The 57,671-nt window shown below is 64.9% G+C and carries 51 protein-coding genes, 2 tRNA genes and 1 pseudogene (1 of these 54 running past the window's edge); 17 read left to right on the top strand and 37 right to left on the bottom strand.

Features of this window, described 5'->3' with window-relative positions; genetic code table 11:
• On the top strand, window positions 1-579 hold the 3' portion of the coding sequence (locus GD429_RS32365; RefSeq protein ID WP_152863238.1) for a ShlB/FhaC/HecB family hemolysin secretion/activation protein. 1,107 nt of this gene lie to the left of the window's left edge; the window shows 579 of its 1,686 coding nt (coding positions 1,108-1,686); the start codon falls outside the window, past its left edge; the stop codon is at window positions 577-579.
• A 169-nt stretch (window positions 580-748) separates the two neighbouring features.
• Window positions 749-1,210: a DUF2147 domain-containing protein gene (locus tag GD429_RS32360; protein ID WP_152863236.1), complete on the top strand. Its 462-nt coding sequence runs from the start codon at window positions 749-751 to the stop codon at window positions 1,208-1,210.
• A 104-nt stretch (window positions 1,211-1,314) separates the two neighbouring features.
• On the opposite strand, the gene GD429_RS32355 is transcribed toward GD429_RS32360, so the two are convergent.
• The 6 genes from GD429_RS32355 to typA form a co-directional block, all read right to left on the bottom strand.
• Window positions 1,315-1,725: a transposase gene (locus GD429_RS32355; RefSeq protein WP_193727258.1), complete on the bottom strand. Its 411-nt coding sequence runs from the start codon at window positions 1,723-1,725 to the stop codon at window positions 1,315-1,317.
• 144 nt (window positions 1,726-1,869) lie between these two features.
• Window positions 1,870-2,967, bottom strand: a complete 1,098-nt coding sequence (zapE, locus tag GD429_RS32350) for a cell division protein ZapE (protein ID WP_152863232.1) — start codon at window positions 2,965-2,967, stop codon at window positions 1,870-1,872.
• A gap of 100 nt (window positions 2,968-3,067) precedes the next feature.
• Window positions 3,068-4,498 (bottom strand): dihydrolipoyl dehydrogenase, encoded by a 1,431-nt coding sequence (gene lpdA / locus GD429_RS32345; protein ID WP_152863231.1) that lies wholly within the window; start codon window positions 4,496-4,498, stop codon window positions 3,068-3,070.
• A gap of 82 nt (window positions 4,499-4,580) precedes the next feature.
• Window positions 4,581-5,855 (bottom strand): 2-oxoglutarate dehydrogenase complex dihydrolipoyllysine-residue succinyltransferase, encoded by a 1,275-nt coding sequence (gene odhB / locus GD429_RS32340; protein WP_072441701.1) that lies wholly within the window; start codon window positions 5,853-5,855, stop codon window positions 4,581-4,583.
• 135 nt (window positions 5,856-5,990) lie between these two features.
• Window positions 5,991-8,855, bottom strand: a complete 2,865-nt coding sequence (locus GD429_RS32335) for a 2-oxoglutarate dehydrogenase E1 component (protein WP_152863229.1) — start codon at window positions 8,853-8,855, stop codon at window positions 5,991-5,993.
• A 319-nt stretch (window positions 8,856-9,174) separates the two neighbouring features.
• Window positions 9,175-11,001, bottom strand: a complete 1,827-nt coding sequence (gene typA / locus GD429_RS32325) for a translational GTPase TypA (protein WP_152863226.1) — start codon at window positions 10,999-11,001, stop codon at window positions 9,175-9,177.
• 328 nt (window positions 11,002-11,329) lie between these two features.
• Between typA and GD429_RS32315 the strand changes: the two genes are divergently transcribed.
• The 4 genes from GD429_RS32315 (at window position 11,330) to GD429_RS32300 (ending at window position 16,266) form a co-directional block, all read left to right on the top strand.
• On the top strand, window positions 11,330-11,821 hold the full coding sequence (locus GD429_RS32315; protein WP_034184034.1) for a MarR family winged helix-turn-helix transcriptional regulator: 492 nt from the start codon (window positions 11,330-11,332) through the stop codon (window positions 11,819-11,821).
• Between the two features lie 87 nt (window positions 11,822-11,908).
• Window positions 11,909-13,405, top strand: a complete 1,497-nt coding sequence (locus GD429_RS32310; protein ID WP_152863224.1) for an efflux transporter outer membrane subunit — start codon at window positions 11,909-11,911, stop codon at window positions 13,403-13,405.
• Window positions 13,406-13,457: 52 nt separating this feature from the next.
• The gene (locus GD429_RS32305; protein ID WP_152863222.1) at window positions 13,458-14,678 is read left to right on the top strand and encodes an efflux RND transporter periplasmic adaptor subunit; all 1,221 of its coding nucleotides are present in this window, start codon (window positions 13,458-13,460) and stop codon (window positions 14,676-14,678) included.
• A gap of 28 nt (window positions 14,679-14,706) precedes the next feature.
• A complete protein-coding gene (locus GD429_RS32300) occupies window positions 14,707-16,266 on the top strand; it encodes a DHA2 family efflux MFS transporter permease subunit (protein ID WP_152863220.1) in 1,560 nt (519 codons plus the stop codon).
• A 97-nt stretch (window positions 16,267-16,363) separates the two neighbouring features.
• Here GD429_RS32300 and truB read toward each other — a convergent pair whose 3' ends face one another.
• The 9 genes from truB to GD429_RS32255 form a co-directional block, all read right to left on the bottom strand.
• Window positions 16,364-17,296, bottom strand: a complete 933-nt coding sequence (truB, locus tag GD429_RS32295; protein ID WP_152863218.1) for a tRNA pseudouridine(55) synthase TruB — start codon at window positions 17,294-17,296, stop codon at window positions 16,364-16,366.
• 13 nt (window positions 17,297-17,309) lie between these two features.
• Entirely contained in the window at window positions 17,310-17,708 is a 399-nt protein-coding gene (gene rbfA / locus GD429_RS32290) for a 30S ribosome-binding factor RbfA (protein ID WP_152863216.1), read from the bottom strand.
• Between the two features lie 115 nt (window positions 17,709-17,823).
• Window positions 17,824-20,760: a translation initiation factor IF-2 gene (infB, locus tag GD429_RS32285; RefSeq protein ID WP_152863214.1), complete on the bottom strand. Its 2,937-nt coding sequence runs from the start codon at window positions 20,758-20,760 to the stop codon at window positions 17,824-17,826.
• Between the two features lie 91 nt (window positions 20,761-20,851).
• Entirely contained in the window at window positions 20,852-22,327 is a 1,476-nt protein-coding gene (gene nusA / locus GD429_RS32280) for a transcription termination factor NusA (protein WP_048020756.1), read from the bottom strand.
• Window positions 22,327-22,785, bottom strand: coding sequence for a ribosome maturation factor RimP (gene rimP, locus GD429_RS32275; protein WP_174421580.1), 459 nt, complete (start codon window positions 22,783-22,785; stop codon window positions 22,327-22,329). Before rimP ends, nusA begins: the two co-directional genes overlap by 1 nt.
• Window positions 22,786-23,240: 455 nt before the next feature.
• The gene (gene rluB, locus GD429_RS32270; RefSeq protein WP_152863212.1) at window positions 23,241-24,986 is read right to left on the bottom strand and encodes a 23S rRNA pseudouridine(2605) synthase RluB; all 1,746 of its coding nucleotides are present in this window, start codon (window positions 24,984-24,986) and stop codon (window positions 23,241-23,243) included.
• Window positions 24,987-25,046: 60 nt separating this feature from the next.
• Window positions 25,047-26,096 (bottom strand): SMC-Scp complex subunit ScpB, encoded by a 1,050-nt coding sequence (gene scpB, locus GD429_RS32265; RefSeq protein ID WP_152863210.1) that lies wholly within the window; start codon window positions 26,094-26,096, stop codon window positions 25,047-25,049.
• Window positions 26,097-26,368: 272 nt separating this feature from the next.
• Complete coding sequence (locus tag GD429_RS32260; protein ID WP_152863208.1) at window positions 26,369-27,571, bottom strand: pyridoxal phosphate-dependent aminotransferase; 1,203 nt, start codon at window positions 27,569-27,571, stop codon at window positions 26,369-26,371.
• Window positions 27,572-27,645: 74 nt separating this feature from the next.
• Window positions 27,646-28,548, bottom strand: a complete 903-nt coding sequence (locus GD429_RS32255; protein ID WP_152863206.1) for a LysR family transcriptional regulator — start codon at window positions 28,546-28,548, stop codon at window positions 27,646-27,648.
• Between the two features lie 431 nt (window positions 28,549-28,979).
• Between GD429_RS32255 and GD429_RS32250 the strand changes: the two are divergent.
• A pseudogene (locus GD429_RS32250) lies at window positions 28,980-29,375 on the top strand (transposase); the annotation flags it as partial.
• A gap of 201 nt (window positions 29,376-29,576) precedes the next feature.
• On the top strand, window positions 29,577-29,828 hold the full coding sequence (locus GD429_RS41370; protein WP_152863204.1) for a hypothetical protein: 252 nt from the start codon (window positions 29,577-29,579) through the stop codon (window positions 29,826-29,828).
• A gap of 195 nt (window positions 29,829-30,023) precedes the next feature.
• On the opposite strand, the gene GD429_RS32240 is transcribed toward GD429_RS41370, so the two are convergent.
• Window positions 30,024-30,341: a hypothetical protein gene (locus GD429_RS32240; protein WP_006495354.1), complete on the bottom strand. Its 318-nt coding sequence runs from the start codon at window positions 30,339-30,341 to the stop codon at window positions 30,024-30,026.
• Between the two features lie 157 nt (window positions 30,342-30,498).
• Between GD429_RS32240 and GD429_RS32235 the strand changes: the two genes are divergently transcribed.
• From GD429_RS32235 to GD429_RS32225, 3 genes are all read left to right on the top strand, one after another.
• Window positions 30,499-31,215, top strand: a complete 717-nt coding sequence (locus GD429_RS32235) for a YdcF family protein (protein WP_152863263.1) — start codon at window positions 30,499-30,501, stop codon at window positions 31,213-31,215.
• A gap of 221 nt (window positions 31,216-31,436) precedes the next feature.
• Entirely contained in the window at window positions 31,437-31,721 is a 285-nt protein-coding gene (locus GD429_RS32230; RefSeq protein WP_096470773.1) for a hypothetical protein, read from the top strand.
• Between the two features lie 137 nt (window positions 31,722-31,858).
• The gene (locus GD429_RS32225; RefSeq protein WP_034184019.1) at window positions 31,859-32,116 is read left to right on the top strand and encodes a hypothetical protein; all 258 of its coding nucleotides are present in this window, start codon (window positions 31,859-31,861) and stop codon (window positions 32,114-32,116) included.
• A 41-nt stretch (window positions 32,117-32,157) separates the two neighbouring features.
• Here GD429_RS32225 and GD429_RS32220 read toward each other — a convergent pair whose 3' ends face one another.
• The 4 genes from GD429_RS32220 to GD429_RS32205 all read right to left on the bottom strand — a co-directional run bounded on the left by GD429_RS32220 (window position 32,158) and on the right by GD429_RS32205 (window position 35,284).
• Entirely contained in the window at window positions 32,158-32,448 is a 291-nt protein-coding gene (locus GD429_RS32220) for a putative quinol monooxygenase (protein ID WP_152863202.1), read from the bottom strand.
• 536 nt (window positions 32,449-32,984) lie between these two features.
• Window positions 32,985-34,193, bottom strand: coding sequence for an outer membrane protein assembly factor BamC (bamC, locus tag GD429_RS32215; protein WP_152863200.1), 1,209 nt, complete (start codon window positions 34,191-34,193; stop codon window positions 32,985-32,987).
• A gap of 140 nt (window positions 34,194-34,333) precedes the next feature.
• Window positions 34,334-34,410, bottom strand: a tRNA-Pro gene (locus GD429_RS32210).
• Between the two features lie 160 nt (window positions 34,411-34,570).
• On the bottom strand, window positions 34,571-35,284 hold the full coding sequence (locus GD429_RS32205; RefSeq protein ID WP_152863198.1) for a class I SAM-dependent methyltransferase: 714 nt from the start codon (window positions 35,282-35,284) through the stop codon (window positions 34,571-34,573).
• A 546-nt stretch (window positions 35,285-35,830) separates the two neighbouring features.
• Between GD429_RS32205 and GD429_RS32195 the strand changes: the two genes are divergently transcribed.
• Window positions 35,831-38,041, top strand: a complete 2,211-nt coding sequence (locus GD429_RS32195; RefSeq protein ID WP_152863196.1) for a hypothetical protein — start codon at window positions 35,831-35,833, stop codon at window positions 38,039-38,041.
• An 81-nt stretch (window positions 38,042-38,122) separates the two neighbouring features.
• Here GD429_RS32195 and GD429_RS32190 read toward each other — a convergent pair whose 3' ends face one another.
• From GD429_RS32190 to GD429_RS32125, 13 genes are all read right to left on the bottom strand, one after another.
• A complete protein-coding gene (locus GD429_RS32190) occupies window positions 38,123-38,536 on the bottom strand; it encodes a MerR family transcriptional regulator (RefSeq protein ID WP_152863194.1) in 414 nt (137 codons plus the stop codon).
• Between the two features lie 60 nt (window positions 38,537-38,596).
• Window positions 38,597-38,983, bottom strand: coding sequence for an integration host factor subunit alpha (locus GD429_RS32185; protein ID WP_040144036.1), 387 nt, complete (start codon window positions 38,981-38,983; stop codon window positions 38,597-38,599).
• A gap of 72 nt (window positions 38,984-39,055) precedes the next feature.
• Complete coding sequence (gene pheT / locus GD429_RS32180) at window positions 39,056-41,485, bottom strand: phenylalanine--tRNA ligase subunit beta (protein WP_152863192.1); 2,430 nt, start codon at window positions 41,483-41,485, stop codon at window positions 39,056-39,058.
• 96 nt (window positions 41,486-41,581) lie between these two features.
• The gene (gene pheS / locus GD429_RS32175; RefSeq protein WP_034184012.1) at window positions 41,582-42,595 is read right to left on the bottom strand and encodes a phenylalanine--tRNA ligase subunit alpha; all 1,014 of its coding nucleotides are present in this window, start codon (window positions 42,593-42,595) and stop codon (window positions 41,582-41,584) included.
• A gap of 232 nt (window positions 42,596-42,827) precedes the next feature.
• Window positions 42,828-43,187 (bottom strand): 50S ribosomal protein L20, encoded by a 360-nt coding sequence (gene rplT / locus GD429_RS32170; protein WP_004192938.1) that lies wholly within the window; start codon window positions 43,185-43,187, stop codon window positions 42,828-42,830.
• Between the two features lie 30 nt (window positions 43,188-43,217).
• On the bottom strand, window positions 43,218-43,415 hold the full coding sequence (rpmI, locus tag GD429_RS32165) for a 50S ribosomal protein L35 (RefSeq protein ID WP_004191477.1): 198 nt from the start codon (window positions 43,413-43,415) through the stop codon (window positions 43,218-43,220).
• A gap of 190 nt (window positions 43,416-43,605) precedes the next feature.
• Window positions 43,606-44,130 (bottom strand): translation initiation factor IF-3, encoded by a 525-nt coding sequence (gene infC / locus GD429_RS32160; protein ID WP_071734130.1) that lies wholly within the window; start codon window positions 44,128-44,130, stop codon window positions 43,606-43,608.
• 49 nt (window positions 44,131-44,179) lie between these two features.
• Window positions 44,180-46,087 (bottom strand): threonine--tRNA ligase, encoded by a 1,908-nt coding sequence (thrS, locus tag GD429_RS32155; RefSeq protein ID WP_152863189.1) that lies wholly within the window; start codon window positions 46,085-46,087, stop codon window positions 44,180-44,182.
• A 271-nt stretch (window positions 46,088-46,358) separates the two neighbouring features.
• Window positions 46,359-46,435 (bottom strand) — tRNA-Val (locus GD429_RS32145).
• An 85-nt stretch (window positions 46,436-46,520) separates the two neighbouring features.
• Window positions 46,521-48,755, bottom strand: coding sequence for a RelA/SpoT family protein (locus GD429_RS32140; RefSeq protein ID WP_152863187.1), 2,235 nt, complete (start codon window positions 48,753-48,755; stop codon window positions 46,521-46,523).
• A gap of 54 nt (window positions 48,756-48,809) precedes the next feature.
• Complete coding sequence (locus GD429_RS32135) at window positions 48,810-49,163, bottom strand: RidA family protein (protein WP_152863185.1); 354 nt, start codon at window positions 49,161-49,163, stop codon at window positions 48,810-48,812.
• Between the two features lie 80 nt (window positions 49,164-49,243).
• A complete protein-coding gene (locus tag GD429_RS32130) occupies window positions 49,244-50,140 on the bottom strand; it encodes an alpha/beta fold hydrolase (RefSeq protein ID WP_152863183.1) in 897 nt (298 codons plus the stop codon).
• 187 nt (window positions 50,141-50,327) lie between these two features.
• Window positions 50,328-51,236 (bottom strand): LysR family transcriptional regulator, encoded by a 909-nt coding sequence (locus GD429_RS32125; protein WP_152863181.1) that lies wholly within the window; start codon window positions 51,234-51,236, stop codon window positions 50,328-50,330.
• Between the two features lie 138 nt (window positions 51,237-51,374).
• Here GD429_RS32125 and GD429_RS32120 point away from each other — a divergent pair, with 138 nt between their 5' ends.
• From GD429_RS32120 to GD429_RS32110, 3 genes are read left to right on the top strand one after another with little or no spacing between them, the layout of a single operon-like run.
• Window positions 51,375-51,932, top strand: coding sequence for an ester cyclase (locus GD429_RS32120; RefSeq protein WP_152863178.1), 558 nt, complete (start codon window positions 51,375-51,377; stop codon window positions 51,930-51,932).
• 11 nt (window positions 51,933-51,943) lie between these two features.
• The gene (locus GD429_RS32115) at window positions 51,944-52,960 is read left to right on the top strand and encodes a polysaccharide deacetylase family protein (protein WP_152863177.1); all 1,017 of its coding nucleotides are present in this window, start codon (window positions 51,944-51,946) and stop codon (window positions 52,958-52,960) included.
• 35 nt (window positions 52,961-52,995) lie between these two features.
• Window positions 52,996-53,712, top strand: coding sequence for an SDR family oxidoreductase (locus tag GD429_RS32110; RefSeq protein ID WP_152863175.1), 717 nt, complete (start codon window positions 52,996-52,998; stop codon window positions 53,710-53,712).
• A gap of 142 nt (window positions 53,713-53,854) precedes the next feature.
• Here GD429_RS32110 and GD429_RS32105 read toward each other — a convergent pair whose 3' ends face one another.
• A complete protein-coding gene (locus tag GD429_RS32105) occupies window positions 53,855-54,496 on the bottom strand; it encodes a CoA transferase subunit B (protein ID WP_047900502.1) in 642 nt (213 codons plus the stop codon).
• Window position 54,497: 1 nt separating this feature from the next.
• Window positions 54,498-55,202, bottom strand: coding sequence for a CoA transferase subunit A (locus GD429_RS32100; RefSeq protein WP_111017248.1), 705 nt, complete (start codon window positions 55,200-55,202; stop codon window positions 54,498-54,500).
• 223 nt (window positions 55,203-55,425) lie between these two features.
• Between GD429_RS32100 and GD429_RS32095 the strand changes: the two genes are divergently transcribed.
• Window positions 55,426-55,971: a LuxR C-terminal-related transcriptional regulator gene (locus GD429_RS32095; protein ID WP_152863173.1), complete on the top strand. Its 546-nt coding sequence runs from the start codon at window positions 55,426-55,428 to the stop codon at window positions 55,969-55,971.
• Window positions 55,972-56,087: 116 nt separating this feature from the next.
• Here GD429_RS32095 and GD429_RS32090 read toward each other — a convergent pair whose 3' ends face one another.
• Together GD429_RS32090 and GD429_RS32085 are read right to left on the bottom strand one after the other, a co-directional pair.
• Window positions 56,088-56,528: an acyl-CoA thioesterase gene (locus GD429_RS32090; RefSeq protein WP_152863171.1), complete on the bottom strand. Its 441-nt coding sequence runs from the start codon at window positions 56,526-56,528 to the stop codon at window positions 56,088-56,090.
• A gap of 32 nt (window positions 56,529-56,560) precedes the next feature.
• Entirely contained in the window at window positions 56,561-57,343 is a 783-nt protein-coding gene (locus GD429_RS32085) for an SDR family oxidoreductase (protein WP_124454775.1), read from the bottom strand.
• Window positions 57,344-57,497: 154 nt separating this feature from the next.
• Here GD429_RS32085 and GD429_RS32080 point away from each other — a divergent pair.
• Window positions 57,498-57,671, top strand: a 174-nt coding sequence (locus GD429_RS32080; RefSeq protein WP_230943195.1) for an FAD-dependent oxidoreductase, incomplete at its 3' end; no start/stop codon positions are given.

Raw genomic sequence — 57,671 nt, 5'->3', positions numbered from 1 at the left:
CAGGTTCAGAAGCTGAGCGTCAACGTTGCGAAGGGGTTCAACATCCTCGGCGCGTCGAAAGCGCAGGATGTGACCGTCGGCACGACGACGACTTCGGTGAACAGCCCGATTTCGCTGACCTTCGTCCGCACCGGCGCGACCTTCACTCAAACCAACGAATGGCCGTTCCGGATCGGCACGTCGGTTTCGCTGACCGGGCAATACAGCCCCGACTCGCTGCCGACGTCCGAGCAGATCTCGTTCGGCTCGACCCGCTACGCGCTCGGCTACCAGCCTGGCGAAACGTCGGGCGACTCGGGCTGGGGGATGTCGCTGGAGGTCAACCGCGGCTTCTCGCCCGGCTGGACGTATATGAAATCCGTCACGCCGTACATTGCGTATGACATGGCGCGCGTGTACCTGCACTCGGGCACGCCGTCGCCGAGCCGGATGTCGTCGGTCGGCATCGGCGTGCGGTTCACGGACAGCCGTTACTACAGTCTCGACCTGAACGTCGCGAAACCGGTTGGCGACGCGCCAGTCGAAAGCGCGTCGCGCAGCCCGCGCATCAACGCCGCATTCTCGTATCAGCTCAACTGATCGGTCACCAAACAGCCCGCGTCATCACGCGGGCTGTTTCGATTAGAGTCCCCTCTATAAAACGTGGCGCGCGGTTTCACGTATTCTGGCGAAGCTCGCAACATGCCCACCCCATGCAGGCGGTCGTGCGGGCGAATCGAACACGACATGCAAAACAAGGAGGATGACAATGATTCAACTGACCCGCCCGTTGCGTGCAATCGCCGTCGCCGGCGCACTGCTCGCCTGCGCAGCACCCACGTTCGCACAAGCCGATAACCCCATCGGCATGTGGCAGACGATCGACGACAACACCCATCAGCCGAAGGCACTCGTGCAGATCGCCGAGGACGGCGACGGTGCGCTGTCGGGCAAGGTCGTCAAGGGCCTCGGCGCGAACGATACGCCCGATCGCCGCTGCACCGCCTGCACGGACGAGCGCAAGGATCAGCTCATCAAGGGCATGACGATCATCAAGGCGATGAAGAAGGAAGGCGACCACTGGGACGGCGGCAACATTCTCGACCCGGAAAACGGCAAGGTCTACAAGTGCAAGATGACGCTTGAAGACGGCGGCCAGAAGCTCATCGTGCGCGGTTACATCGGCGTGTCGCTGCTCGGCCGTTCGCAGACCTGGGTACGCCAGCAATAACGCAGCACGCGCTGATACGCGCGGCTCAACAAAAAAAATCGGCCTGCGACGAAGTCGTCAGGCCGATTTTCTTTTGGTGCGGGCGCAGAAGCAAACGACCGACATCATGCCGCGTGCTTCAACGTGTCCGATGCATAGCCGCCCGGTGTGCGACACACGGGCGCTACGCTGCTACGCGCCTGCGCTGCCTTCGATTGCGCGTGCTTGCGCATCCGCGTGGACAATTCGTTGCACAGATTCACGCCCGAATCGCCATAGAGCTCGCGCATCACGTTCAACAACGTGCCCGTCTCGTGCCATACCTTGAAGCGGCGATGGCATGTCTGATACGAAGGGTAACGACGCGGCATGGCGGACCACGTCGCACCGCTGTAGATCACCCAGAGCACACCGTTCAGCACGGCACGCGTATTGGCTAGCGGTCGGCCGCGCAACTCGGTGCGCGGCTGCATTTCGGGCAGAAGCGGCGCAACGCAGCGCCACTCGTGGTCGGTCAGATCGCGATACGGTGTCATGGACATCTCCAGCCTTGGTAACCATGACACAACGATATCGGCTCACCTCAACAATGAATATAAGACAAATCCGAAAATACCCCGATATTGCATGAATTTGACCGGAATTGACGTTTGAATCGCGGCGATTACCGGAAATCGCAATCAGGTCAGCGAAGTGTCGACGATGCGGCGCGGCGTTTCGAGATACTCCTTCGACTGCATCTCGACGATGCGCGAGACCGTGCGCGCAAATTCGTTGGCCATCGGGCCTTCGACATACAACTGCTCCGCCGGCACCGCCGCGGACATCAGCAACTTGACCTTGTGGTCGTACAGTACATCGATCAGCCAGGTAAAGCGGCGCGCCTCCGACGCCATCCGCGGCGACATCTGCGGCACCTCGGACAACACGATCGCATGGAAGCGGCTCGCGAGTTCGAGATAGTCGTTCTGCGATCGCGGGCCGCCGCACAGCGTCGCGAAGTCGAACCATACGACGCCGTCCGCCTTGCGCAGCGCCTTCAGCTCGCGCTTCTCGATATGCAGGATCGGGCTTTCGTCAGGTACCGCGGCAAGCTTCGCGAACGCATGGCGCAGTTCGCGATCGGCGTCGGCGCCAAGCGGCGTGTGATACATCTGCACCTGCGCGAGCGTGCGCTGGCGATAGTCGACACCTGCGTCGACGTTGAGCACGTCGAGCCTTTCCTTGACCAGCGCGATCGCCGGCAGCATGCGGTCGCGATGCAGCCCGTCCGGATACAGGTCGTCGGGATCGTAATTGGACGTCATCACGAACTGCACGCCGTTGTTGAACAGGCGATCGAGCAGACGGTACAGGATCATCGCGTCGGCAATGTCCGACACGTGGAACTCGTCGAAGCAGATCAGCCGGTAGCGCTTCGCGATGCGCCGCGCGAGTTCGTCGAGCGGATCGGCCTGCCCTTTCAGTTCCTCGAGCTCGCGGTGCACTTCGCGCATGAATTCGTGGAAATGCAGGCGCGTCTTGCGCTGCACGGGTACGACCGCGTAGAAGCTGTCCATCAGGAAGCTCTTGCCGCGACCGACACCGCCCCACATGTAGACGCCGCGCGGCAGGTCCGGATGAATGATGAGCTTCTTGAACGCATTCGAGCGGCGCGACTTGTATTCGACCCACTCGTCGAAACAGCGCTGCAGGCGATCGACCGCGGCGCGCTGCGCGGGGTCGGACTGATATCCGCGCGTGGTCAGTTCGCGCGTGTAGTATTCGGTGACGTTCATCGGGCAAACCGGAAAGAACGAAGGCGAGCGGGAAACCCCGCCCGCCTTCGTCATGAGACGGCTGCGCCGGCCGAGGGCCGGCTGGCGCTTACCACCGCGCTCAGCTATTCAGCGAGCGCTTGTCGACGGCGAGCGCCGCTTCGCGCATCACTTCCGACATCGACGGGTGCGGATGGCAGATGCGGGCGATGTCTTCCGACGCCGCCTTGAATTCCATCGCCACCACGGCTTCCGCGATCAGGTCCGACGCGTTCGCGCCGATCACGTGCACGCCGAGCAGTTCGTCGGTCTTCGCGTCCGCGATCATCTTCACGAAACCGTCCGGTGCGTTCATGCCGAGCGCGCGGCCGTTGATCGAGAACGGGAACTTGCCCGTCTTGATCTCGCGACCTTCCGCCTTCAGCTGCTGCTCCGTCTTGCCGACCCACGCGATTTCCGGGTACGTGTAGATCACCCACGGAATGCAGTTGTAATCGATGTGCGGCTTCTGGCCGTCGATCACTTCCGCGACCAGCACGCCTTCGTCTTCCGCCTTGTGCGCAAGCATCGGGCCGCGCACCACGTCGCCGATCGCGTAGACGTTCGGCACCGCCGTGCGGCAGTGGTCGTCGACGTCGATGAAGCCGCGCTCGTTCGCCTTCAGGCCGATTGCCTCGAGGCCGAGGTTGTCGGTGTTCGGCACGCGGCCGACCGACACGATCAGGCGGTCGGCGTCGAGCGTCTGCGCGTTGCCGTCCTTGTCCGTGTAGGCGATCGACACGCCGTTCGCGGTCGTCTTCACTTCGCCGATCTTCACGCCGAGATGGATGTCGAGGCCCTGCTTCTTGAACAGCTTGGCCGCTTCCTTCGCGAGCGCTTCGTCGGCTGCGCCGAGGAACGCCGGCAGCGCTTCGAGCACCGTCACTTCGGCACCCAGGCGACGCCACACCGAGCCGAGCTCGAGGCCGATCACGCCTGCGCCGATCACGGCGAGCTTCTTCGGCACCGAGTCGAACGTCAGCGCACCTTCGTTGTCCGACACGATCTTGTTGTCGACCGGGATGCCCGGCAGGTGACGCGCCTTCGAGCCCGTCGCGATGATCACGTTCTTCGCGGTGACGACTTCGGTTTCACCCTCGCCGCTCACTTCGATCTGCACGCCGGCGTCGGTCTTGCCGGCGAACTTGCCATGGCCCTTCAGCCAGGTGATCTTGTTCTTCTTGAACAGGAACTCGATACCGGACGTCATCTTCTCGACGATCGCGTCCTTGCGGCCGATCATCTTCGCGATGTCGATCTTCACGCCGTCGATCGTGATGCCGTGGTCGGCCAGGTGATGCGACGTGTTCTCGAACTCTTCCGACGATGCGAGCAGCGCCTTCGACGGGATGCAGCCGACGTTCAGGCAGGTGCCGCCGAGCTTCAGCGCGCCGGCCGGGTTCTTCCACTTCTCGATACAGGCAACGGTCTTGCCGAGCTGTGCGGCGCGGATCGCGGCGATGTAGCCGCCGGGGCCGGCGCCGATCACGACGACGTCAAATTCCTTGGACATGACAATCCTTTCTTCTTGTGCATCCGCACGGTCGCGCGTTTCGCGCGCCCGTGCGGAGCGGGTCAATGCGGTGAAACTCGGCTTACAGGTCGAGCAGCAGGCGTGCCGGATCCTCGAGCGCATCCTTCATCGCGACGAGCGACAGCACGGCTTCGCGGCCGTCGATGATCCGGTGGTCGTACGACAGCGCGAGGTAGTTGATCGGACGGATCACGATCTGGCCGTTTTCGACGACCGGACGTTCCTTCGTCGCGTGCACGCCGAGGATTGCCGACTGCGGCGGGTTGATGATCGGGGTCGACAGCATCGAGCCGAACACGCCGCCGTTCGAGATCGAGAACGTACCGCCCGTCATTTCCTCGATCGACAGCTTGCCGTCCTTAGCCTTCTGGCCGAATTCGGCGATCTTCTTCTCGATGTCGGCGAGGCTCAGTTGATCCGCGTTGCGCAGGATCGGCACCACGAGGCCGCGCGGCGAGCCGACGGCGATACCGATGTCGAAGTAGCCGTGGTAGACGATGTCGTTACCGTCGATCGACGCGTTCACGAGCGGGAACTTCTTCAGCGCATGCACGGCCGCCTTCACGAAGAACGACATGAAGCCGAGCTTCACGCCGTGTTCCTTCTCGAACTTGTCCTTGTACTTGTTGCGCAGCTCCATGACCGGAGCCATGTTGACTTCGTTGAACGTCGTCAGGATCGCGTTGGTCTGCTGCGATTCGAGCAGACGCTCGGCGATACGCGCACGCAGGCGCGACATCGGCACGCGCTGTTCCGGACGGTCGTTCAGCCAGGTCGTCGCCGACGCCGGCACCTTCACTTCCGGCAGCGACGGCTTCGCAGCGGCCTTGGCCGGTGCGGCGGCCGGAGCGGCCTTCGGTGCGCTGCCTGCCGCCAGCGCGTCGCCCTTCGTGACGCGGCCGTCGCGGCCCGAACCTGCGACGTCGCCTGCCGACAGACCCTTCTCGGCCAGCAGCTTCGATGCGGCCGGCGATGCGGCGGCCGAGCTCGATGCCGTTGCGGCGACCGGCTGTGCTGCCGGTGCGGCTGCGGCAGGCGCTGCGGCCGGCTTGACTTCGGCGGCGCCCGCCGCTGCTTCGGCTGCACCTGCCTTCGCTTCGGTGTCGATCGTCGCGATCAGCTGATCGGCAACCACCGTGTCACCGTCGTTCTGCAGCACTTGCGCGAGCACGCCCGCGGCCGGTGCCGGCACTTCGAGCACGACCTTGTCGGTCTCGAGTTCGATCAGGATTTCGTCTTGCGCGACTGCTTCGCCCGGCTTCTTCTTCCACTGCAGCATGGTGGCTTCCGAAACCGACTCCGAAAGCTGGGGGACTTTGACTTCTACGATAGCCATGTGATTTTCCTGGATGCTTAATCTGGGTAATGACGAGGTTCGTGCGATTCCTTCGGCCGGTGCGGCGCGCGACGCGCCCGGCGGGCCAAAGAAGACGGGAAAGCGCGGCGCGCCTTCCCGTTTCGCTTCCGTCGGTTATTTCGCGATCGATGCGCTCTTCAGGCGGCCGAATGCACCTTCGATCAGGGCCTTCTGCTGCTCGTAGTGCTTCGCGTAGTAGCCAACCGCCGGCGAGGCCGAAGCCGGACGGCCGCTGTATGCCAGCTTCTGCCCTTCCTTCATGCCTTCCTTCAGATGGTGCTCGACGTAGAACCAGGGGCCCTGGTTCTGCGGCTCGTCCTGCACCCAGACCACTTCAGTCGCGTTCTCGTACTTCTTCATTTCGGCTTCGAACTGCTTGTGCGCGAACGGATACAGCTGCTCGATACGGATGATCGCGACGTCGTTCGCCTTCGCTTCGCGGCGGTGTGCGACGAGGTCGTAATACACGCGGCCCGAGCATGCCAGCACGCGCTTGACCTTCTTCGCGTCGATGCCGCCGTCGGTTTCGCCGATCACCGGCTGGAACGAACCCTTCGCAAGTTCCGACAGGTCCGACACCGCTTCCTTGTGACGCAGCAGCGACTTCGGCGTTGCGACGATCAGCGGCTTGCGGAACAGGCGGATCATCTGGCGACGCAGCAGGTGGAAGATCTGCGCCGGCGTCGTCGGCTGAACGACCTGCATGTTGTGATCCGCGCACAGTTGCAGGAAACGCTCGATACGGGTCGACGAGTGCTCCGGACCCTGGCCTTCGTAGCCGTGCGGCAGCAGCATCGTCAGGCCCGACACGCGGCCCCACTTCACTTCGCCCGACGAGATGAACTGGTCGATCACGACCTGCGCGCCGTTGACGAAGTCGCCGAACTGCGCTTCCCACAGCACGAGCGTGTTCGGCTCGGCGGTCGAGTAACCGTATTCGAAGCCCAGCACCGCTTCTTCCGACAGCACCGAGTCGATCACCGTGAACTTCGCCTGGCCTTCGGCGATGTTCTGCAGCGGCACGTACGTGCCGTCGTTCCAGCGCTCGCGGTTCTGGTCGTGCAGCACCGCGTGACGGTGCGTGAACGTGCCGCGGCCCGAGTCCTGGCCCGTCAGGCGCACCGAGTAGCCCGATGCGACGAGCGACGCGAACGCGAGGTGCTCGCCCATGCCCCAGTCGAGCGGCTGGTCGCCGCGCGCCATGTTGCGGCGGTCGTTGATCACGCGCTCGACGAGCGGGTGGACCTTGAAGTTTTCCGGGACCGTCGTGATGCGTTCGCCGAGGCGCTTCAGTTCGGCGAGCGGCACGGCCGTGTCGGCCGCATCCGTCCACTTGCGGTTCAGGAACGGAACCCAGTCGACCGCGTACTTGCTCTTGTAGTTCGACAGGACCGGGTCGACCGTGTGGTGACCGTCGTCCATCGCCTTGCGGTACGCCTTCACGTAGTTGTCGGCGTCTTCCGCGGTGATCACGCCCTGCTGTACGAGCTTCTCGGCGTACAGCGCACGGGTGCCCGGGTGCTGCGCGATCTTCTTGTACATCAGCGGCTGCGTGACGGCCGGCGTGTCCTGCTCGTTGTGACCCAGCTTGCGGAAGCAGACGATGTCGATCACGACATCCTTGTGGAACTGCATCCGGTAGTCGATCGCGATCTGCGTCGCGAGGATCACCGCTTCCGGATCGTCGCCGTTCACGTGCAGCACCGGCGCCTCGATCATCTTGACGACGTCGGTACAGTACAGCGTCGAGCGCGCGTCGCGCGGGTCGGACGTCGTGAAGCCGATCTGGTTGTTGATGACGATGTGCAGCGTGCCGTGCGTGCCGTAACCGCGCGTCTGCGCGAGGTTCAGCGTTTCCATCACGACGCCCTGGCCCGCGAAGGCCGCGTCGCCGTGGATCTGCACCGGCAGCACCTGCAGGCCGTCCTCGTCGCCGCGACGATCCATCCGCGCCTTCGCGGAACCTTCGACCACCGGGTTCACGATTTCGAGGTGCGACGGGTTGAATGCAAGCGACAGGTGAACCGGGCCGCCTTCCGTCGACACGTCCGACGAGAAGCCCTTGTGGTACTTCACGTCGCCGGCCGGCAGATCGTCGACGTGCTTGCCTTCGAATTCGGCGAACAGGTCGGCCGGCATCTTGCCGAGCGTGTTGACGAGCACGTTCAGGCGGCCGCGGTGGGCCATGCCGATGATGATTTCCTGCACGCCGCGCTTGCCCGCATGCTGGACGACTTCGTCCATCGCCGCGATAAAGCTTTCGCCGCCTTCGAGCGAGAAGCGCTTCTGGCCGACGTACTTGGTGTGCAGGTAGCGCTCGAGGCCTTCAGCGGCCGTCAGGCGATTCAGGATGTGCTTCTTCTCGTCCGTCGAGAAATTCGGCGTCGCACGGGTCGACTCCAGGCGCTCCTGCCACCAGCGCTTCTGTTCCGGGTCGCTGATGTACATGTACTCGGCGCCGATCGTGCCGCAGTACGTGTCGCGCAGACCCTTGACGATATCGCGCAGCGATGCCTGGTCGAAACCGAAATACAGGTTGCTCGCGCTGTAGGTCTGGTCGAGGTCGCCTTCGGAGAAGTCGTAGAACGCGGGTTCGAGTTCGGGAATGGCGGGACGTTCGCGACGCTTCAGCGGATCCAGATTGGCCCATTGCGAGCCGAGGAAGCGATATGCGCTGATGAGGGACTGGACGTGAACCTGCTTGCGAGCCGCAGCCAGATTGGTGCCGCTTTCGCGCGGGATGAAGGCATTGGCCTTCGCACGCTCGGCAAACGATTCGACGATCGGGAAATGCGCGACGTCATTGGCATTCGAACCGTCCGTTGCAGGCACATTCTGCAGCGCGTCGAAATACTCTCGCCAGTTCTCCGGCACCGACGCCGGATTGTTGAGGTATGCATCGTACAGTTCTTCAACGTACGAAGCATTGCCGCCGAACAGATAGGAGTTCAGCTGAAACTGCTTCATTACATCTGACATTTTACGCTCACCTTTCTTCGAGCTTCTCGAGAAATAGCGGGTTACTCAACCTTCCGCGACACGGCCTGACCGTTTAGCGGATTGCGAATCAAGTCTTGCTTGGAAGGACCTAAAACTTGCGTGCGCGCAGCATATCACAGAACCGATACCGGAGTTCACGGCGAAATGTGCCTGAAAGCGCCGCGCGACGGGGTTTTGCCGGATTGCCACGACCCGCGCGAACAGTGTTTTGCACACAATCCGATTGCGCGTCGCGCAGATGCAAAAAAGGCCGCCCGGAGGCAGCCTTTTCCGTCATGCACGGGACCGGTCGAAACGCTCAGTCGACCGCGCCTTCGCGGCTCGCGCGGCGACGCTCGTGCTCCTTCAGGAAGCGCTTGCGCAGGCGGATCGACTGCGGCGTCACCTCGACGAGCTCGTCGTCATCGATGAACTCGACCGCGTATTCCAGCGACATCTGGACCGGCGGAACGAGACGCACGGCTTCGTCGGTGCCCGACGCGCGCACGTTGGTCAGCTGCTTGCCCTTGATCGGGTTCACGACCAGGTCGTTGTCGCGGCTGTGAATGCCGATGATCATGCCCTCATACAGCGCATCGCCCGGCTTCACGAACATGCGACCGCGATCCTGCAGCTTCCACAGCGCGTACGCCACCGCCGCGCCGTCGTCCTGCGAGATCAGCACGCCGTTGCGGCGCTCGCCGACCGAGCCGTCCTTGACCGGTGCGTACGAGTCGAAGATGTGGCTCATCAGGCCCGTGCCGCGCGTGAGCGTCAGGAATTCGCTCTGGAAGCCGATCAGGCCGCGCGCCGAGATCTTGTATTCCAGACGCGTGCGGCCACGGCCGTCCGACGCCATGTCGAGCATCTCGCCCTTGCGGCGACCGAGCTCTTCCATCACGCCACCCTGGTGCTCGTCCTCGACGTCGACCGTCAGCAGCTCGTACGGCTCGTGCTTCGCGCCGTCGATTTCCTGCATCACGACGCGCGGACGCGACACGGCCAGCTCGTAGCCTTCGCGGCGCATGTTCTCGACGAGAATCGTCAGGTGCAGTTCGCCGCGGCCCGACACTTCGAACACCGTTTCGTCGCCGGTGTCCTTCACGCGCAGCGCGACGTTGTGGTTCAGTTCCTTCATCAGGCGATCGCGGATCTGGCGGCTCGTCACGAACTTGCCTTCGCGGCCGGCGAGCGGCGACGAGTTGACGAGGAAGTTCATCGTCAGTGTCGGCTCGTCGACGGTGATCATCGGCAGCGCTTCCGGCGTATCCACCGCGCAGATCGTCGCGCCGATGCCGACATCTTCAATACCGTTGATCAGCACGATATCGCCCGCTTCGGCCGATTCGACCTGCACGCGCTCGAGACCCTTGAACGACAGCACCTGGTTGATCTTGCGGCTCAGCACGTCGCCTTCCGGGCCGAAGCGCATCACGACCGGCTGGCCCGGCTTGATGCGGCCACGCGTGATGCGGCCGACGCCGATCCGGCCGACGTACGTCGAATAGTCGAGCGACGTGATCTGGAGCTGCAGCGGCGCTTCCGGGTCGGCCGGGCGGACCGGCACGTGCGCGAGGATCGCCTCGAACAGCGGACGCATGTCGCCTTCGCGCGTAGCCGGGTCGAGCGACGCATAGCCATTCAGGCCCGATGCGTAGACGATCGGGAAGTCGAGCTGCTCTTCCGTCGCACCGAGCTTGTCGAACAGGTCGAACGTCTGGTTGATGACCCAGTCGATCCGCGCGCCCGGACGGTCGATCTTGTTGATGACGACGATCGGCTTCAGGCCGAGCGCGAGCGCCTTCTTCGTGACGAAGCGCGTCTGCGGCATCGGGCCCTCGACCGCGTCGACGAGCAGCAGCACCGAGTCGACCATCGACAGCACGCGCTCCACTTCGCCACCGAAGTCCGCGTGCCCCGGCGTGTCGACGATGTTGATGTGCGTGCCTTCGTACTCGACCGCGCAGTTCTTCGCGAGAATCGTGATCCCGCGCTCCTTTTCGATGTCGTTCGAGTCCATCACCCGCTCCGCAATCTGCTGGTTCTCGCGGAAGGTGCCGGACTGGCGGAGCAGTTGGTCGACGAGCGTAGTCTTGCCGTGGTCGACGTGGGCGATGATGGCGATATTGCGAAGGGCGCGGGTCATAGAAACCTGGAAATCGTTTGAACGCGCAAACGCGCCCGCTCGTTTTTCACGGGCGCGCGCATTGCAGCTGGGAAAGCCACAAATTATAGCACGTGAGAGTGTCGACAGCTGGCCGGCACATTGCAACGCAGCAAACCGGGCCGGCCCGGCCTCCCCTCGAACGCGCAGGTCGGCTCACGGCCCTGTCGCCGGCAGGCCGAAAAACCCTTGTCAGCACAAGGGATTCTAGCAACACGAAGCAGGCCCCTTGCCATTCGATTAACATTTGCCGCGGCAAGCAATTGTGCCTATACTGCTGCCTAGTCAACTATTGCAGCTTCAGGGTTTTATGTCGGATTCTCCTACCCAACCACCCGTTTCGCCGCTGTCGTCGTATCAGATGAACGACAGCGTCGGTTATCTGATGTCGCGCGTGAAGTCGGTGATGACCAACCTCGTCACTCAACGCACGCAGGAAGAGCTCGGCATCACGGGCACGCAGGCGAGCATGCTGTTCATGATCGCGGTCGGCAAGTGCTCGACGGCCGCCGAGCTCGCTCGCGAATACGGGATCGACGCGAGCGCGGTCACACGCCTGCTCGACCGGGTCGAGAAACGCGGCCTGCTGTCGCGCGTGCGCAGCATCGAGGATCGGCGCGTCGTGCGCCTCGAACTGACCGACGAAGGCCGCGCGCTTGCCGAACGGCTGCCGCCCATTTTCCGCAGTGTGCTCGACCAGGTGCTGGACGGGTTTACGCCGGAAGAAGTCGGGTTCCTGAAGAGCATGCTGCGCCGCATTCTCAGCAACTATTGCGAGACGGCCGGCGGCAGCATCACGTAATAGTTGCCATAACAATTACTTTTGACAGATTAATGTAAGGAAATCCTTGCAGTGTCCATCATTCATTCCGAGTCAGGGGTCAGCGCGATGAAATCCTCCCCGTTGTCCGTGCGCGCCGGATCGTGCCGCGCCGCCGTCGCCGCCGCGGTCGCCGCTCTGGCACTGGCGGGCTGCGCGAATTACATCGGCATCAAGAGCGACAAGCAGATCGCCCCCGCGTCGCAATTCGAATCCGCGCAGAGCCTGCCGGCCCAGGGCGGCCAGTGGCCGGCACTCGACTGGGCCAACCAGTTCGGCGATCCGCAATTGCCGAAGCTGATCGACGAGGCCCTCCAGGGCAATCCGTCGATCGCGCAGGCGCAGGCTCGCATCGCGAAGGCATCGTCGTACATCGAATCGTCGCGTTCGAACCTGCTGCCGAAGGCCGAAGCCAGCTATTCGTGGACTCGCGAGCTGTATTCGTCGAACGCACTGTTCCCGCCCCCGTTCGGCGGCCAGTGGTACAGCGAGAACAACGCGCTCGCAAGCGCATCTTGGGAACTCGACCTGTGGGGCAAGAACCGCGAACGCCTGCACACCGCCGTGTCGCAGGAAAAGGCCGCCGAAGCCGACATGCAGCAGGCGCGCATCACGCTCGCGTCGTCGGTCGCGCGTACCTATAACTCGCTCGCGCAGCTCTATGCGTTGCGCGATATCGCGCAACGCGAGATCGCCAACCGCGAAACGGTCGGCAAGATCACCGACGGCCGCGTGTCGGCCGGTCTCGACACCAACGTCGAGCGCCAGACGGCCCGCGGCAATATCGCGACGACCCAGGCTTCGCTGTCGGATCTCGACGGCCAGATCACGACCGTGCGCTACCAGCTCGCCGCGCTGCTCGGCAAGGGTCCGGATCGCGGGCTGCAGATCGCAGCACCCGTGATGAACCCGACCGGCGATGTCGCGCTGCCCGGCAATCTGCCGGCCGATCTCGTCTCGCGCCGCCCCGACATCGTCGCCGCGCGCTGGCAGGTCGAGGCTGCGATGCACGACGTGAAGGAAGCGAAGGCCGAGTTCTACCCCGACGTGAACCTCGCGGCTGGCTTCGGCTTCGATGCGTTCGGCTGGGGCAAATTCCTGAACTTCGCGAGCCGCCAGGCACAGTTCGGCCCGGCGATCCACCTGCCGATCTTCGACGCCGGCGCGCTGCGCGCACAGCTCAAGGGCCGCTACGCGGACTTCGACCTGTCGGTGGCGAACTACAACCAGACGCTGATCAGCGCGCTGAACGACGTCGCGACGCAGGTCGCGTCGATCCGCGCCGTCGATCGCCAGATGGGCGACGCGCAACGCGCGCTCGACGCGTCGACGCGCGCCTACGATCTCGCCGTGATCCGCTACAAGGCCGGCCTGTCGCCGCAACTGCAGGTACTGACCGCGGACAGCAACCGCCTCGCATCGGAGCAGACGGTGACCAACCTGAAGATGCGCCGGCGCGACATGCAGCTCGCGCTGATCAAGGCGCTGGGCGGCGGCTTCAACGCGACCGGCACGCCGCTCGCCGCGCCCGACGCCGACAAGCCGACAAAACAGGCCGCCAACTGATCCGGCGCCACCACTACGCAGACACTCGAAATAACGGACGGAGAAAATCGCCATGAGCGACCCTCAACAAAACGCCGCCAGCGCACAGTCGCTGAACAACGGGAAGCGCAAACGGATGATGACGCTGCTCGTCGCGGTCATCCTGATCGCGGCCATCGCGTACGGCCTGTACTACTTTCTCGTCGCCCGCTTCCATGAAGGGACCGACGATGCTTACGTGAACGGCAACGTCGTGCAGATCACGCCGCAGGTCACCGGCACCGTGATCGCCGTGAAGGCCGACGATACGCAGACGGTCAAGGCCGGCGATCCGCTGGTCGTGCTCGACCCGGCCGATTCGCAGGTCGCGCTGCAGCAGGCGGAAGCCAACCTCGCGCAGACGGTGCGCCAGGTGCGCGGCCTGTTCGTCAACGACGACCAGTATCGCGCGCAAGTCGCGCTGCGCCAGTCCGATCTGTCGAAGGCCGAGGACGACCTGCGCCGCCGCGTGGCCATCGCGCAGACGGGCGCCGTGTCGCAGGAAGAGATCTCGCATGCGCGTGACGCCGTGAAGGCCGCGCAAGCGTCGCTCGATGGCGCACAGCAGCAGCTCGCATCGAACCGCGCGCTGACCGCGAACACGACGATCGCGTCGCACCCGAATGTGATGGCCGCCGCAGCGAAGGTTCGCGATGCGTACCTCGCGAACGCGCGCAACGTGCTGCCGGCGCCTGTCACGGGCTACGTCGCCAAGCGCTCGGTGCAGGTCGGCCAGCGCGTGTCGCCCGGCACGCCGCTGATGTCGGTGGTGCCGCTGAATGCCGTGTGGGTCGACGCGAACTTCAAGGAAGTCCAGCTCAAGCACATGCGCATCGGCCAGCCGGTCGAACTGACGGCCGACATCTACGGCTCGTCGGCCGTCTACCACGGCAAGGTCGTCGGCTTCTCGGCCGGCACGGGCTCGGCGTTCTCGCTGCTGCCGGCGCAGAACGCGACCGGCAACTGGATCAAGGTCGTGCAGCGCCTGCCGGTGCGTATCGAGCTCGATCCGAAGGATCTCGACAAGCATCCGCTGCGTATCGGCCTGTCGATGCAGGTCGACGTGGACATCAAGGACGAACGCGGCAACCAGCTCGTCAACGCGCCGAACACCGTCTACGAGACCAACGTGTTCGCGAAGTACGGCGACGAAGCCGATGCCGAAATCGCGCGCGTCATCGCCGAGAACGCGGGCAGCAACGCGTCGGCGGTGCCGGCCGCGGCGAAGCAAGGCAGCGCCGCGAAGATGATGTAACCGTTCCGACTCCGGAAAGACAACCGAAATGGCACAGGCTCCTGTCTCCTACCCGCCCTTGCAGGGCGGGCAACTCGTGCTCGGGACGATCGCGGTGTCGCTCGCGGTGTTCATGAACGTGCTCGACACGTCCATCGCGAACGTCGCGATCCCGACCATCTCGGGCGACCTCGGTGTGTCGTCCGACCAGGGTACCTGGGTCATCACGTCGTTCGCGGTCGCGAACGCGATCTCGGTGCCGCTGACGGGCTGGCTGACCGACCGTTTCGGGCAGGTCCGCCTGTTCCTCGCGTCGATCATCCTGTTCGTCATCTCGTCGTGGATGTGCGGGCTCGCGCCGAGCCTGCCGTTCCTGCTCGCGTCGCGCGTCCTCCAGGGCGCGGTCGCGGGGCCGATGATTCCGCTGTCGCAATCGCTGCTGCTGTCGAGCTATCCGCGCGCGAAGGCGCCGATGGCGCTCGCGTTGTGGTCGATGACGACGCTGATCGCGCCGGTCGCGGGCCCGATCCTCGGTGGCTGGATCTCGGACAACTACTCGTGGCCTTGGATCTTCTACGTGAACATCCCGGTCGGCATCGCCGCCGCGCTCGCCACGTGGTCGATCTATCGCTCGCGCGAATCGACGGTGCGCCGCGCGCCGATCGACGGCGTCGGCCTGGCACTGCTGGTGCTGTGGGTCGGCTCGCTGCAGATCATGCTCGACAAGGGCAAGGATCTCGACTGGTTCGCATCGACGACGATCGTCGCGCTTGCGCTGATCGCGATCATCTCGTTCGCGTTCTTCGTGATCTGGGAACTGACCGCCGAGCACCCCGTCGTCGACCTGTCGCTGTTCCGCCGGCGCAACTTCACGGGCGGCACGGTCGCGCTTGCTGTCGGTTACGGCCTCTACTTCGGCAACCTCGTGCTGCTGCCGCTGTGGCTGCAGACCCAGATCGGCTATACGGCGACCGACGCCGGCCTCGTGATGGCGCCGGTCGGGCTGTTCGCGATCCTGCTGTCGCCGCTGACCGGCAAGTTCCTGCCGCGCACCGATCCCCGCTACATCGCGACCGCCGCATTCCTCACATTCGCACTGTGCTTCTGGATGCGCTCGCGCTACACGACGGGCGTCGACGAGTGGTCGCTCACGCTGCCGACGCTCGTGCAGGGCGTCGCGATGGCCGGCTTCTTCATCCCGCTCGTGTCGATCACGTTGTCAGGCCTGCCCGGCCACCGCATTCCCGCGGCGTCCGGCCTGTCGAACTTCGTGCGGATCATGTGCGGCGGCATCGGCACGTCGATCTTCCAGACCGCATGGGATCATCGCAACAACTTCCACCACGCGCAGCTGGTCGAGCAGGCGAACGTGTACAACCCGACGTTCAACCAGGCCGTCACGCAGATGGGCAATCTCGGGCTGACGCAGAACCAGGCGCATGGCCTCATCAACAACCTGGCCACGCAGCAGGCCGCGCAGCTCGGCGTGAACGACCTGTTCTACATCTCGGCGGCGATCTTCGTGCTGCTGATTGCGCTGATCTGGATCACAAAGCCCGAACGCGCGGGCGGCGGCGATGCCGGTGCGGCGGCGTCGGCGGCACACTGAGCGTCACCTGACACCGCGCCATCGCGCACCAAACAAAAAGCCCGGTCGAAATCGACCGGGCTTTTTGTTGCTCCGACAGCGCGCTCGCACCGCTGCGTCAGGCTGCCGTCACGACGAGCCGTTCCGGTGCCAGCACACCGTTCGCCTTGCGTGCCACGCCGAGCAGCCGCGTCGCGTCGTAGACGCGCACGCGCTCGCCGTCGGCCGCATCGATCGCCCCGAGCTCCGATAGCGGCAGGCGCTGACCATGCAGGAACCGCTTCGCGCACGCGTCGTCGAGCCGAACGGACGGAAACGTCGACAACAATGCATCGACCGGCTGGAGCCACGCATCGCGCGCCGACTCATCGGCGTCCGACAGCGCATCGAGCGTCACCGCATGCTCGAGCGTCAGCGCGCCGACACCCGTGCGACGCAGCATCGTCAGATGCGCACCGCAACCGAGCGCCTCGCCGATATCCTCCGCCAGCGTTCGCACATAAGTGCCCTTGCTGCAGGTCACGCGAAACGTTACGTCGGGCATCTCGCAGGCCAGCAGGTCGAGCGCATGGATCGTCACGTTGCGGCCTTCGCGCTCGACGGTCTGGCCCGCGCGCGCATATTCGTACAGCGGCTTGCCATCACGCTTGAGTGCCGAATACATCGGCGGCACCTGCACGATCTCGCCGGTGAAGCGCGCGAGCGCGACCTCCACCGCTGCGCGGTCGCATTCGACCGGCCGCGTGTCGATCACTTCGCCTTCGGCGTCGCCGGTGGCCGTGCGCAGGCCGAGGCGCATCGTCGCTTCGTAGGTCTTGTCGGCCTCGAGCAGATCCTGCGAGAACTTCGTCGCCTCGCCGAAACACAGCGGCAGCAGGCCCGAAGCCAGCGGATCGAGCGTGCCGGTGTGACCGGCTTTCTTCGCGAGAAGCAGCCGCTTCGCGCGAATCAGCGCATCGTTGCTCGACAGGCCGACCGGCTTGTCGAGCAGGAGAACACCGTCCAGCGCGCGCCGGGGCACGCGCGGGCGTTGGGATGCTGCATTCGTCATAGGCCGGTCGAGCTCAGTCGTCCTTGGTCGGCGCTTCGGCCTCGTCGTCGTCCTTCGCGCGCGTCGAATTCGCTTCCTTGATCAGGCGCGACATCTCGACGGCCTTCTCGATCGTCTGGTCGTAGTGGAAATGCAGCGTCGGCACCGTATGAATGTGCAGACGCTTGAACAGCAGGTTGTGCAGGTGACCCGACGCATGGTTCAGCGCTTCCTGCGTCTTTTCCGGATCGCCGGTGAGCGCCGTGAAGTAGACCTTCGCGTGCGCATAATCCGGCGTGAGTTCCACGCTCTGGATGGTTACGATGCCGATGCGCGGGTCTTTGACCTCGCGCATGATGAGTTCGGACAGATCACGCTGAATCTGGTCAGCGATCTGAACGTTGCGATTGGGGGAAGTACGCTTCCTGGACATGATCGATCCGTGATCCGTTTATCAGGATGAAGTGGCGGGCCATTGTTGGCACGCCACCATGAAAATGGGCGGGGCAAGCCCAAGCCTGCCCCGCCCATGAGCCGATGCGCGACGGTTACAGCGTACGCGCGACTTCGGTCACTTCGAAGACTTCGAACTGGTCGCCTTCCACGATGTCGTTGAAGTTCTTCACCGACATACCGCACTCGAAGCCTTGCTTCACTTCCTTCACGTCGTCCTTGAAGCGCTTCAGCGACTCGAGTTCGCCCGTGAAGATCACGACGTTGTTGCGCAGCACGCGAACCGACGACGAGCGCTTGACGATACCGTCCGTGACCATACAACCGGCGACCGCGCCGATCTTCGGCACCTTGAACACCTGGCGCACCTCGACCGTACCGGTGATGACTTCGCGCTTCTCCGGCGCCAGCATGCCCGACATCGCCGCCTTCACCTCATCCACCGCATCATAGATGATGTTGTAGTAGCGGATGTCGACGCCATTGGCTTCCGCGAGCTTGCGCGCCTGCGCATCCGCACGCGTGTTGAAGCCGATGATGACGGCCTTCGACGCCGTTGCAAGGTTGACGTCGTTTTCGCTGATGCCGCCCACCGCGCCGTGCACGATCTGCACGCGCACTTCGTCGGTCGACAGCTTGAGCAGCGACTGCACGAGTGCTTCCTGCGAGCCCTGCACGTCGGCCTTGACGATAAGCGGCAGGTTCTGCACTTCGCCTTCGCCCATCTGCTCGAGCATGCTTTCCAGCTTCGCGGCCTGCTGCTTCGCGAGTTTCACGTCGCGGAACTTGCCCTGACGGAACAGCGCGATTTCACGCGCCTTGCGCTCGTCCGGCAGCACGATCACTTCCTCGCCCGCGCCCGGCACTTCCGACAGACCCTGGATTTCGACCGGGATCGACGGGCCGGCTTCCTTCGTCGGCTTGCCGTTCTCGTCGAGCATCGCGCGCACGCGGCCGTAGGCCGAGCCCGCGAGCACGATGTCGCCGCGATTCAGCGTACCGGACTGCACGAGGATCGTCGCGACCGGGCCCTTGCCCTTGTCGAGCTTCGCTTCGATCACGATGCCCTTGGCCGGCGCTTCGACCGGTGCCTTCAGTTCCAGCACTTCGGCCTGCAGCAGCACGTTCTCGAGCAGATCGTCGATGCCGGCACCCGTCTTCGCCGACACCGGCACGAACGGCGAATCGCCACCGTACTCTTCCGGCACGACGCCTTCCGCGACCAGCTCCTGCTTGACGCGATCGGGGTTCGCTTCCGGCTTGTCGATCTTGTTGATCGCAACGACGATCGGCACGCCACCCGCCTTCGCGTGGGCAATCGCTTCCTTCGTCTGCGGCATCACGCCGTCGTCGGCCGCCACCACCAGCACCACGATGTCGGTCGCCTTCGCGCCGCGTGCACGCATTGCCGTGAACGCCTCGTGACCCGGCGTATCGAGGAACGTGATGACGCCGCGCGGCGTATCGACGTGATACGCGCCGATGTGCTGCGTAATGCCGCCCGCTTCGCCCGCGGCAACCTTCGCGCGGCGGATGTGGTCGAGCAGCGAGGTCTTGCCGTGGTCGACGTGACCCATCACCGTGACGACCGGCGGACGCGGCAGTTGCTCCGCATCGGTGGTCGTTTCGCCTTCGACGAGCAGCGCTTCCGGATCGTCCAGCTTTGCGGCAACCGCGCGGTGACCCAGTTCCTCGACGACGATCATCGCCGTTTCCTGGTCCAGCACCTGGTTGATCGTGACCATCTGGCCCATCTTCATCATCACCTTGATGACTTCCGAGGCCTTGATCGACATCTTGTGCGCGAGATCGGCAACCGACACGGTTTCCGGCACGTGCACTTCACGAACGATCGGTTCGGTCGGCGCCTGGAACGACGATGCGCTGTCCTGGTGACGGCCGCGGCCCTTCGGGCCACCGCGCCAGCCACGGTCGACACCGCCGCTCGAATCGCCGCGCGTCTTGATGCCGCGGCGCTTCGCTGCGTCGTCCTGCCAGCCGCCCTTGCCTGCGCCCGGCTTCTTGTTGCGGTCGCCCGCGCCTGCCGGTGCCTGCGTCGTTGCCGGCGCTGCGCCGGCCGGCTTCTTCACTGCCGGACGCGCCTGCGCGCCTTCCGGCTTCGCCGGCTTGTGCAGCGTGCCCTTCGCTTCGGCCGGCTTCGGCGGCTCGACCGGCTTCGGCGGCTCGACTGCCTTGACCACGGCCTTGCGCGGCGTGTTCATCATTTCGCGGATCGCGCGCGCTTCGGCCTCGGCGGCCGCACGGCGCTTGCTGATCTCTTCCTGCTCGGCTCGCGCCTTGTCCGCCGCCTCGCGGGCTGCATCCTCGGCCTTCTTCGCCGCTTCGCGCTGCGCCGCACGTTCGGCGGCCGCACGAGCTTCGGCGGCCACGCGCGCTTCGTCCTGCGCGGACGGCGCGCTCGGCGCTTCCGGCTCGGCCGCAGCAGCCTGCTGCGCTGCCACCTGCTGCTGTGCCGCAGCGGCTTCGGCCGCGGCACGCTTCGCCGCAGCCTCTTCCTCGGCGCGACGGCGCTCGGCTTCAGCGGCTTCCTCGCGGGCGCGGCGCTCGGCTTCCTCGCGCTCGAGGCGCTCCTGCCGCTCGCGCAGTTCCTGAGCCTGCTTCTCGAGCAGCTCGGCCTCGCGGCGCGCCTCTTCCTCGCGACGCTTCAGTTCTGCATCGTCGTCCGCTTCGACGGCTTGCGCCTGACCCTGTTCCGCGCCATCGCTCACGTCGTCGCGTTTGACGAACGTGCGCTTCTTGCGGACCTCGACCTGAATGGTGCGAGCCTTGCCCGTCGCGTCAGATTGCTTGATCTCCGACGTATGCTTGCGGGTCAGCGTGATCTTGCGCTTGTCGCCGTCGGTTGCGCCATGCGACTTGCGCAAATGATCGAGCAGACGCGCCTTGTCCGCTTCGGACAGCGCATCGTCTTCACTCGCTTTCTGGACGCCCGCTGCCTGCAGCTGTTCGAGCAGCACACCAGCAGGCATTTTCAGTTCCGCGGCAAATTGGGCTACGTTGTTACTCGCCATTCATTCCTCTTAGTGCAAGGACCGATTCCTTGCTGTTAGCATCGGGTCAGGCCATACGGCCGCCATCAAATCAGTGCGCCATGGTCATTTCTCACTGGAACCAGTGTTCACGTGCTTTCATGATCAACGCCTTAGCGGCATCCTCTTCCATTCCGGTCAGGTCGACCAGTTCATCTACTGCAAGCTCGGCGAGATCGTCTCGCGTCTGCACACCGTGTTCGGCCAGCTTCGCGAGCAGCTCCGGCGTGATGCCGTCGAGGCTCTTCAGATCCAGCGCTGCGTTCTCGACCTTTTCTTCGTTCGCGATAGCCATCGTCAACAGCGCGTCGCGTGCGCGGTTGCGCAGTTCGTGCACGGTGTCCTCGTCGAACGCCTCGATTTCGAGCATTTCGTTGAGCGGCACGTAAGCGATCTCTTCGAGGCTCGTGAAGCCTTCGTCGATCAGGATGTCGGCAACTTCTTCGTCGACATCGAGACGCGCCATGAACAGCGCACGCAGCCGGTCGCGCTCTTCACCCTGCTTCAGGGCGGATTCGTCCGGCGTCATGATGTTGATCTGCCAGCCGGTCAATTCGCCGGCGAGGCGAACGTTCTGACCGCTGCGGCCGATCGCGACAGCCAGCTCGTTCTCGTCGACGACGACGTCCATCGAGTGCTTTTCTTCATCGACGACGATCGATTGGACAGCTGCCGGCGCGAGCGCGCCGATCACGAACTGGGCGGGATCCTCCGACCATAGCACGATGTCGATGTTTTCGCCACCGAGCTCGTTGCGCACGGCCTGCACGCGCGAGCCGCGAATGCCGACGCAGGTACCGATCGGATCGATCCGCTTGTCGTACGCGATGACGCCGATCTTCGCGCGCACGCCCGGGTCGCGGGCCGCCGCCTTGATCTCGAGCAGGCCCTGCTCGATTTCCGGCACTTCCATCTCGAACAGCTTCATCAGGAACTCGGGCGCCGTGCGCGACAGTTCGATCTGCGGGCCGCGCGCGGTGCGGTCGACCTTCGCGATATACGCACGCACGCGGTCGCCCACGCGCAGGTTTTCCTTCGGGATCAGCTGGTCGCGGCGCAGCAGCGCCTCGACACGGCCCGATTCGACGATGAAGTTGCCCTTGTCGAGGCGCTTCACCGTACCCGTCATGATCTTTTCGCCGCGCTCGAGATAGTCGTTCAGGATCTGCTCGCGCTCTGCGTCGCGCACCTTCTGCAGGATCACCTGCTTCGCGGCCTGCGCGCCGATGCGGCCGAACTCAATCGACGGCACGGGTTCCTCGACATATTCGCCGACTTCGACGTCGGGCTTCTGCTCACGCGCTTCGAACAGCAGGATCTCGCGATCCGGCTCCTGCAAGCCTGCCTCGTCGGGCACGACGAGCCAGCGACGGAAGGTTTCGTGCTCGCCGCTTTCGCGATCGATATGGACGCGGATTTCGGCGCCTTCGTCGAACAGCTTCTTGGAAGCGGACGCGAGCGCAGCCTCGAGGGCGCCCAGCACCACATCCTTGTCGACGTTTTTCTCGCGCGCCAGCGCATCCACCAGCATCAACACTTCGCGACTCATTATTTGCGGCTCCTAAAGTCAACTTGCGGAATCAGGCGGGCTTTGTCGATATCGGCCAGCGTGAAATCCAGCATGGCCGCCTCGCCCTTCTTCCTCTCAAATTCCAAACCGATCGTTTCGCCATTCGGCGCGTGCAGAATGCCCCGGTACGTCTTGCGCCCGTCCAGCGGCTTTTTCAAGGTCACGGAAACTTCGCTGCCTGCGAAGCGCTCGAAGTCGGCCAGCTTCTTCAACGGGCGGTCGAGCCCCGGGGACGAGACTTCGAGCCGTTCGTAATCGATGTTTTCGACCGTCAAGACGTGCTGGAGCTGACGCGTGACCTTTTCGCAATCTTCGAGCGAGATGCCGGCAAGCTGATCTATATAGATGCAAAGCATGCCGCGCCCGGTGCGCTCGAGATCCACCAGCTCGTAGCCGAGCCCGGTGACCGTGGTTTCTATCAGTTCCGTCAGTTGCACAGTGTCCTCTCAGGTGTTCGCGCCCGCCGCTCGCGATTCACCCGCGGGCGCGCGCCTTAGCCGGCGCAGGAAGCGCTACCCGAGATGCCTAACCGTTTCAGCAAAAAAAAATGGGCGGAACGCCCATCTTCTTACTGGTGGTCGCACCTGAGCCGCACATTGAATCCGTACGCCCAGCGACTCCGCGATTATAGCGATTTTTGGCGCAAACGCCAAGCCAGCCGGTGAAAGCAGCGTTTCGACTGCATTTACGGGCCGAAAATGCGAAATCGGGCTGCCCGATCAACCGGCGCAATGCTGCCGCACCGGACATCGGTCATGCCGACTGCCATTCAGCGGCACGCGGCATATATACAGTCGAAATCAAAAAATACAACGCATCGTGCCGACACAACCGGACGGATGCCGATCCTGCCGGCACGCCGGCGGCTTTGCGCCGCTGCATGCCGATACGCTTAGCGGCTGCGCGTGCGGCTGCGCTGCGGACGCTGCCCGCCGCGCGGGCCGCCGCTGTTGCCGGCGCCTTCGGGACGATTGCCGCCCTTGCCGCCGCCTCGCTTGCCGCCCGCGCCCTCGCGCTTGGGACCTGCGCCGTACGACGCGCGGTTGCCGTCGACATCACGGCCGCCGCCCGAGCGGTTGCCGTCGCGGCCACCGCCCGAACGGTTGCCATCGCGACCGCCGCCAGCACGGTTGCCGTAGCCCGACGGCGCGACCGGCAGGCTGCCGTAGCCGCTCAGGCCCGGCAGACCCGGCCCGCCGCGACGGCCACCGCCACGGCGCGGCTGGTCGAGCTGCCCGTGCGTCGTCAGCACCGGCTCGCGACTGATGAAACCCATCGACGTCTGCATCGGATCGGGCTGGCGGCGCTCTGCCTGGCCGGCACCGCCGCGCTTGCCCTTCTCCTCGGACGGCGCCTTCAGACCGACGGTCGCCATCAGCTTGCGCACCTGCGCGTCGTCGAGCTCCTCCCAGCGGCCGCGCTTCAGACCGCGCGGCAGCGGAATCGGGCCGTGACGCGTACGGATCAGGCGGCTAACCATCAGGCCGGCCGCCTCGAACATCCGGCGCACTTCGCGGTTGCGGCCTTCGGCCAGTGCGACGTGATACCAGTGGTTCGTGCCTTCGCCGCCGCCATCGCGGATGCGCAGGAAATTGGCGGGGCCGTCGTCCAGCTCGACGCCGTGCAGCAGCTTCTGCCGGTTGCCTTCGGTGAGCTCGCCGACCACCCGCACCGCGTACTCGCGCTCGACGCTGTAGCGCGGATGCATGAAGCGGTTCGCGAGGTCGCCCGACGTCGTCAGCATCAGCAGGCCTTCGGTATTGAAGTCGAGGCGGCCCACCGCAAGCCATTTCGCCGTCTTCATCGGCGGCAAGCGGTCGAACACCGACGGACGGCCTTCCGGATCCGCGTGGCTGACGATTTCGCCGGTCGGCTTGTGGTACAGCAGCACGCGCGGCGGCTTGTTCGGCAGCTTGCGCTTGACCGGCTTGCCGTTGATCCGCACCTGGTCGGTCGGCATGATGCGCTGACCGATGTGCGCGGGCTCGCCGTTCACCGACACGCGTCCGGCGACGATCAGCTCTTCCATTTCGCGGCGCGAGCCCATGCCCGCTTCCGCCAGCACCTTGTGCAGCTTCGGCGCGTCGTCGTCCGGCGACAGCACGCGCTTGTTCGCCGGCTGGCTGCGGCCGCGGCGCAGCATCGGCGCACGCACGCCGCTACCGCCCGCGGAGTTGTCCGCGTCGAATGCGGGCGACGTCACGTATGCGAACAGTTCGTCCTGGGGGGACGCATCGCCTTCCGCCTTCGCCGCACCACCCTCAGTCTTCGGCGCGCTGCCACGGCGGCCTTGGCCGCCCTGCACACCCTGACCGCCCTTGGCCGCGCCTTCGCGCTTGCCGGCCGGCTTGCGGCTGCCCTTGGCGGCACCTTCCTTGCGCGGCGCGCGCGCGGGCTGCGCTTCGGCAGCCTCGGCCGGTTGCGCATCCGCGTCTTCACCGCCCTGCGATTCGCCTTCGGCGCCCTTCGACTTGGCTGCTGCGCGACGCCGCGCGATCAGGCTGCGCGGGCCTCGCCGCAGACCGCGGCGGGGACGCTCGTCGCCACCCGCGGCCGAAGCGTCCTGCTCCGGTGCATCGTCGGCACGCGCTGCCTGCACGGCAGGCGCGGACGATTCAATATCGTGGATATCTGTCAAAACAACCTCAAAATGTCAGGTCTCGCGCCCGGCGCGGGCGCGGCAAGAAGTTGGCCGCGTTCAGGCGCGACGCTGTTCGGGTTCTGCTTCGTCGTCCGGCAGCGCGTCGGCGCCGATGGGCGCACTGGCGCTTCGTACGGCATCGGCGAGACTGCCGGACGTGTCGTCCAGCATCTCGCCGTCCGCGGGACGGGAACGGGAGGCGTCGGCATGACCAGCCTCGCCGGGCATGTCGCCGGCCGCTTCCGCTCCGTCTCCGGCAGCCGCTTCGGCAGCCGGCTTGCGATCTTCCTCGCTCCAATCCGCACGCAGCGGCTCGGGCTGCACACCGGTCGGCACTGCTTCGGTGCCAACCCGATCCGTTTGTTCCGTTTGCCCGCGATCAGTATCGAGCGTATCGCGGTTCGGCATTTCCTGCGTCGACGCGACATCGGTCGCGGCATCGCCCGGCAATTCGGCCAATTGGCCAGCGGACGCCTCATCCGCCTGCGGCACGCCGTCCGCTGCGTCACCGGCTTGCGGCGCTCCGTCGGCAACCGTTACGTCGCCGTCGAAGTCCATTGCCTGCTGCGCAAGCAGCGCTGCCTCGATGTTCGCGGCCGGCTCTTCGAGCGCCGGCAGGTCGTCGAGCGCCTTCAGGCCGAGATCGTCGAGGAACTGCTTGGTCGTCGCATACAGCGCCGGACGCCCCGGCACGTCACGATGACCGATCACCTCGATCCAGCCGCGATCCTCGAGCTGCTTGACCACCTGCGTATTGACCGTGACGCCGCGAATCTCTTCGATATCGCCGCGCGTGACGGGCTGCCGGTACGCGATGATCGCGAGCGTTTCGAGCACCGCGCGCGAATATTTCGGCGGCTTCTCGGGATGCAGGCGGTCCAGATAGTGACGCATCGCCGGCTTGCTCTGGAAGCGCCATCCGGTCGCCAGCGCCACCAGTTCGACGCCTCGGCCGGACCAATCCTGTTTCAGATCTTCGAGCAACGTGCGGACCGTGTCAGCCGACACGCCGTCGGCAAAGAGCTTGCGCAAATCGCCGAGCTTCAGCGGTTCCTGCGCACAGATCAAAGCAGTCTCGAGGACGATCTTCGCCTCTTGGGTATTCATGCAGCTAGGCCAGACCCTGTGGTCAAACGAACCGGATCAACAAACAGACGAAAGGAACGGAAGACGCGCTCGCCCGATTCTGATCGGTCATATTGATGGGAGCACGAACCGGGGGCGGCGAACCAACTTCAGGCCAGGCCCAAACCGGACGGAACAGCACGGCTCAACGACGGAACCGCGTGACTGAGCGCCATATTACGCAAAATTGCCCTGTGCGTAAAGATGAGCGGATTGGCCCGCCGCCGGTGCGCCGCGTCCGCTCCGGCCCTGCTTCAACGGGCAGCCGCGCCGCGCGCGAGAAAGCGGCGTAGCCGCTCGACTCCCGCGTCAAGTCGTGCCGGATCGCATGCGTAGCACCAGCGCACGAACCCTTCCCCCTCCGGGCCGAATGCCCGCCCGGGCGCGAGGCCGAGCCCCGCATCGCGCACCAGCGTCTTGCAGAACGCGAGACTGTCGGCCGCGCCCGGCAGGCGCAGGAACAGGTACATCGCGCCCGGCGGAGGCGGCACATCGACGCCCGGAAGCGTCCGCAGCACGGCGACCAGGTGATCGCGCGCTTCGCGCAGCGCCGCGACGAACGACCGCACGAACGGCTCGCCGTCGCGCAGCGCGACCTCGCCCGCGGCCTGCACGAAACCCGGCGCACACGACGTGTTGTATTCGACGAGCTTCGACAGATCGCCCATCACCGATGCCGGTGCAATGAGCCATCCCAGCCGCCAGCCCGTCATCGCCCATGCCTTCGAGAACGAATTCACGACAATGACCCGCTCGTCGCGCGATGCGATATCGAGGAACGACGGCGCGCCGCCGTCGCCGAACGCGAGCCGTTCGTACACCTCGTCGGCGACCAGCCAGATGCCGTGACGGCGACAATGGGCAAGCACGACCTGCTGATCGTCGCGCGACATCGTCCAGCCGGTCGGATTGTTCGGCGAGTTGACCAGCAGCATCCGCGTATCGGGCGTCAGCGCGGCGAGCAGCCGCTCGACATCGAGCTGCCAGCCCGCGTCGCCATAGCCGAGCGGCACGCATTCGACCTGCGCGCCGAGGATCTTCGGAATCTCGACGAGATTCGGCCAGAGCGGCGTGACCGCGACGACACGCTCGCCCGGGCCGACCAGCAACTGTGCGGCCAGCATCAGCGCGTTCACGCCCGAACTCGTCACGGCGACCGTGTCGGCCGCCGTCGCACCATGCCGCGCGCTCACGTAGGCCGCAATCGCGTTGCGCAGCGGCGCAGTGCCGAGGTTGTGCGTGTAGAAGGTCGCGCCATCGCGCAGCGCCGCCGCTGCGGCGTCGCGGATGAAATCCGGCGTCACGCGGTCGGACTCGCCGAACCAGAACGGCAGCATGTCCGGCACGCCGAAGCCGGCGTTCGCCACCTCCCGGATCAGCGACGGACGCAGTGCGTGCACCGCGCCGCGCGCCGCCGGCCCATCGGCTGGCGGGAAGAAATCTGCGGAATGCGTCATCGAGAATCACCGTCGAGGAACACGATCCGCGTAGTGTACCGGCCCGCAAGCCGGCCGCCCCGCGTCCGCGCACGTCAGTCGAGATCCTCCGCCCTCGCCGGCATCTGCCGCACGAGCTCCCAGATCGCCTGCGCCGCGGGCGACAACGACCTGTCGCGGCGACGCACCAGTTCGACAGTGCGCTCGGTGCGCGGCGTGAGCGGCCGCGCGACGAGTGTCGAGCCGGCCGGCAGCGGCAGAGACAGCCACGGCTGCACGCTCACGCCGACGCCGGCCTCGACGAGCCCGAACACGGTCGCCGAATGCCCGAGTTCCTGCATGACCGTCGCATTGACGCGATGGGCGGCCAGCGCGGCATCGATCAGCGGCCGGCTTCCCGACGCGTGATCGAGGAGCACCAGGCGCTCGCCGTCCAGCGCCGTCCACGGCACCTCGGAACGTGCCGCGAGCGGATGGTCGGCACGTGCGACGAGGCAGAACGAATCGGTCATCAGCGGTTCGCAGACGAGATCGGCGACCGTAAGCGGCCCGATCACGACGCCGAAATCGACTTCGCTCGACTTCACCTTGCGCAGCACGTCACTCTGCACGTCGTCTCGCAGGCCAAGCGTCACGAACGGAAACTGGCGCTCGCACGATGCAACCACGCGCGGCATCAACCTGCAGGCGATCGTCGGGCTCGCCGCGACGATCACGCGCCCGCGGCGCTGCTCCCCGATCTCGCGAATCTCGCGCAGCGTGTCGTCGAGATCGTCGATCAGACGCGACACGCTCGCGATCAGGTTCGCGCCGACGTCGGTCAGTTGCACGTCGCGCGTCGTGCGGTCGATCAGCTTCAGCCCGAGCTCGGCCTCGAGTTCACGCACGCAGCGGCTGACCGCGGACTGCGTGAGCCCGATCTCGTCGCCCGCCCGACTGAAGCTCTTGAGCCGCGCTACCTCGATGAATACGCGAAGCTGGCGCAGCGTGACGTTCATCTCCTGACCTCATCAATCGTCGATATCAATGCACGATTTTAATGCGCGAATTCGGCTTCGATGTGCGAATCCGGCACCGGCCGCACATGTTTCGCTGCGGTGCAATACACACGCGAACGCACGCAGCACGGGCGAACTGCACAAGATTGGTGATTGTCCCGATTTGCTGGCGGGTTATTTTGGCGTCTTATACGCCCCTAGCTGACTTAGCCGTTAGCTCGCTGCCAAGCGGCTCTCGAGGGATTCGCCTCCGACGTGGCACGCTTCGTGCATTACCTGGCGCACAGGGCGTAGGTTTCGTCGGATGGAAAGGCAGAAACGCCGCTGCCGGCCAACCGGACGCCCCCACCCGGCACTCGACGATCGAGTGCTTGAAGAGTGCGCGGCGCAGGGCAGCGCACCGGAGTTAGCTTCGCTGAGGTGAGGACATGATGCTGTTCGACGATTTGAGAGATAACGAGTGGGCGCTGGTCGAGGGTCTGTTTTGCTCGGAACCTGCACGGAGTGAGCGGCGTGGCCGCCCGCGAGTGGAAGCACGCTCGGTGGTGAACGCCGTGTTGTGGGTGCTGTCGACGGGTGAAGGCTGGTCGAAGCTGCCGGGCCGCTATCCGTCGCCGCCGACCTGCCGCCGTCGCTTCGACGAATGGCAGGCGGACGGCACGCTCGCCGAAATCGTGAAGCGACTCGGCACGAGCGGCCGGCAGATCTCGCTGCGCGGACGCATCGGCGCGAGCGCCGCGAAGCCACCTGCACCGCCGAGCCGCGACCGGCTGCGCGGCGCCTTCTGGACCAATCCGGAATCCTGGCGCGCGCCCGTCAAGATGGCGTAACGAATACTCGATCGGGCGGCTTCGGCCGCCCGGTTTCTTTCCGCGACGCGACCTTTTCGCGACGCCGTTGTTGCCGTCGATTACCGTTGTCGTGCCGCGATACATCTATTTACCAATATTTACAGCAAGCCTGCACTCCCGCGCTTACCTTAGCGATATATCAACAGGCCGCATCGACGGCTTGAAGGGAGCCCCGCCATGAAATCAATGTCACTGCTCGTCGCATGCGGCATTGTCATTTCCCTGGCGCTGACCGCTCCAGCTCATGCCGACGATCGCGCGAAACCGCCCCATCGCCAGCAGGATCACCGCAATACCCTCCGCCAGCCGCCGTCCTCCGCCCAGCCCAGCCGGCAGACCGTGCCGCGCGGCGACTTGCGCGGCGACATCGCCAGCAATGCACGCGCACGCATCGGCTCGCAGCCGTCGGACTTGCCGCGTCATCCATAGTCCTGCGAATTTCAGGATTCAGTCAAAGAAAATGCCCGCTTTCGGGAACTGCGCCGCATGCGACGAGTCACATCGTTGCCATGAGCACAGCGTGGCAACAGCAAAAGTATCCGGTACGCCCGTATCCTCGCGATACGGGCTTTTTTTTGACATCGCCGGCGCGCGCGGCGACACCCGAGGCGGGATGGTCCGCTGCTACAGTCGGCTTTCGAGAATCGCCACGGCGCTCGCTTCGCTCAATGCGTAGTCGTCCATGCGGCGATCGGTCCAGGAAAGTAATTTCTCGTCGCGCTCAAGGCGCGAAAATTCGGCTCGACCGCTGTCGGTCAGTACGGCGATGTCCACCGGTGCGTGAAAACCCGGCGCGGGGGCAACGGTCTTCTGCCTGACCGTGTCCATCAGCCCGAGCGATCGGAGATACTCGAACACGCCCGGGCGGCGTGCCCACGGTACCTGGCGGTACTGCACTCGTCTCAATGCGTCGAGCACCGCTTCGTTGGAATACGTGGCCATCTCGATTCTTTCTTAAAGTGCAGCGACAATGCGAAGCGGTGCGCCGGGCAGGGTCTCCGCCCGCCGATACCGCCACCGATTCTGGAGGCCGACGTTCGGCGTCGCGTCAGGGCCGGATCGTCAGCCGTCCATAAAAAGACACCATACCCCAATCAAATTGATTCTGTTCGATTCATTTGTACTTCTCTTCATCTGTTTCATGCTCTGCCGCAAACGGCGACGACTCATCTCGATCGCCGCCGTTGCGCTGTTCTGGCTGCTCGCCACGGGCTGGCTCGCCGCACCGCTGATCGCGTGGACCGAGGCGGGCGTCGAGCCGGTCGAGCACCCCGACATGCACGGGCGAACCACGCTGATTCTCATCGGCGCCGGCACGCATCGCACCGACTCCGGGTTACGGCCGCCGCCCGATGGCGTCGCACGCATCCACAAGGTGGCGGCGCTTTATCGCGCGTGCCGGCAACAGGCCAACCACTGCACCGTGGTGATGTCGGGCGGCGACCCGCAGGGTCACGGCGAAACCGAGGCGGCCGTATATGGACGCCAGCTTGTCGCGGAAGGCGTCGCTCCCGCCGACCTCGTTCTCGAGCCGAACAGCCGTACAACCTACGAAAACGCGAAATTCACTGCGTCTATACTACGCCCACAGTATGACGACGCGCGCATTCTCGTCACCTCGTCGTATCAGATGCGCCGCGCACTGCTCGATTTCCGCCGTTTCGGCATCGATCCGCAACCCGTGTATGCGAATCGCCGGCGCGCGCAAACGGGCTGGCTGCCGCGCTGGCGCAATGTGGCCAACGCCGAACAGGCACTGCACGAACTGGTCGGCATCGCACAGTTCCACGTCTACCGATGGCTCGGGTGGTTCTGACGACCGCGCGAAAACGGGAGCAGAAATGGCAGTGCCGCCCAGGATGGCAGGCGCGTGACGAAGTGCGCGAAGTGTTGCGCGACTTCAACGCGGCCTTGCGTCGCGCCAAGATCCGGTGCACATTGATCCGTCACTTTTGTTACACTCGACACGCACTCGATTTCGGTCGCCAGACAAAACGGCAAGATTCGGGTTCATCACCACTTAGCGGAGGTAAAGCAATGAAGAAGACGTCCCTGGCTATCCTGGTAGCGATGTCGGCGCTGACTGGCGCAGCGTATGCGCAAGAGAGCACGGAAATCAAGACCATTACCGATCCGGCAAAGATCTCCGAGATCGAGCAGCGCGCACAGGCGCTGCAGCAGCAGCAAGCGGCCGAAGCCGCTCAGCCGGCGATGCAGGAAGAGCATCACCACGGCAAGAAGGCTGCTCACCACAAGGCTGCTGCGAAGAAGGCCGGCAAGAAGGCTGCCAAGGCCGCTCCGGCAGACGCTGCCAGCCAGTAAGTTCGGCGGCACCGCACAAGCGAAAAAGCCGAATCCGGGCAACCGGGTTCGGCTTTTTTGGTTGCGGCGCCCGCGCGCTGTGCTAAAGTCGCGCACCGAAATTTTCCACCCGTGCGCACCCCGGTGCGGAGGACAGCATGAGCAACATTCAACTCGACATCGAGTGGACCGAAGCCGCCACTCGCCAGATCAAGCAACTGATGCCCCGCGGCTCGGCCGACGCATTCCTCGCGCTGCCGCCGATCGAATGCCTGCCGATGGAGGGCGACGTGCTTTTCCTCGGCCCGCAAGGCAAGCAGCAACCGTTCATCGTCGCCGAGCGCCAGTATCATCACGACGGCGACGCCGACTGGACGATCATCCTGATCCTCGACGTACCCGGCACGTCGCACTGACGCGCTACTGCGACCGGACGCGTCCGGTCGCCCTACCGGGCTCAGACGAGCTTCGACAGTACGCGGATTTCGGAACTTTCGATCCAGTCCGCGGCCGCTTCGCGATAAGCGAGAATGTGCGCGGAACGCGCATGGGCGGCCAGCGCCTCCTCGCTCCTCCAGCGCTCGACGAATACAAACCGCGCGGGCTCCTTCAGGTCCCGGTGCAGGTCGTACTGCAATGCACCGGCTTCGTTGCGGGTCGGCTCGACGATCCCTTCGAGCACGGTGCGCAGCTTGTCCTCGGCGCCCGGCTTCGCCACGATCAGCGCCACGACTGCAATTTCGGCCATTCCCGACTCCTTCATCCAGAAAAGTCCGAGAATACGCGAATCACGCATCGCGCATCGCGCATCGCCGATGCGACACCGAACGACGGCCCCAAAAAAATAGCCCGCGCTTCAGAGAAGCGCGGGCGAAACCGTCGCCCTACGAGGATAGGCGACGGGGCCATCGAGATCCGCACGTTGGCGCGGATCGTCATCAGTTGCGTCGGCGCTTGCCGCGCCGACATTTGAAGGCGTCGATACCGTTGATCCGGCGCTCGCGGCACACACCCGGCATCTGACGCCATCCTCCCGGCTCTAACGATTCCAACATATAGAGCAGGTTGCGTGCCAGGTTCCCAATTCCGATCATTTCATTGATTTATAAGGACAATTTTTTTGTCGGTGACAATGTGACACCATGTTCTGCCGCCGTAACGTACGGATGTTACGTAACGTCACGAGGAGGGACCGAACCTCTCGCACATGCGTACTCCGGCGAGCGGCCATGAAAAAAGCCCGCCGAATGGCGGGCTTTTCACCGATGCGGAGAAACGTCGGGATCAGCGGAGCTGATTCACGAGCAGCCCCATGATCTGGCGCGCCGGCGACGACGTGTCAATCGCACCCGAATCGTCGATGACCGCGACACGCGTCTGGTCGTCCGTAAGCGCCTTCACGTTGACGCGGTACTGCTTCGCCTGCTTTTCCTTCTTGCCGTGGAACAGCTGGCTCCAGAAGCCCTGCTCGGCCGAGCTCAGATCCTTCGGGTCGACATAGCGCACGAAATACAGGCCCTTCGTGCGATCGCGATCGTCGACCGTGAAGTTCGCACGATCGAGCGCGAGACCGACGTGCAGCCACGACCGGTCGTACGGCTCGCCAAGCGTAACTTCGGACGGCACGGCCGCGTCGGCCACATCGTTGCCTTGCGCCGACGTGCGCGAAACGTTTTGCGCGGCGATCGCGGCGGCAGCCTTCGACGATGCATCGGCGTCGGACTTCTTGTCCTTCGGCACTGCGTTGTCCTTGATGTTCGCGATCGGCGGTTCGCCGTTCTTCGCGCGCTGCTCGTTCTGCGCGAGCACGGCCATCAGCCGCTTCAGGTATTCGGCCTCGAGCGCCGGATCGTTAGGCTTCGGTTCCCACTTGCTCGAATCGTTGTTCGCGCCGGTGATCGCCTCGCGCATCCCCTTCTGGCTGATGAACACGTAGGTGCCGCCGTTCGGTGCCGAATCGAGACGCGTGCGGTACTTGTTACGCTCGGCCGTCACGTACGAGTTGCCCATCGCCTTCGAGATCACGCTGCGGATCAGGCCGTCGTTGATCTGCGGATGGGTTTCGTTCCAGTCGGTCTCCATCACCCCCTTGTCGCGCTGGTCGACAACGAGCAGGAAGCCCTGCTCCTGCCAGAAACGACGCACCTGCGGCCAGATGGCGGCCGGCTGCTTGCCGTCGATCACGAGCCAGCTCTCGGTGCCGTCGCGCTGGATATGCATGCCGGCCACGGCCGGCGCGACGGTGTCCAGCGCAGGCGCCGCCTGCTGGACCTGCTGAAGCGCAGACAGGGAAGTCGCGCCGCCCTGGGGCGGCAGCGAACGCTGATCGGCCGTCTCGTCGAGCATGTTGGGCGGCACTGCGAGCGACGCTTCCTTCGATTTCGAATCGCTCTTGTAGTCCACTTTCGTGGGCGACGACGTACCGCAACCGGCGACGAGCGCGCCAGTGGCGAGCACTGCAGCGAACCGCATGGTAAGACGAAGATCAGTCATGTTCGGGGAATCCTCTTCCGCTAAATCACGGCGCTTTCCGTGGATCAACCTTGCATTTTACCGGGGCCGCGCCGCGATGTGCAAAAAAGCGAGCGGCAAGAAAAAACCCGCGTCAGCTTGAACTGACGCGGGTTCTTGTCTGGTCGGGGCGAGAGGATTTGAACCTCCGACCACCTGCACCCCATGCAGGTACGCTACCAGGCTGCGCTACGCCCCGAAAGAAGAAAAGTATAACAGACACTCTTCCGATTTAGAATCGGGTCGCATGCATTTTGTGAATGTTCTTGTGAAATTTTTTGGCGTGACGGCACCGATACGGGTAGCGACGCACATGCCGGCGCAATCCGCGCCCCGACCACGCGGCGTCCGCATCGCCTTCACCGCTTGCGCGCAACGCAGATGACCGTCAGGCCGGCAACGCGGTTGAACCGGAACATCGGCAACTCGACGCGACAGATCATCTTGAGCAAGCCGTTGACGAGCGGATGGTGCCGGCGCAATTGCGACGCGGGCTCGCGCGGATGCCGACGCGCCCGCTCGCCCAGCCGCAACGCTGCCGCGAGCGGAAACGTGAGGCCGAAGTAATAGGCGCCGCGCTCGACGTCGAGCCCGGCGCGGCGAACCACATCCTCGAGACCGCCGAGCGTATACCTGCGCTTGTGCTCGAGAAAATCGTCATGGCCGCTCCAGAGGAACTGGAACGCGGGAACCGTGATCAGGAACCGGCTGCCCGATGGCGCTCCGTTCACATACTGCGCCAGCAGCCCGACGTCGTCGTCGACATGCTCGAGCACGTCCATCAGCAGAACGAGATCGGTATCGAGTCGCTCGACGGCCCGCCGAAAGTGGATGGGCTTGCCGGCCGTCTCCTCGTCCGCATCGGCGGCGTAGCTCGTATCGACACACCACGCCTCCGTCGCCTGCGTGCGTTCGAGCAAGTACTTCGAGAAGAAGCCGGAGCCTGCACCGACGTCGAGTATCCGGTTCGCGCCCGACCCGCCCAGGAACCGACGGATCGCGCTCGCCTTCGACGCGTAGTACCAGTGATCGCCCGCACTCGCCCCCAATACGTCGACTTCCTTCAGATCCATGACGCTTCCCCGTGATGGCCAAGTGTTTTGATCCGTACAGCCATAAAGCTGATCTTACCTCGCCGTTGCCGCCGATCGTACCTGTCGACGCTGCACGGCCCGGCAACCCGCATTCGTCCCTAATCGAAAAAGACGATGGATGTTGGGACGCGGATCGCTACCGTGCGGTTAGCCGGCGCGAGAGTGACGCGCACGGCGAACTGTCCGACTGCATGCCGATCGGCGCGGATCGCGGGCTTGCTTCGCCAGCCTCGGCCGTCGCTTCGCGAATCCGGTGAGAACCCACGCCGGCCAAGGCTGGCGACGGATTTGCCCATGCACCGGAAAACACGTTGGCCGACGGCTCGCACAAACCAAACGACCGTTTGATCCGGCCGCCCCGCCACCCCGAATCCATTGTCCCGCAGCCCGCCGGCTTGCCGCGCCCGGGCGCCCGTTGTTTGGTAACGCCGCTCTAGCACGCTATGACACACTGCACGGCATCGACGCTCGCGCCGTGCAGTGGCGCGCACCACCGTCGATCACGACAAGACATGGAGACAGACGATGCGGAATGCGGTCCGGCGCGGCCATCGCTCGCCTTTGGCAATTTTCGACTGGCTTTCCGGCCCGCGACGCGCGGCCGCCCCGGTCTCGCACAAGACATCCCGCATATTCGGCTGCGGCGCGCTGGCGCTCGCGCTGCTCTGCACCGGCTGTGCGGAATCGTCCGCGCAGCGCGACGGCAACGCGTCGGTCGCGTCGACGAAGATCGAGCGCACCAAAGCCGAACGCCTCGCCCGCGAGCAGCAGATCGCGCGCACCGTGCCGTCGCTCGCGTCGATCAGCCTCGCGCAACCGCGCCCGTTCACGCTGCGCGACTCGGGCCAGAACGGCGCGATGACGTTCCTGCGCGACGTCGATTTCCGCATCGTCAACAACCTCGGCTTCTTCATCCGTCAGTTGTCGGCCACGCTCGTGCCGACGCAGGCCGGCGCGCCGATCGTGTTCGACGATCCGACGAGCTTCGAGATCGACGTGCACGAAGGCACGGTCACGCTCGACAACGCGAAGCTGACCGCCCTCTTCAATACCTATATCTTCGGTTACCGCAACGCACCGCTGCGCAAGCTCGCCGTGTCGGCCGGCGACGGCGTGATCCACCTGCAGGGCGAAATGCAGCGCGACGGCTGGGTGCCGTTCTCGCTGACCGGCACGCTCGCGATCCGCGACGGCAGCCAGCTCGTGTTCCACCCGACCGGCGTGCGCGTGTCGGGCATCAACGCGCAGCCGGTGATGCGCGCGGCCAACGTGAAGATGGCCGACCTGCTGAAGGTCCAGACGCCGATCGCGCAGCTCGCCGGCGACGATCTCGTGATGTCGGTCGACAAGCTGATGCCGCCGCCGCGCCTGAAGCTCACGATCACCGCGCTGCGCGTGACGCCGGCCGGCCTCGACCTGGCGCTCGACGACGGCACGCATGCGGGCTTTGCGATGCCCGCGAACGCACCGCAGCAGGCGATGTACATCCGCGGCGGCGACGTGAAGTTCATGCGCTCGATGCCGATGAACGCCGACATCCTGATCGGTCCGGCCGGTCCGGCGAAGCGCGACCGGAATTTCGTGTTCGACCTGTATCACTATCGCGACCAGGTGTCGGCCGGCTATTTCAATTTCGACGAAAGCGGTGCGATGGCAATCCACATGCCTTCGTACACGGGCCCGGCCAGCGGTGCGCTGCTCGGCAACGCGGTCGCGCGCCTGAACGACAGCTTCCTCGCCGCGCAACAAAACGTGCTGCGCGACGTACGCCAGCACTGGGAAGCCTACGCGCTCGCGGCGGACACCGCGCGACCCGGCATGCAGAAGGTCGCGATGCGGCGCACATCAACCACGCCGTTCAACGAACGGCACGTATCGAACCGCAACCCGACGATCCATCTGCGCAACGTCGACTTCAACCTGTCCGGCGATATCGGCTTTCATGTCGAGGATCTCGACGTCGAACTCGTGTCGAAGCGGCCCGGCGAGCCCGTCGACCTCGACGATCCGAACCAGTACGACATCCGCATTCTCGGCGGCACGGTAGTCGAGTCGTGGAAGGCGATGTCCGCGCTCTTCAACAACTACCTGCTCGACTACTCGCCGCGTTCGCTGAACGACCTGCAGCTGAGCGCGGACGGCCAGAACCTGCGCGTCCAGGGCGGCATCAAGCTGTGGAATCACGTGCCCGGCGTCTGGCTGCCGACCGACATGAAGGGCTCGCTGACGGTGCTCGACGACCGGCACCTCGCGTTCAAGCCATCCCAGGTGTCGGTGCTCGGCATTCCGCAGGCGAAGCTGCTGCGCTCGCTCGGCATCGAGCTCGCTTCGCTGACGCCGCTGCAGCGTCGCGGCGCGGAATTGCGCGGCGACACGCTCGTGCTCGACCAGTACACCGTGTTCCCGCCGCCGGTGCTGAACGGCAAGCTCGGGCAGGCAACGGTCGAGCGCGACGGGCTGCGCCTCACGTTCCGGCGGGCGGCGGGCACGCCCGCGCCGAAGCGGCCGCAGATCGATGCGCCGAGCTACATGTGGATGGAAGGCGGCGACATGAAGATGTTCAACGTGCTCGAACTGAACGTGCGCGCACTGATCCGGAATTCAGCCGAGGCCGGCCCGATGCGCTTCGACCTGTACGGCTATCGCAGCCAGGTCGCGCAGGGCTCGGTGCGGATGCTGCCGGACGGCACGCTGGTCGTCGACATGGGGCAGAAGAATCCGCTCGCGTCGCACTGATCCGCATATGCGACACGCATGAAAAAAGCCCGGTGGCGCTTCGCCAACCGGGCATTTCATTTCATCCTTCGCGCTGCTCGCTCAGTCGTGCTTCAGTCCGTCGATCACGTCGAGCAGCGCCTGCCGCAGCGCGATGACATCGACCGTCGCACCCGGCTTGCCGGGCGCACGCGCGTCGGCGGCCTGCATCTCGGGTTCGACGGGTTCCGCCGCGGCCCGCTCGCCGCTCGGCGAATCGAGCCGGTTGCGTGCGCCGTTGATCGTGAACCCCTGCTCGTACAGCAACTCGCGAATCCGCCGGATCAGCAGCACTTCGTGATGCTGGTAATACCGACGATTGCCGCGCCGCTTCACCGGCCGCAGCTGAGTGAATTCCTGTTCCCAATAACGCAGCACATGCGGCTTGACCCCGCACAATTCGCTGACTTCGCCGATCGTGAAGTAGCGCTTCGCGGGAATCGGAGGCAAAACGACTTTCTCAACCGTGGTGGTCATCGTCGGTTAACCGTCGGTAAGGGTGCGCGGCGGCCGCGCGGGACGTCAGCGCGCGGGGCGTTACTCCGCGCCGTTTTCGACCAGCGCCTTCAGCTTCTGGCTCGCGTGGAAGGTTACCACCCGGCGGGCCGCGATCGGAATCGCCTCGCCCGTCTTCGGATTGCGGCCCGGACGTTGCGGCTTGTCGCGCAGCTGGAAATTGCCGAACCCCGACAGCTTGACGCTTTCGCCGTTTTCGAGCGCGTCGCGGATCACTTCGAAAAACGCCTCGACCATGTCCTTCGCTTCACGCTTGTTCAACCCGACGCTGTCGAACAGCAGCTCCGCTAGCTCCGCTTTCGTCAGCGTGGGCGTCTCGGCAGACGCCGGCGCCGAAGCGTCGCGGTTCATGGCGCTGCGTTGCGCCGTCAGGAGGGCTTCGAATTCACTCGAGGTCATGTCGTTCATATCTGCCATACAGCGCGTTGAATCAAAACTTACGATGGGAAAAAGCCGCCCGCAAGCGGGCGGGCCCTCTCCTTAGCCGCGCAGGCGCGCACCGGCACGAGCCATCCGCTCGACCAGCGTCTGGATCGCCTGATCGACGACCTCGTCCTGCAGCGTGCCAGCCGCGTCCTGCAGCGTCACGCGGAAGGCAAGGCTCTTCTCGTGCGCGGCAAGACCACCGGAAGTATTTGATTTTGCACGAAATTCGTCGAAGAGTACAACCTTCTGAACGAATCGGCAGGCCTCTTCGGCAAGCGCCTTCTTCATTTCGTCGAAAAGTGCCTGAACCTCGACCGCCTGATCGACGACAACGGCGATATCGCGACGTACCGGCGGGAATTTCGACACGTCGGTCGGCGCGGGCAGCGCACGCGCGATCAGCGCGTCCGCATCGATTTCGAACATCACCGGCGCATGCGGCAGCTCGTACTTCTGCATCAGGCGCGGGTGCAGCTCGCCGATCCAGCCGACCGCGCGGCCATCGACCTCGATGCGTGCGCTGCGGCCCGGATGGAGGGCCGGATGCTCTGCCTTCACGAATCGCGCGGCCGCGGGCGCGAGCAGCGCCTCCAGATCGCCCTTCACGTCGAAGAAATCGACCGCGCGGGTCGCTGCGCCCCACTGCTCGTCGAGTGCCGGACCGTACGCAAGCGCGCCGACACGCTTCGGCTGCGCATGACCTTCGACGGCCAGCTCGCCGGCCTTCACCGACGGATCGGCGAGGAACACGCGGCCCGACTCGAACACGCGCACGCGATCGGCGCGGCGATTCAGGTTGTGGCGCAGCACGGCGATCAGGCTGCCGAACAGCGTCGTGCGCATCACCGAAAGCTGGCTCGCGATCGGGTTCAGCAGCCGGATCGGGTTGTCGTTGCCTGCGAAATCGTGCTCCCACTCGGCATCGACGAAGCTGAAGTTGACGGTTTCCGCATAGTCGCGCGCGGCGAGCGCATGACGGATGTCGTGGATCGAGCGCCGCGTCTCGTTGGTCGCACGCATTTCGCTCGTCGCGACCGGCGGACGCGCCGGGATCTTCTCGAAACCGTAAATGCGCGCCACTTCCTCGATCAGGTCTTCCTCGATCTCGATGTCGAAGCGGTGCGACGGCGGCGTGACGAGGAACGCGTCGTCGTCACGGTCGAACGGCAGGCCGAGGCGCGTGAAGATGCTGGCGATCTCGTCGGCGCCGATCTTCACGCCGATGATGCGGTTCGCACGCGACACGCGCATCTTTACCGACGCGCGCTGCGGCAGGTTCACGGACTGATCGTCGACCGGGCCGGCCTTGCCGCCGCAGATCTCGAGAATCAGCTGCGTGATGCGCTCGACGTGGTCGACGGTCGTCGCGTAATCGACACCGCGCTCGAAGCGATGGGCCGCATCGGTCGAGAAGTTGTACTTGCGCGCGCGGCCGCGGATGCTGTCCGGCCACCAGAATGCGGCTTCCAGGTAGATGTTGGTCGTGTCGAGCGTGACGGCCGTGCTGTCGCCACCCATGATGCCGGCCAGGCTTTCGACGTGGCGGTCGTCCGCAATCACGCCGACCGTTTCATCCAGTTCGACCGTATTGCCGTTGAGCAGCTTCAGCGATTCGCCGCGCTTGCCCCAGCGCACCTCGATGCCGCCGTGGATCTTGTCGAGATCGAACACGTGCGACGGGCGGCCGAGCTCGAACATCACGTAGTTCGAGATGTCGACGAGCGCGGACACGCTGCGCTGCCCCGAACGCTCGAGGCGCTCGACCATCCACTGCGGCGTCTTCGCGTGCGCGTTCACGCCGCGGATCACGCGGCCCGAGAAGCGGCCGCACAGATCCGGAGCGGCAATGCGCACCGGCAGCGTTTCGTCGAGCTCGACGCGCACCGGGCGGATGTCGACCGGCGTCAGCGGCGCACCGGTGATCGCGGCCGTCTCGCGCGCGATACCGAACACGGACAGGCAGTCGGCCTTGTTCGGCGTCAGCTTGATTTCGAAGATCGTGTCGTCGAGATTGAGCGTCTCGCGGATGTCCTGACCGACCGGCGTGTCTTCCGGCAGGATCAGCAGGCCGCTGTGATCCTCGGACAGCTTCAGCTCGCGCGCCGAGCACAGCATCCCCTGGCTCTCCACGCCGCGCAGCTTCGACAGCTTGATCGCGAACGGCTTGCCGCCCTCTTCCGCCGGCGGCAGTTCCGCGCCGACCAGCGCGACCGGCACCTTGATGCCGGGCGCCACGTTCGGCGCGCCGCAGACGATGTTCAGCGTCGCGCCGGTGCCGGCGTCGACCTGGCAGACATTGAGCTTGTCCGCATCCGGATGCTTGACGACTTCGAGCACGCGGCCGACGACGATTTTCGACGTCGGCGGCGCAGCCTTGCTCAGCGATTCGACTTCGAGCCCCGCCATCGTCAGCGCGTGCGACAGTTCGTCGGTCGTGAGCTGCGGGTCGACAAAGGTTCTCAACCAGGATTCAGGGAATTGCATGGATGTCTACGTTCGAAACAGGTTAGATCGACGCCCGGGCCCCATCGGATCGTCCGTCGGGGCGTGCGCGGGCACAGGTCGGCGCGGCGAGCGGCGTTATGCGAACTGGCGCAGGAAACGCAGGTCGTTCTCGAAAAACAGCCGGAGATCCTGGACGCCGTAGCGCAGCATCGTCAGGCGCTCGAGGCCGCTGCCGAACGCGAAGCCGATGTAGCGCTCGGGATCGAGGCCCATGTTGCGAATCACGGTCGGATGTACCTGCCCCGAGCCGGAGATCTCGAGCCACTTGCCGGCGTTCTTGCCTTGCTCGAACATCATGTCGATTTCGGCCGACGGTTCCGTGAACGGGAAATACGACGGACGGAAGCGCACGAGGATGTCGTCGCGCTCGAAGAATTTTTTCAGGAAGTCGGTATAGACGCCCTTGAGATCGGCGAAGCTGATGTTCTCGTCGATCCACAGCCCCTCGACCTGATTGAACATCGGCGAGTGGGTCGCATCGCTGTCGACGCGATACGTGCGGCCCGGCGCGATCACCTTGATCGGCGGACGGTTCATGCGCGCGTAACGCACCTGCATCGGGCTCGTGTGCGTGCGCAGCAGCAGCTGGCGGCCGTCGGCGTCCTTGCCTTCGACGTAGAAGGTGTCCTGCATCGAACGCGCCGGATGGTTCTCCGGGCTGTTCAGCGACGTGAAGTTGTACCAGTCGGTCTCGATCTCGGGACCGTCGGCCACGTCGAAACCGATCGAGCGGAAAATCTGTTCGACGCGCTCCCACGTGCGCATCACGGGGTGCAGGCTGCCTGCACCGGCGCCGCGGCCCGGCAACGTCACGTCGATCGCCTCGGCGGCGAGGCGCTGGTTCAGCAGCGCGTCGGCGAGCGCCTGGCGACGTGCGGTCAGCGCGGCTTCAACCTGCTGCTTCACGACGTTGATGCGTGCGCCTTCGGTCTTGCGTGCTTCGGGATCGAGCTTGCCGAGGCCCTTCAGCAACTCGGTCAGCGCACCCGACTTGCCGAGAAAGCGTGCTTTCTCGTTTTCGAGCGTGGTGATGTCGGCAGCCTGTTCGAAGGACTGCTGCGCGTCGGCGACAATCTGGTCCAGATCCATAGATCCCATCATTTCCAACGTCATTCGGTCTTGGCGAGCGAAATCGCCCACCAACAAAAAACGGCCCCCACGCTCTCTTCTTTCGCTGCCCCCCCGAGGGGGCGATCGGCCCTCTTGGGGCGGCCCAGCGAGGGCCGATAAAAAAAGGGGCTCGGAAGAGCCCCGTTTTCGCTGCAGCGGCCGAGACTACCGGATCATCGCTGCAACTAACCACGCAGTGCTAATTTCGCAATTAGGCTGCAACGGCGGCTTTCACTTGCTTGACGATCGCAGCAAAAGCAGCCTTGTCGAACACCGCCATGTCGGCCAGCACCTTACGGTCGAGTTCGATCGACGCCTTCTTCAGGCCGTTGATGAACACGCTGTAGGTCATGTCGTGCTGGCGAACTGCCGCGTTGATACGCGTGATCCACAGTGCGCGGAACACACGCTTCTTGTTGCGGCGATCGCGGTACGCGTACTGGCCAGCGCGCATCACCGCCTGCTTGGCGATGCGGTAGACGTTATTGCGGCGGCCGCGATAACCCTTGGCCAGGTTGATGATCTTCTTGTGGCGGGCCCGTGCGGTTACCCCACGTTTGACTCGAGGCATGTTTCTCTCCTTAGAGTATCGATTGAGGGGTTACGCGAACGGGAGCATTGCGCGGACGGAGTTCAGATCGGAATCATGAACTGCCGTGGCGCCACGCAGATGACGCTTGTTCTTCGTGGTTTTCTTGGTCAGGATGTGGCGCTTGAAGGCTTGACCGCGCTTGACGGTACCGCCCGGACGCACCACGAAGCGCTTTGCAGCGCTCTTCTTGGTCTTCATCTTAGGCATGACGAACAACTCCAGTTTATTAGATGGCGATGGGTGTGCGGTTGGCTTGCGCCCTTGACCCGCCCTTCGAAACCCAGTCCACTTGTGTACGGCGAACCGCTTGCACAGCCGCCGTCATTGTTGGCGCGCCGCCCTGACCGGGCAACGCGCCGAACCACTTCCGAACCTGCGCGCGAAGCGCGCGAGCCCGTTACTTCTTTTTCTTCGGCGAGAGCACCATGATCATCTGGCGCCCTTCCATCTTCGGCATCTGCTCGACCTGGCCGACTTCCTCGAGATCCGTGCGCAGACGCTCGAGCATCCGCATACCGATTTCCTGGTGAGCCATTTCGCGGCCTCGGAAACGCAACGTGATCTTCGTCTTGTCGCCCTCTTCGAGGAAGCGCACGAGATTGCGGAGCTTGACGTTGTAATCCCCGTCATCGGTACCCGGGCGGAACTTGACTTCCTTGACCTGGATGACCTTCTGCTTCAGCTTCGCTTCGTGCTGCTTCTTCGATTCCTGGTACTTGAACTTGCCGTAATCCATCAGACGGCAAACCGGGGGAACCGCTTGAGGCGCGATTTCCACCAGGTCAACATCCAGTTCTTCCGATTTACGGAAAGCATCAGCGAGTTTTACGATACCGAGCGGTTCGTTCTCGATCCCGACCAGACGCACTTCCGGCGCAGTGATTTCACCGTTGATGCGATGCGACGACTTATCAGTAGCGATGTTACGTTTCCTCTAAAAATTAAAAAAACGAGCCGCGCTGCCAGGGCGGTTACTTGAACGAGCGCAGGTCTTCCTGCAGACGCTCAACGAAGGCATCGACCGGCATCACGCCAAGATCGACGCCGCCACGGGCACGCACGGCTACCGTTTGCGCATCACGCTCCTTATCGCCCACGACGAGGAGATAAGGCACCTTTTCCAGCGTGTGCTCGCGTATTTTATAGCTAATCTTCTCGTTGCGCAAATCGGCCGTCACTCTAACCCCTTGTTTTTGCAACGATTGGGCCAGAGATTGCGCATATTCGACCTGACTTTCGGCGATATTGAGCACAACAGCCTGCATCGGCGCGAGCCAGACCGGCATTGCACCAGCGTGGTGCTCGATCAAAATGCCGAGGAATCGCTCCATCGAACCGACGATTGCACGGTGCAGCATCACGGGCCGGCGACGGCTGTTGTCCTCCGCCACGTACTCGGCGCCGAGGCGCTCCGGCAGCATCATGTCGAGCTGCAGCGTGCCACACTGCCACGAACGGCCGAGCGCGTCCTTGATGTGGTACTCGATCTTCGGACCGTAGAACGCACCCTCGCCCGGCAGCTCTTCCCACTGCAGGCCGCACGCCGTCAGCGCTTCGCGCAGCCCCTGCTCGGCACGGTCCCACGTTTCGTCGGAACCCATGCGCTGCTCAGGACGCAGCGACAGCTTGATGTCGATGTGGTCGAAGCCGAAATCGCCGTACACGCTCATCGCGAGCTTGTTAAACGCGATCGACTCGGCAATGATCTGGTCTTCCGTACAGAAGATGTGCGCATCGTCCTGCACGAAGCCACGCACGCGCATCAGGCCGTGCAGCGCGCCCGACGCCTCGTTGCGGTGGCACGAGCCGAACTCCGCGTAACGCAGCGGCAAGTCGCGGTAGGAACGCAGGCCGTGCTTGAACACCTGGACGTGCCCAGGGCAGTTCATCGGCTTGATCGCGTAGTCGCGCTTTTCCGACTCCGTCGTGAACATGTTCTCGCGGTAGTTCTGCCAATGGCCCGACGCTTCCCACAGCGAGCGATCCATGATCATCGGCGTCTTGATCTCGAGGTAGCCGGCTTCGTTCACGCGGCGGCGCATGTACTGCTCGACCTGCTGCCACAGCGCCCAGCCCTTCGGATGCCAGAACACCATGCCCGGCGACTCTTCCTGCATGTGGAACAGGTCGAGCTGCTTGCCGAGCTTGCGGTGGTCGCGCTTTTCCGCCTCCTCGAGCATGTGCAGGTACTGATCCTGGTCTTCCTTCTTCGTCCAGGCCGTGCCGTAGATGCGCTGCAGCTGCTCGTTCTTCGAATCGCCGCGCCAGTACGCACCCGCGACCTTCATCAGCTTGAAGACCTTCAGCTTGCCGGTCGACGGCACGTGCGGGCCGCGGCACAGATCGGTGAAGCTGCCGTGCGAATACAGCTTGATTTCGTCGTTCTGCGGAATCGACTCGATGATCTCGGCCTTGTACTTCTCGCCGAGGCTGCGGAAGTAACCCGCGGCCTCGTCGCGCGACACGACACGGCGCGTCACGGGCTCGTCCTTCTTCACGATCTCCTGCATGCGCTTTTCGATCTTTTCCAGATCTTCCGGCGTAAACGGACGGTTATACGAGAAGTCGTAATAGAAGCCGTTGTCGATCACGGGGCCGATCGTCACCTGCGCATCCGGATACAGTTCCTTCACCGCGTATGCGAGCAAGTGCGCCGTCGAGTGACGGATGATGTCGAGGCCGTCGGCATCCTTGTCCGTGACGATGGCGAGCGATGCGTCGCGGTCGATCACCGTGGACGTATCGACGAGTTCGCCGTCGAGCTTGCCACCAAGCGCAGCCTTCGCAAGGCCGGGACCGATCGAGGCTGCAACCTCGGCAACTGTCACCGGATGCTCGTATTGTCGAACTGAGCCGTCAGGCAAGCGTATCGAAACCATACCAATCTCCGTGATGCCGACAGTGGGCGGCAGACCAGGCACGCGATGTAAAAGTCACGCGCGGAATTTTCGCGACAAAAAAAATGCGGCCCCGCTTTCGAGGGGCCGCATTCGATACTTCACTCAAACTGAAAGGGCGAAAACGTTCCTCGACTAGCGTCGCTCCGAAGTGGTTTCGGTCAACGTTCGCGGTGCCATAACCGTATTCGCCTTGTTCGCGTTGAGCTATTTACTGCATCGAATACCCGAAGACCGGGCATTCTCAATTCGTTGGTAGGCTCGATTGGACTCGAACCAACGACCCCCACCATGTCAAGGTGGTGCTCTAACCAGCTGAGCTACGAGCCTAGAGAAGCTGAAATTATATGGAGCCGTTATCGGTTTGGCAAGCGTTTTTATGCGGTCGCAGCAAAATTACGGCGTTCCAACCCCATCACGCCTTGCGGCCGGCCCGCACCACGCCCGGGACTTCACCGAGCAGCGTGCAGGCGCGCTGCACCTGTGCCGAATTCGACACCTCGACCGTGAACTGCATGAATGCCGCATTACGGCGGCTCTGCGTCTTCACGCCCACCACGTTGATCTTTTCGCGCGCGAACACTTCGGAGATGTCGCGCAGCAACCCTTGCCGGTCGCTCGCCTCGATCATCAGGTCGACCGGATAGACGGACGCGCCGCGCCCCCCCAGCACGTCGGCCGACCAGGTCGTCTGCAGCACGCGTTCCGGCGCGCGCTCGACCATCCGGCGAAACGTCGGGCAGTCGCTGCGGTGGATCGACATCCCCTTGCCGCGCGTGACGAAGCCGGCGATCGGATCGGGCGGCGCCGGCCGGCAGCAACGCGCGAGCTGGGTCAGCAGCGCGTCGACGCCCACCACCAGCACGCCGGTCGACGCGCCGTGCGCGACGCTCGCGCCGCTGCTGCGCTTTTCGAAATCGGCAGGCGCCTCGGGCGCAGGTTCAGGCGGCGGCGCATCGGACAGCGCGTGCTCGACATTGCGCAGGCTGAATTCTTCCTTGCCGACGACCGAGAACAACTCCTCGGGCGACTTGAAACCGAGCTTCGCGGCGAGGTTGTCCAGGTTGACCGACGTCTTGCCCTCGCGCTGCAGCGTCTTTTCGACGAGCGCACGGCCGTGCGAGACGTTTTCTTCCTGCTCGATCGAGTTGAACCACGCCCGCACCTTCTGGCGCGCGCGCGAGCTCTTCAGGTAGCCGAGCTGCAGGTTCAGCCAGTCGCGCGACGGCCCGCCCTCCTTCACCGCGACGATCTCGACCGTCTGACCGTTCGCGAGCGGCGTGTTCAGCGGCACCATCGCGCCGTCGACGCGCGCGCCGCGGCAGCGATGACCGAGTTCGCTGTGCAGGTGGTACGCGAAATCGACTGGCGTCGCGCCCTGCGGCAGCGCGATCACGCGCGCCTGCGGCGTCAGCACGTAGATGTGGTCGTCGTCGAGCGAAGTCTCGCGCAATTGTGCCCACGCCTGGTCGCCCGATACCCCGGGGCCGTCCTCGACGTCGTCCTTCCATGCGAGCAACTGGCGCAGCCACGCGATCTTCTCGTCGTACTTGTCGCTCGCCGAGAACTGGCCGCCATAACCGCGCGCGCCGGCCTCCTTGTAGCGCCAGTGCGCGGCGACGCCGTACTCGGCGAAGCGGTGCATCTCCTGCGTGCGGATCTGCACTTCGAACGCGCGGCCGTCGTCGCCGATCACGACCGTATGCAGCGACTTGTAGCCGTTCGGCTTCGGACGCGAGATATAGTCGTCGAACTCCTTAGGCACCGGCTGCCACAGGTGATGCACGATGCCGAGCACCGCGTAGCAATCCTTGATGTCGGGCACGATCACACGAAACGCGCGCACATCGTACAGTTCGGAGAAATCGAGCTCCTTGCCGCGCATCTTGCGCCAGATGCTGTAGATATGCTTCGGCCGGCCGCTCACGTCGGCCTGGATGTGCGCGTCCGCCAGCTCGTGCTGCAGCCGCTCGATCGCCTGCGTGACGTAGGCCTCGCGTTCGATGCGCTTCTCGTCGAGCAGCTTCGCGATCCGCTTGTAGGTGACGGGATCCTCGAAGCGGAACGCGAGATCCTCGAGCTCCCACTTCAGTTGCCAGATCCCGAGACGGTTCGCGAGCGGCGCATAGATCTCGAGCGTCTCGCGTGCGACGTCGGGCGGCGGGTCGATCTTCGCGGCCGCGTAGTAGCGCAGCGACTGCAACCGCGACGCGAGCCGGATCAGCACCACGCGGATGTCCTGCGCGAACGCGAGCAGCATCTTGCGCAGCGCCTCGATCTGCGTGCGCCGCTCTTCCGCCGCGTCGCGCCCGGCGTCGGGCACCGCATTCTGCGCGGCGCGCAGGCTGACGGTGCCGAGCCGCAACAGCTTGCGCACGTCCGACACGAGCCGCGCCACTTCGTCGCCGAAACGTTCGGTGAGCTCGCGCTCCGGGTCGCTCAGGTGCGGCGTCAGTACGAACAGCGCGGCGGCCTGCATCGCGGACGGATCGACGTTCAGCGTGCGCATGATCGACGCCGTGCCCGCCGAGTGATCGGCAAGCAGTTCGCCGGACGACAGGCGTGCATTGCCGGCCCGCTCGCGCACGAACGCGAGCACGTCGTCGAACGACGGTGCCGCGACGGGGGAAGTGGAAACGGACTCGGTCATTGCACGGCCTGACGGAATGCGGTCATCGTCGGTTAATGCTCAACTCGGCGCGGCTCAGCTCCGCTGCGCGGCGACGACCACGATCTCGACGAGCAGCGCCGGATCTGCGAGCTTCGCCTCGACGGTGGCGCGCGGCGGCGTGTTGCCCTGCGCGACCCACGCGTCCCACTCCGCATTCATGCCTTCGAAATTCGCCAGGTCCGAGATGTAGATCTGCACCGACAGCAGATGCGCCTTGTCGCTGTTCGCTTCGGCGAGCAGGCGGTCGATGTGGCCGAGCACTTCGCGCGTCTGGCCCTCGATGCCCTGCGTGGTGTCTTCGGCGATCTGGCCTGCCAGATACACGGTACCGTTGTGGATCGCGGTTTCGGAGAGACGGGCCCCGACGTGGTGACGAATGACTGCCATGGAATGTTCCGGTCTTGAGTGGGTGAAGAATCGGACGACGACACGGCCCGCGTGCCGCCGAACCACATATTATGACGCGTTTATGCGTCGCCTTCGACGAAAAACCGCCGTGCAAGCGCAATCTGGTCGGCGCCGATGAACGCCGGCGCGTGACCCGCACCCGGAATCTCGGCCTGCGCCACATGCCGGCCGCGACGCATCATGTCGGCCACCGTCTCGCGCGACAGCAGGTCGGACGTCTCGCCGCGCACGACGAGCAGCGACGCGTCCGTCGTCTCGATGGCGTGCCACAGTGCGGCCTCGCCGAGCGCGGCCAGTTCGGGCGTCGTCGCCTTGAACGGCTCGGCGATGCGCGGATCGTAGCGCATCGTCCAGCCGCCTTCGGGCAACTCGCGCAGCAGCGGCCCGTTGAGCTCGCGCCACTCGTCGGCGGTCAGCGCGCCGAACGGCAGCGACAACGACGTCAGATAGTCGATACCTTCCTGCTCGGTCGCAAAACGCGGCTGCACGCCGAGATACTCGCCGATGCGCGTCAGCGAATCGGGCTCGATGCGCGGGCCGACGTCGTTGACGATCATCCGCCGCAGCGGCGAACCGGGCAGCCCTGCGAGCGCCATGCCGATCAGGCCGCCCATCGACGTGCCGAACCAGTCGACCGATTCGACGTCGAGCCGCGCGATCAGCGTCACCATGTCGGCCACGTATTGCGGGATCGCATAGAGCCGCGGATCGGCGAGCCAGTCCGACCGGCCGCGCCCGACGACATCGGGGCAAACGACGCGATACGTATCGGACAGCGCGGCGGCGAGCCGGTCGAAATCGCGCCCGGAACGGGTCAGGCCATGCACGCAGACCAGCACGCGCGGGTTGGCGGGATCTCCCCACTCTGCATAGGCGATGTGGTGAAGGCCGGCAGCGCTCGCACACTGCACGCGCCGCTGGCGCGGAACCGGGGGATTCGCTGAGGTCGTTGGCATCGTTGGCATCCTGTCGAACGGGGGCGCGCAGCGAGGCAACGCTGGCGCGGCCCAATGCAGACGATTGTAAACGCTTCGGTCGCGCGACGCGTTCCGCCGCCTGCCACCCGTGCTGGGGAACGCTGCGCGCGTGGCATTCGCCGTGCGCCCTCTTTCGACGAAACGATCCGCACAATCGCGCGCATCGTCAGCTCGCGTCCCAGCGCCACGCCGCCTGCAAGTGCTCGCGCACGAAATCGACGAACGTCCGCACGCGCAACGCGAGATGCCGCCCGCCCGGATAGACCGCATGCAGCGGCGCCGCCGGCGCCGCATATACAGGCAGCACCCGCACGAGCCGGCCCGCCTCGAGATCGGGCGCGACGTCCCAGATCGACTTCAACGCAATGCCTGCGCCGTCGAGCGCAAGCATGCGCGCCGCGCCTCCGTCGTTGGTCAGCACCGCCGCCGCGACCTCGACCGCGATCGGGCCGTCCAAGCCATCGAACCGCCATTCGGCCTGCAGTTGCTCGCCCATCACGATGCAACGGTGCGCACGCAGCTCGCCGGGATGCACCGGCAAGCCGCATTCGGCGACGTATGCCGGTGACGCGCACAGCACGCGGCGGTTCGGCGCCAGTTCACGCGCGATCATCGAAGAATCGGCGAGACTGCCGATCCGCACCGCGACGTCGATCTCGTGCGCGAGCAGATCGATGACCGTGTCGGTCAGAATCAATTGCACGCACACCTGCGGATGCCGGCGCCGGAACTCGGCGACGAGCGGCGCGATCCGCAGGCGCCCGATCTCGCCCGGCGCGGTCACGCGCAGCAGGCCGCTCACCGTGCCGCGGCGATCCCGCATCAGCGTTTCCGCCAGGTCGACTTCGGCGAGGATGCGCAGCACCTGTGCATGGAACAGCGTGCCCTCGTCGGTCAGCGTCTGCCGGCGAGTCGTCCGGTGCAGCAGCCGCACCCCGAGCCGAGCCTCCAGATGCGCAAGCCGTTTGCTGATCACCGACAGCGACAAGTCCTGCTCCCGCGCCGCCGCCGACAGGCTGCCCGCCGCGACGACGATCGAGAAGGTTTCCAGCGCGGGCAGGTCGTCGATCAGCATTCGAGCATCCTCGATCCGCCACCCTTTCCTTTTTTCGAATAATTCATTCGCCTCCCCTTGGTATTTATATCGAATTCGGAAACCTACCATGACGTCACCGCGCCATCCAGGCGCACCATCATGAAAAAGGAGAATCCGATGTCTGCGTTGCAACGATTCCTGCGCCGCTCGATTGCCGGCACGCTCGCGGCGACGTTTGCCGCAGTCGCGCTACCGCCCGTCACCGCCAATGCGGCCGATCTCGCGACCCCGTTGCACCTGACGGTCGCGGCCGGACTGCCCGCCGCTCAGGCGCGCGACCAGATCCTTGCGGCGCGCCGCTACGCCACGTTCTGGGACACGGGAGACGAGGCGCTTGCGCGCGCGGCACTCGCTGCCGACTTCATGGATCGCACGCTGCCGGCCGGACGGGCCCAGGGCGTGCCGGGGCCGCTCGCAGCATCGCGAACGATGCGCGCGGCGATTCCCGACCTGCATTGCGAGATCGAGCAGATGATCGTCGCCGGCGATCGCGTCGTCGTCCACCTGCGGTTTCGCGGACATTTCACCGAGGTCTTTGGCAACACGACCGGCCACGGACAGGCGGTCGATTTCGTCGCGACCGACATCTACCGGATCGCGGCCGGCCGGATCGCCGAGAACTGGCACATCGAAGACAACCTGACGCTGATGCGCCAACTCGGCGTCGCAAACTGAGGGCCCAGCCGATGACGAACTTCGATCCTTCGACGCGCGCGGCACGCCGCGCATTCCTCGCACAGGCCGGCGCCGGCGCCGGGCTGGCCGCCGCCGGCGCGGTACTCGGCAGCGCGGCGCGGCACGCAAACGCCGCAACGGCCGGGCCGCCCGCCGCGCCGACCGCCGCGGGCGGCAAGTTCTGGCCGGACGACATCCGCCTCGTGATCTCGATCTCGATGCAATTCGAGGCCGGCGGCCAACCGCCCAAGGGCGCGGACAGCCCGTTTCCGGGCGTCGCGTTCCCCCCTTCCGTGCCGGCAGACCTCGCGTCGGGCACCTGGTTCGCGTACGGCTATCGCGAAGGCATCCCGCGCATGCTCGACCTGTGGGACCGGCATGGCGTGAAAGTCACGTCGCACATGATCGGCGAAGCCGTCCGGCACCGCGCCGATCTCGCACGGGAGATCGTCGCGCGCGGCCACGAGGCGTCGGCGCACGGCCCAAGCTGGCGCTCGCAGTTCGCGATGAGCCGCGACGACGAGCGCCGCTTCCTGATCGAAGCGCGCGACATGGTCGAGGCAGCGACCGGCACGAGGCCGATCGGCTACAACTGCAACTGGCTGCGGCGCGGGCCGAACACGCTGTCGCTGTTGCAGGAACTCGGCTACACCTATCACATCGACGACGTCAGCCGCGACGAGCCGTTCATCGAGACCGTGAACGGGCACGATTTCGCCGTCGTCCCGTACACGCTGCGCAACAACGACATCCTGCTGATCGAAGGCCGCAATTACTCGCCGACGATGTTCCTGGAGCAGATCAAGCTCGATTTCGACCAGCTCTACGCGGAGGCCGGGCAGCGACGCCGCATGATGTCGATCAGCGCACACGACCGCATCAGCGGCACGCCGCAGATGGTCCGTGCGTGGGACGAATTCCTGCGCTACGCGCGATCGCATCCGGGTGTCGCGTTCATGCGCAAGGACGAGATCGCGCGTTACGCGCTCGGCAACGCGGCGACGCTGCGCGAAACCGAGACGATCTGACCGGATTTCTTTCTTCTCAACGGGAACGAACCATCATGAACGATTCATTCAATGGCAACGCGGTGCTCGTGGTCGGCGGGAGCTCCGGGATCGGCGCGGCCGCCGCGCAGGCATTCGCGCAGCGCGGCGCACGCGTGACGATCGCTTCGCGCGACGCACGCAAGGGCGAGGCGGTCGCGGCCGCGATCGGCCGCGGCACGCGCTTCGCACCGCTCGATATCACGCGAACCGACGAAGTCGATGCATTCTGCGCACGCGCCGGCCGGTTCGACCACGTCGTGATTTCCGCCGCACAGACCGCAACAGGCCCGGTCCGCTCGCTCGCATTCGACGCCGCGCAGGCCGCGATGGACAGCAAGTTCTGGGGCGCGTATCGCATCGCGCGGGCAATCGACATCGTCCCGGGCGGCTCGCTGACGTTCGTGTCGGGGTTTCTCGGCGTGCGACCGAGTGCATCGTCGGTGCTGCAGGGCGCAATCAATGCGGCACTCGATGCACTGGCCCGCGGCCTGGCGCTCGAACTGGCCCCCGTACGCGTCAACACGGTGTCGCCCGGCCTGATCGCCACGCCGCTGTGGGACAAGCTCGCGACCGACGCGCGCGACGCCATGTTCGCCGGCGCCGCGCAGCGGTTGCCGGCGCGCCGCGTGGGCCGGCCCGAGGATGTCGCGAACGCGATCGTCTATCTGGCGGCGACGCCGTACTCGACCGGTTCGACCGTACTCGTCGACGGCGGCGGCGCAATCGCGTAATACATCGAGAAAGGTCCGTGGCACGGGCGCGACCGCCATGAAAACGCGCATTCCCGCACGCCAAAAGACAGCGCCCCGCATGCATCGAAGCATGCGGGGCGCCGCAGCCGCGCAACGGCGCGCGGCGCCAAGCTCCGTCGGCTTACGCGACCGCGCTCACGTCGAGCGGTGCGCCCGTCTTCGCCTGGATCTCGTCGGCGCTCACGCCGTCGGCGAGCTCGAGAACCTTCAGGCCGGCCGGCGTCACTTCGATCACGCCGAGATCGGTGATGATCAGGTCCACCACGCCGACACCCGTCAGCGGCAGGTTGCACTCGTCGAGGATCTTGTGCTGATCGCCCTTCGCGACGTGCTCCATCAGCACGACGACGCGCTTCACGCCGGCGACGAGGTCCATCGCGCCGCCCATCCCCTTGATCATCTTGCCGGGGATCATCCAGTTCGCGAGGTCGCCCTGCTTGCTGACCTGCATCGCGCCGAGGATCGCGAGGTTGATGTGGCCGCCGCGGATCATCGCGAACGAGTCGGCCGACGAGAAGATCGACGAGCCCGGCAGCGTCGTGACGGTCTGCTTGCCGGCGTTGATGAGATCGGCGTCGACCTCGTCTTCGGTCGGCGACGGGCCGATGCCGAGCAGCCCGTTCTCCGACTGCAGCCACACCTCGACGCCTTCCGGCACGTGATTCGCGACGAGCGTCGGCAGGCCGATGCCGAGGTTCACGTAGAAGCCGTCCTGCAGTTCCTTCGCCGCGCGCGCGGCCATCTGGTCACGATTCCAGGCCATGTCAGTCTCCTTTCGCGCGTACGACGCGTTGTTCGATGCGTTTTTCCGGCGTCGCGTTCAGCACGATGCGCTGCACGAAAATCCCCGGCGTATGGACCTGGTCCGGATCGAGTGCGCCGTTCTCGACGATCTCCTCGACCTCCACCACGGTGATCTTGCCGGCCATCGCGCACATCGGGTTGAAGTTGCGCGCGGTGCGGCGATAGATCAGGTTGCCGGACTTGTCGGCCTTCCACGCCTTCACGAGCGCGACGTCGGCCGTCAGCGACGGCTCGAGCACGTAGTGGCGATCGCCGAACTGGCGCGTTTCCTTGCCTTCCGCGATCACGGTGCCGTAGCCGGTATTCGTGAAGAACGCGGGGATGCCCGCGCCGCCCGCGCGCAGCTTTTCGGCGAGCGTGCCTTGCGGCGTGAATTCGAGCTCGAGTTCGCCGGCCAGGTATTGGCGCTCGAACTCCTTGTTCTCGCCGACGTACGACGAGATCATCTTCTTGATCTGGCGCGTTTCCAGCAGCAGGCCGAGACCGAAGCCGTCGACGCCCGCGTTGTTGCTGATGCAGGTGATGCCCTTGACGCCCGAATCGCGCAACGCGCCGATCAGCGCCTCGGGAATCCCGCACAGGCCGAAGCCGCCCACCGCGAAGGTCTGCCCGTCGCGGACGATCCCTTCCAGCGCGGCAGCCGCGCTTGGATAGACTTTGTTCATCTGTTGTCCCTTCCTTTATGGAAACCAGCGAAACCGGTTCACGCGCCCACGTGGGCGGCAAGCCCGCCGCATCATTCTATGCATGCGCGGCGATGCCTGCGTCGAGGCGCGCTGTTTTTATGTCGCGGCGAACTGCCACGAGATGCCTGAAAGGGTACGATGCGGCGCGGATGCGGCACAATACGCAAAAATACATAAGCGTTTGCCTCCGCTTGCCTGCGCCATGCCCGCTCTCGATTACCAGACTGCCTTCCACCTCGCGCCGCTCGGCCTCGTGATGTCGCGCGACCGCGTAATCGAGGACTGCAACGACGCGCTCGCGTCGATCTTCCGCTGCGCGCGGGCCGACCTGATCGGGAAATCGTACGAGGTGCTCTACCCGTCGACGGACGAATTCCAGCGAATCGGCGAGCGCATCTCGCGCGTGATGGTCGCGAACGGCATCTATTCGGATGACAGAATCATGAAACGGGCCGACGGCGAGCTGTTCTGGTGCCACGTGACGGGCCGCGCGCTCGACCGCACCGCGCCGCTCGCGGCCGGCGTCTGGACCTTCGAGGATTTGAGCGCGACGCGCCGCGTCGCGGTCGAACTGACTCCGCGCGAGCGCGAGATCGCCGCGCAACTCGCGACCGGCAAGACCAGCAAGCAGATCGGGCGCGTGCTCGACATCAGCTCGCGCACGGTCGACATCTACCGCGCACGGCTGATGCGCAAGTACGGGACGAACAACACGCCGGAGCTGCTGCAGCGCCTGCTCGGGCAGTGAACGGGCAGCAAATGGCGGCGCCCGGATGACAATCGGCCGCGCAAGGCGGCCGATTCGGGTAACAGCGGGCGTGGCGACTCACCGGCGCGCCGGCGCCGGCCTCGCCATATCGGCGCTCAGACGATTTTCGTCGCGAGCGCGCGCTCGATCGTGTCGCGCAGCAGTTGCGGCAGCGACACCGACTTGCCGAGCGCATAGTCGACCCACACGCAGCGCGCGTTGCCGCGCGCATAGACGTGCTGCGGATCGTCCGCACGCGTAAGCTCGAAACCGGTGTCGAAGCTGCTTCTGCCGGGTTTCGCAGCCGACATCTTCGCGATCACGTCGCCCGGATAATGCAGTTGCTTGAGGAATTCCATCGACGCCGTGACGATGACGGGCCCCTGCCCCTCGCCGTTGCCGCCGGCGATGCCGAGTTCCTCGAACCACGAGATCCGCGCCTGCTCCATGTAGCGGAAATAGACCGTGTTGTTCACGTGGCCGAACGCGTCCATGTCGCCCCAGCGGATCGGCATCGACATCTCAAAAACGGGTGAGTAATCGCTTGTTACGCTCATTGCAGTCTTCTTTGTTGCTGAATGTCATCCGCTCAGGCGAGGCCGAAGCCGTCGTCGGCGGAGATGATCGAGCCGTTGATGAACTGCGACTCGTCGGCCGCGAGCAGCAACAACAGCCCGTCGAGATCCTGCGGCTTGCCGACGCGCTTGCGCGGCAGCATCGACTGCAGCTTCTGGCCCTGCTCGGTTTCCCACAGGTAATGATTGATTTCGGTATCGATATAACCCGGACAGATCGCGTTGACATTGATCCCGTGGCGCCCCCATTCGAGCGCCATCGCGCGCGTCATCTGCACGACCGCGGCCTTGCTCATCGCGTACAGCCCGATCTGCGGAAACACGCGCAGCCCGGCCACCGACGCGATGTTGATGATCCGGCACGGCGGCTTGCCGTTACCGCTGCCGTTCGCACGCATGATCATCCGCTTCGCGACTTCCTGCGCGACGAAAAATGCGCCGCGCGTGTTGGTATCGAACACGAACTCGAAATCGGCCGGCGTCACGTCGACAAGCTTCTGCATCGTCGACACGCCGGAATTGTTCACGAGGATATCGATCGTGCCGGCTTCGGTCTCCGCGTGCGCGACCGCCGCCTTGATGCTCTGGACGTCGGTGACGTCGAGCGACACGACGTGCGCGGCACCGCCCGCCGCCTCGATCTCCGCGCGCAGCTCCTTCAGGCGCTCGACGCGGCGGCTCGCGAGCACGACCTTCGCGCCGGCCTGCGACAGCACCTGCGCAAAACGCTGCCCGAGGCCGCTCGACGCGCCCGTGACCAGCGCAACCTTGCCTTCCAGATTGATCGATCGACCCATTTGCACATCCCCTTTCGATGTCATTTCGCCAGCTCGGGCAACACGGCCCGGGCGGCATAACCCTAGCACAAGAATAGAACGATCGTGCTAATCTAGACGCGTGCTGTTGCGGCAAGCGTTTCGTTTCGCAGACAATACGCTCCCGAATAAAAGCATTCTAACGGTTAGAGGAACGCCAATGACCCCCGCAAGCCTCATCGAGCAATACGGCCCGCGCGAATCGATGGAATACGACGTCGTGATCGTCGGCGGCGGCCCCGCCGGGCTGTCGGCGGCGATCCGGCTCAAGCAGCTGGCCGCCGAGAAAGGCACCGAGATCGGCGTGTGC

This window comes from Burkholderia sp. BE17 (genome assembly GCF_009362305.1).
In the GTDB taxonomy this organism is placed as follows: domain Bacteria; phylum Pseudomonadota; class Gammaproteobacteria; order Burkholderiales; family Burkholderiaceae; genus Burkholderia; species Burkholderia pyrrocinia_C.
This window is presented reverse-complemented; position numbering and strand designations above follow the sequence as displayed.

Excerpts from the sequence above, each read along its gene's own strand:
- GD429_RS32135 (WP_152863185.1), bottom strand. The coding sequence starts at position 49,163 with ATGGCAGTCATTCGTCACCACGTCGGGGCCCGTCTCTCCGAAACCGCG.
- GD429_RS32120 (WP_152863178.1), top strand. The coding sequence starts at position 51,375 with ATGTCTGCGTTGCAACGATTCCTGCGCCGCTCGATTGCCGGCACGCTC.
- infB (WP_152863214.1), bottom strand. The coding sequence starts at position 20,760 with ATGGCGAGTAACAACGTAGCCCAATTTGCCGCGGAACTGAAAATGCCT.
- GD429_RS32220 (WP_152863202.1), bottom strand. The coding sequence starts at position 32,448 with ATGGCCGAAATTGCAGTCGTGGCGCTGATCGTGGCGAAGCCGGGCGCC.
- GD429_RS32255 (WP_152863206.1), bottom strand. The coding sequence starts at position 28,548 with ATGAACGTCACGCTGCGCCAGCTTCGCGTATTCATCGAGGTAGCGCGG.
- GD429_RS32125 (WP_152863181.1), bottom strand. The coding sequence starts at position 51,236 with ATGCTGATCGACGACCTGCCCGCGCTGGAAACCTTCTCGATCGTCGTC.
- GD429_RS32090 (WP_152863171.1), bottom strand. The coding sequence starts at position 56,528 with ATGAGCGTAACAAGCGATTACTCACCCGTTTTTGAGATGTCGATGCCG.
- GD429_RS32085 (WP_124454775.1), bottom strand. The coding sequence starts at position 57,343 with ATGGGTCGATCGATCAATCTGGAAGGCAAGGTTGCGCTGGTCACGGGC.
- GD429_RS41370 (WP_152863204.1), top strand. The coding sequence starts at position 29,577 with ATGAAATCAATGTCACTGCTCGTCGCATGCGGCATTGTCATTTCCCTG.
- rplT (WP_004192938.1), bottom strand. The coding sequence starts at position 43,187 with ATGCCTCGAGTCAAACGTGGGGTAACCGCACGGGCCCGCCACAAGAAG.
- GD429_RS32185 (WP_040144036.1), bottom strand. The coding sequence starts at position 38,983 with ATGAACGACATGACCTCGAGTGAATTCGAAGCCCTCCTGACGGCGCAA.
- GD429_RS32105 (WP_047900502.1), bottom strand. The coding sequence starts at position 54,496 with ATGGCCTGGAATCGTGACCAGATGGCCGCGCGCGCGGCGAAGGAACTG.
- nusA (WP_048020756.1), bottom strand. The coding sequence starts at position 22,327 with ATGAGTCGCGAAGTGTTGATGCTGGTGGATGCGCTGGCGCGCGAGAAA.
- GD429_RS32300 (WP_152863220.1), top strand. The coding sequence starts at position 14,707 with ATGGCACAGGCTCCTGTCTCCTACCCGCCCTTGCAGGGCGGGCAACTC.
- rbfA (WP_152863216.1), bottom strand. The coding sequence starts at position 17,708 with ATGTCCAGGAAGCGTACTTCCCCCAATCGCAACGTTCAGATCGCTGAC.
- GD429_RS32130 (WP_152863183.1), bottom strand. The coding sequence starts at position 50,140 with ATGCCAACGACCTCAGCGAATCCCCCGGTTCCGCGCCAGCGGCGCGTG.
- GD429_RS32225 (WP_034184019.1), top strand. The coding sequence starts at position 31,859 with ATGAGCAACATTCAACTCGACATCGAGTGGACCGAAGCCGCCACTCGC.
- zapE (WP_152863232.1), bottom strand. The coding sequence starts at position 2,967 with ATGAACGTCACCGAATACTACACGCGCGAACTGACCACGCGCGGATAT.
- GD429_RS32240 (WP_006495354.1), bottom strand. The coding sequence starts at position 30,341 with ATGGCCACGTATTCCAACGAAGCGGTGCTCGACGCATTGAGACGAGTG.
- GD429_RS32260 (WP_152863208.1), bottom strand. The coding sequence starts at position 27,571 with ATGACGCATTCCGCAGATTTCTTCCCGCCAGCCGATGGGCCGGCGGCG.
- GD429_RS32230 (WP_096470773.1), top strand. The coding sequence starts at position 31,437 with ATGAAGAAGACGTCCCTGGCTATCCTGGTAGCGATGTCGGCGCTGACT.
- GD429_RS32310 (WP_152863224.1), top strand. The coding sequence starts at position 11,909 with ATGAAATCCTCCCCGTTGTCCGTGCGCGCCGGATCGTGCCGCGCCGCC.
- GD429_RS32190 (WP_152863194.1), bottom strand. The coding sequence starts at position 38,536 with ATGACCACCACGGTTGAGAAAGTCGTTTTGCCTCCGATTCCCGCGAAG.
- GD429_RS32100 (WP_111017248.1), bottom strand. The coding sequence starts at position 55,202 with ATGAACAAAGTCTATCCAAGCGCGGCTGCCGCGCTGGAAGGGATCGTC.
- GD429_RS32140 (WP_152863187.1), bottom strand. The coding sequence starts at position 48,755 with ATGACCGAGTCCGTTTCCACTTCCCCCGTCGCGGCACCGTCGTTCGAC.
- lpdA (WP_152863231.1), bottom strand. The coding sequence starts at position 4,498 with ATGTCCAAGGAATTTGACGTCGTCGTGATCGGCGCCGGCCCCGGCGGC.
- GD429_RS32360 (WP_152863236.1), top strand. The coding sequence starts at position 749 with ATGATTCAACTGACCCGCCCGTTGCGTGCAATCGCCGTCGCCGGCGCA.
- GD429_RS32305 (WP_152863222.1), top strand. The coding sequence starts at position 13,458 with ATGAGCGACCCTCAACAAAACGCCGCCAGCGCACAGTCGCTGAACAAC.
- GD429_RS32195 (WP_152863196.1), top strand. The coding sequence starts at position 35,831 with ATGCGGAATGCGGTCCGGCGCGGCCATCGCTCGCCTTTGGCAATTTTC.
- GD429_RS32110 (WP_152863175.1), top strand. The coding sequence starts at position 52,996 with ATGAACGATTCATTCAATGGCAACGCGGTGCTCGTGGTCGGCGGGAGC.
- GD429_RS32095 (WP_152863173.1), top strand. The coding sequence starts at position 55,426 with ATGCCCGCTCTCGATTACCAGACTGCCTTCCACCTCGCGCCGCTCGGC.
- pheT (WP_152863192.1), bottom strand. The coding sequence starts at position 41,485 with ATGCAATTCCCTGAATCCTGGTTGAGAACCTTTGTCGACCCGCAGCTC.
- typA (WP_152863226.1), bottom strand. The coding sequence starts at position 11,001 with ATGACCCGCGCCCTTCGCAATATCGCCATCATCGCCCACGTCGACCAC.
- GD429_RS32205 (WP_152863198.1), bottom strand. The coding sequence starts at position 35,284 with ATGGATCTGAAGGAAGTCGACGTATTGGGGGCGAGTGCGGGCGATCAC.
- rpmI (WP_004191477.1), bottom strand. The coding sequence starts at position 43,415 with ATGCCTAAGATGAAGACCAAGAAGAGCGCTGCAAAGCGCTTCGTGGTG.
- GD429_RS32115 (WP_152863177.1), top strand. The coding sequence starts at position 51,944 with ATGACGAACTTCGATCCTTCGACGCGCGCGGCACGCCGCGCATTCCTC.
- pheS (WP_034184012.1), bottom strand. The coding sequence starts at position 42,595 with ATGGATCTGGACCAGATTGTCGCCGACGCGCAGCAGTCCTTCGAACAG.
- bamC (WP_152863200.1), bottom strand. The coding sequence starts at position 34,193 with ATGACTGATCTTCGTCTTACCATGCGGTTCGCTGCAGTGCTCGCCACT.
- GD429_RS32315 (WP_034184034.1), top strand. The coding sequence starts at position 11,330 with ATGTCGGATTCTCCTACCCAACCACCCGTTTCGCCGCTGTCGTCGTAT.
- thrS (WP_152863189.1), bottom strand. The coding sequence starts at position 46,087 with ATGGTTTCGATACGCTTGCCTGACGGCTCAGTTCGACAATACGAGCAT.
- odhB (WP_072441701.1), bottom strand. The coding sequence starts at position 5,855 with ATGGCTATCGTAGAAGTCAAAGTCCCCCAGCTTTCGGAGTCGGTTTCG.
- GD429_RS32355 (WP_193727258.1), bottom strand. The coding sequence starts at position 1,725 with ATGACACCGTATCGCGATCTGACCGACCACGAGTGGCGCTGCGTTGCG.
- GD429_RS32335 (WP_152863229.1), bottom strand. The coding sequence starts at position 8,855 with ATGTCAGATGTAATGAAGCAGTTTCAGCTGAACTCCTATCTGTTCGGC.
- truB (WP_152863218.1), bottom strand. The coding sequence starts at position 17,296 with ATGACGAATGCAGCATCCCAACGCCCGCGCGTGCCCCGGCGCGCGCTG.
- scpB (WP_152863210.1), bottom strand. The coding sequence starts at position 26,096 with ATGAATACCCAAGAGGCGAAGATCGTCCTCGAGACTGCTTTGATCTGT.